31 protein-coding genes (1 of these 31 only partly in view) are annotated in these 45506 nt (G+C 65.5%); 24 read left to right on the top strand and 7 right to left on the bottom strand.

Features of this window, described 5'->3' with window-relative positions; genetic code table 11:
- Positions 1–290: 290 nt before the first annotated feature.
- Positions 291–1304, bottom strand: a complete 1014-nt coding sequence (locus GXY35_06095) for an IS110 family transposase (protein ID NLW94147.1) — start codon at positions 1302–1304, stop codon at positions 291–293.
- A gap of 234 nt (positions 1305–1538) precedes the next feature.
- Positions 1539–2672: a hypothetical protein gene (locus tag GXY35_06090; protein NLW94146.1), complete on the bottom strand. Its 1134-nt coding sequence runs from the start codon at positions 2670–2672 to the stop codon at positions 1539–1541.
- 116 nt (positions 2673–2788) lie between these two features.
- Here GXY35_06090 and GXY35_06085 point away from each other — a divergent pair, with 116 nt between their 5' ends.
- Positions 2789–4444 (top strand): adenylate/guanylate cyclase domain-containing protein, encoded by a 1656-nt coding sequence (locus GXY35_06085; GenBank protein ID NLW94145.1) that lies wholly within the window; start codon positions 2789–2791, stop codon positions 4442–4444.
- On the opposite strand, the gene GXY35_06080 is transcribed toward GXY35_06085, so the two are convergent.
- Positions 4424–5431 (bottom strand): SGNH/GDSL hydrolase family protein, encoded by a 1008-nt coding sequence (locus tag GXY35_06080; protein ID NLW94144.1) that lies wholly within the window; start codon positions 5429–5431, stop codon positions 4424–4426. The genes GXY35_06085 and GXY35_06080 overlap by 21 nt on opposite strands.
- A gap of 256 nt (positions 5432–5687) precedes the next feature.
- On the opposite strand from GXY35_06080, the gene GXY35_06075 reads away from it, so the two are divergent.
- The 3 genes from GXY35_06075 (at position 5688) to GXY35_06065 (ending at position 8469) form a co-directional block, all read left to right on the top strand.
- A complete protein-coding gene (locus GXY35_06075; protein ID NLW94143.1) occupies positions 5688–6425 on the top strand; it encodes a trimeric intracellular cation channel family protein in 738 nt (245 codons plus the stop codon).
- Between the two features lie 11 nt (positions 6426–6436).
- Positions 6437–7039, top strand: a complete 603-nt coding sequence (locus tag GXY35_06070; protein ID NLW94142.1) for a hypothetical protein — start codon at positions 6437–6439, stop codon at positions 7037–7039.
- Positions 7040–7227: 188 nt separating this feature from the next.
- The gene (locus tag GXY35_06065; protein ID NLW94141.1) at positions 7228–8469 is read left to right on the top strand and encodes a diaminopropionate ammonia-lyase; all 1242 of its coding nucleotides are present in this window, start codon (positions 7228–7230) and stop codon (positions 8467–8469) included.
- 15 nt (positions 8470–8484) lie between these two features.
- Here the strand turns inward: GXY35_06065 and GXY35_06060 are convergent, their stop codons facing one another.
- From GXY35_06060 to GXY35_06050, 3 genes are all read right to left on the bottom strand, one after another.
- Complete coding sequence (locus GXY35_06060; protein ID NLW94140.1) at positions 8485–11988, bottom strand: alpha-amylase; 3504 nt, start codon at positions 11986–11988, stop codon at positions 8485–8487.
- A gap of 448 nt (positions 11989–12436) precedes the next feature.
- A complete protein-coding gene (locus GXY35_06055; GenBank protein ID NLW94139.1) occupies positions 12437–13264 on the bottom strand; it encodes a carbon-nitrogen hydrolase family protein in 828 nt (275 codons plus the stop codon).
- A gap of 243 nt (positions 13265–13507) precedes the next feature.
- Positions 13508–14833 (bottom strand): exo-alpha-sialidase, encoded by a 1326-nt coding sequence (locus GXY35_06050; GenBank protein NLW94138.1) that lies wholly within the window; start codon positions 14831–14833, stop codon positions 13508–13510.
- A gap of 230 nt (positions 14834–15063) precedes the next feature.
- On the opposite strand from GXY35_06050, the gene GXY35_06045 reads away from it, so the two are divergent.
- From GXY35_06045 to GXY35_05975, 15 genes are all read left to right on the top strand, one after another.
- Positions 15064–15582: a hypothetical protein gene (locus GXY35_06045; protein ID NLW94137.1), complete on the top strand. Its 519-nt coding sequence runs from the start codon at positions 15064–15066 to the stop codon at positions 15580–15582.
- 573 nt (positions 15583–16155) lie between these two features.
- The gene (locus GXY35_06040; GenBank protein ID NLW94136.1) at positions 16156–19542 is read left to right on the top strand and encodes an NgoFVII family restriction endonuclease; all 3387 of its coding nucleotides are present in this window, start codon (positions 16156–16158) and stop codon (positions 19540–19542) included.
- A gap of 15 nt (positions 19543–19557) precedes the next feature.
- Entirely contained in the window at positions 19558–22887 is a 3330-nt protein-coding gene (locus tag GXY35_06035) for an SAM-dependent methyltransferase (GenBank protein ID NLW94135.1), read from the top strand.
- Between the two features lie 3 nt (positions 22888–22890).
- The gene (locus GXY35_06030; protein NLW94134.1) at positions 22891–24144 is read left to right on the top strand and encodes an ATP-binding protein; all 1254 of its coding nucleotides are present in this window, start codon (positions 22891–22893) and stop codon (positions 24142–24144) included.
- Positions 24141–24761 (top strand): hypothetical protein, encoded by a 621-nt coding sequence (locus tag GXY35_06025; GenBank protein NLW94133.1) that lies wholly within the window; start codon positions 24141–24143, stop codon positions 24759–24761. The genes GXY35_06030 and GXY35_06025 overlap by 4 nt, the downstream gene beginning before the upstream one ends.
- A 74-nt stretch (positions 24762–24835) precedes the next feature.
- Positions 24836–25462: a DNA-binding protein gene (locus GXY35_06020; protein ID NLW94132.1), complete on the top strand. Its 627-nt coding sequence runs from the start codon at positions 24836–24838 to the stop codon at positions 25460–25462.
- Between the two features lie 102 nt (positions 25463–25564).
- Positions 25565–26692 carry a type III PLP-dependent enzyme gene (locus GXY35_06015; GenBank protein ID NLW94131.1) on the top strand — a complete coding sequence of 376 codons (1128 nt, stop codon included), beginning with the start codon at positions 25565–25567 and terminating at the stop codon, positions 26690–26692.
- 28 nt (positions 26693–26720) lie between these two features.
- Positions 26721–27884, top strand: a complete 1164-nt coding sequence (locus GXY35_06010; protein NLW94130.1) for a deoxyhypusine synthase — start codon at positions 26721–26723, stop codon at positions 27882–27884.
- Between the two features lie 251 nt (positions 27885–28135).
- Positions 28136–28336: a cold-shock protein gene (locus tag GXY35_06005; protein ID NLW94129.1), complete on the top strand. Its 201-nt coding sequence runs from the start codon at positions 28136–28138 to the stop codon at positions 28334–28336.
- Positions 28337–28482: 146 nt separating this feature from the next.
- Positions 28483–30372: a translational GTPase TypA gene (gene typA, locus GXY35_06000; protein NLW94128.1), complete on the top strand. Its 1890-nt coding sequence runs from the start codon at positions 28483–28485 to the stop codon at positions 30370–30372.
- A 113-nt stretch (positions 30373–30485) separates the two neighbouring features.
- Positions 30486–31043 carry a hypothetical protein gene (locus GXY35_05995; GenBank protein ID NLW94127.1) on the top strand — a complete coding sequence of 186 codons (558 nt, stop codon included), beginning with the start codon at positions 30486–30488 and terminating at the stop codon, positions 31041–31043.
- Positions 31044–31080: 37 nt separating this feature from the next.
- A complete protein-coding gene (locus GXY35_05990; GenBank protein NLW94126.1) occupies positions 31081–32016 on the top strand; it encodes a hypothetical protein in 936 nt (311 codons plus the stop codon).
- A gap of 260 nt (positions 32017–32276) precedes the next feature.
- Positions 32277–32972, top strand: a complete 696-nt coding sequence (gene queC, locus GXY35_05985) for a 7-cyano-7-deazaguanine synthase QueC (GenBank protein NLW94125.1) — start codon at positions 32277–32279, stop codon at positions 32970–32972.
- Positions 32973–33205: 233 nt separating this feature from the next.
- Positions 33206–34849 carry an alpha-D-glucose phosphate-specific phosphoglucomutase gene (locus tag GXY35_05980; protein NLW94124.1) on the top strand — a complete coding sequence of 548 codons (1644 nt, stop codon included), beginning with the start codon at positions 33206–33208 and terminating at the stop codon, positions 34847–34849.
- Between the two features lie 146 nt (positions 34850–34995).
- A complete protein-coding gene (locus GXY35_05975) occupies positions 34996–35382 on the top strand; it encodes a hypothetical protein (GenBank protein ID NLW94123.1) in 387 nt (128 codons plus the stop codon).
- A gap of 8 nt (positions 35383–35390) precedes the next feature.
- Here the strand turns inward: GXY35_05975 and GXY35_05970 are convergent, their stop codons facing one another.
- Positions 35391–36386 carry a hypothetical protein gene (locus tag GXY35_05970; protein NLW94122.1) on the bottom strand — a complete coding sequence of 332 codons (996 nt, stop codon included), beginning with the start codon at positions 36384–36386 and terminating at the stop codon, positions 35391–35393.
- 319 nt (positions 36387–36705) lie between these two features.
- Between GXY35_05970 and GXY35_05965 the strand changes: the two genes are divergently transcribed.
- From GXY35_05965 to GXY35_05945, 5 genes are all read left to right on the top strand, one after another.
- The gene (locus tag GXY35_05965; protein NLW94121.1) at positions 36706–38580 is read left to right on the top strand and encodes a hypothetical protein; all 1875 of its coding nucleotides are present in this window, start codon (positions 36706–36708) and stop codon (positions 38578–38580) included.
- A 134-nt stretch (positions 38581–38714) separates the two neighbouring features.
- Positions 38715–38903 carry a hypothetical protein gene (locus GXY35_05960; GenBank protein ID NLW94120.1) on the top strand — a complete coding sequence of 63 codons (189 nt, stop codon included), beginning with the start codon at positions 38715–38717 and terminating at the stop codon, positions 38901–38903.
- Between the two features lie 196 nt (positions 38904–39099).
- On the top strand, positions 39100–39561 hold the full coding sequence (locus GXY35_05955; GenBank protein ID NLW94119.1) for a hypothetical protein: 462 nt from the start codon (positions 39100–39102) through the stop codon (positions 39559–39561).
- Between the two features lie 147 nt (positions 39562–39708).
- Entirely contained in the window at positions 39709–39900 is a 192-nt protein-coding gene (locus tag GXY35_05950; protein ID NLW94118.1) for a hypothetical protein, read from the top strand.
- Between the two features lie 462 nt (positions 39901–40362).
- A protein-coding gene (locus GXY35_05945; GenBank protein ID NLW94117.1) for a glycosyl transferase crosses the window boundary here: on the top strand, positions 40363–45506 show its 5' portion. It continues 4030 nt past the right edge of the window; the window shows 5144 of its 9174 coding nt (coding positions 1–5144); it begins with the start codon at positions 40363–40365; its stop codon lies beyond the right edge, outside the window.

The following is a 45506-nucleotide window of genomic DNA, read 5'->3' as shown; positions in this document are numbered from 1 at the left end:
TAGGGGTCACCTATGTAGGCAGAAGGCAAGCGTAAAGACACCTTGCCAGTAAGGCCTGCCCCCCTGCACTGAACTTCCACGCTCTTCTCTTGCCAGCCGGGCTGAGTATCAGTGAAGCACTGGATTGTAGCGCACCAGTCTTCAGTCACCTATCGGCGGCCTTACTCCTCAAAGCCGCATGATAATCTCGGAGGAGCCCCTCGCTAATCAAACCTGGGAAAGGCGACCGTGACGGTCCCTTTAGACCCCAACGAGCGCAGGGGCTCCCGCCGACTGGCTATGTCCGGGCTTCACGCCGACAGCCTTTCACTCTCCGGATAGAACGGCCGTTTCTCCTTCAGGATGTGATAGATGATCTTCAGGATGTCCCGGGCGACTGCAACCTTCGCCGTGTTGCACCCTTTCCGTTTCTTGATCGCCGCGTACTTGCGCTCCAGGCGCGGAATCTTCCTCATCGCATGCCAGGCGTTCTCCAACAGGATCCACTGAAGCTCCTTGCGCCTGTTCGTGTTCAGCGGCCCATGGTAACAATGCCCTCCGCTTGCGTGCACCCGAGGAGCCAAGCCGCTGTAAGCGCACAGCGCTCCGAACGAACGGAACCTGCTGATGTCAAAGATCTCCGTCTTGACGAGCAGCGCGCTGAACGACTGAAAACCCGGCACGCTCATCAGGTGCATCACATCCTGATCCCGCCCCGCGAGGACCTTTAGATCGCTCCCGCAGATCTTGAGCTCCTCACTGAGCTGCGCGATCCGCGCGAGATACCCTCGCGCGATCCTCCCGTAGGGCTCCGGTATCTCCGTCGACCCAATCTCCTTACGCCTCTTTGCCGTGGCGAGATTACCCGTCCCCTTGAACCCGATCCTATCCAGCATCGCCTTGAGCCGTACGATGTTCCGCGTCCTGTCCGACACCAGCCGCATCCTGTACCGCAGCATCTCCCTGTTCTTCCGCGTCTCCTTGTCGGGTATGGCCACCGTGGGCAGGTCTCCCCGGTGCAGCAACCACGCGATCAGCCGCGCATCTATCTTGTCCGTCTTCTTGTGCTTCTTCGCGAACGCCTTCACCTGATACGAATCTGCCAGGTACACCTCTGCCGCATACTCTTCAGCAATGTCGATCACGTAGTACCAGTTATACGTCGCCTCCACCGCCATCTTGAATGGCCGGGGTACTCCTTCGAAATACTTCTTGAAAGACTCCGGGTCCGCCGGTAAGCTCCCATGTGATACCCGATGGCCCTGTGCGTCGAATACGCAATACCACGCCGTCTCCTTGTGGAGATCGATGCCGATCGAGTACATACCAGCTACCTCCTTTCTGAGACCACTTACCGGGCGATCTCAGTGCGATGCTAACGCGTCAGGGAGGTAGCTGCCTATCATATAATCAGATCTTTTACTGTGCGTTTCACCGCGTCCGATCGAGAAGGGGCGAGTTGGGAGAGGTCGGACGGGGGAGCGCGGATACAGGAGGCGGGCCCCGGCCCGCCTTTTTTGTCGCCGGAAGGAATCGGCGAGCGACCGGTGACCGCCTGCTCACCAGCCGTAGCCGGTCGAGGCGGCCGCGGTCCCGGCGTCCAGGCACCAGGCGGCGGGAGTCGGCAGGGCGAACGGCTGGAAGTTGATCCGCAGGCACGCGGGCGCGTCGTCGTCGTCGAGCGGGTCGGTGCCGCGCTGAAGCTCCACGTAGTCCGTGAACAGATCCCCGTCGGAGTCGGCGTTCAACGGATCCGTGTCCGCGTTTGTGTCGAAGGCGGGCTCCCCGTCGTGCCAACACTCCTGCGCGTCCGAGAGCCCGTCCTCGTCGGCGTCCAAAACCGGGTAGCCGCCGTACCGGACGACCGTGTGCAGGGAGTCGTCCGTGATGTAGAGGTACCCCTCGGCGGGCGACGTCCTGACAAAGGCGACCCCCTCCTGGCCCGTGCCCGGCAGAGCGTACTCGACGAGGAGCGGGTCCGTTAGCGTGTTGTCAGTCAGCATCTCCCGGACGGTGTTCGCGCCGTCGTGTAGCAGGTAGAGCGTTCTTGTGCCGGTGTCATACCACATGTCGGAGAGGTCCTTGATTGGAGGCGACACAGGGCTGAAGTCGACCACGTAGTCCACCTCTCCGCTTGTCGAGAGGTCCACGTCGAAGACGTATACCCTGCCGTCATACGGCGAGGTCCCGTCTTCCTGGAGCCCCGCATAGAAGAGTCCGCCGGAGCGGGTTTGGCCGTTCCCGTCGCCGTACGGGTGGTGGCCGTCGGGGACGAAGGTGAGCGCCTCGAGCCCGCTGTTCGACGGGCCGGTCATCCATGGCGTGAGGTCCCACGATTTTCCGGTGAGCGTCCCGGTGGAGATCCGGAACTCGAGGATGGAATCGTTGGGTTGCTCGACGCCGAGGTAGAGATAGTCGCTCGAGGGGTCGGCGACGGCGAGGGCTTCGAGGTCCCCGCCGACGTTCCACGCGTCGAATGTCCCGTCGCTTTCCAGCCTGGCCACCCATCCTTTGTCGTGCACGAGGAAGAGGGTCTCGAGCCGGTCGTGCCAGATGATGCCGCTGGGCTCGTACGTGGAGGGGAGATCGCCGGTTATGTCCGTCCCCCCGTCGCCGGGCCAGGGGGCGGAAAGGGCGGGGGAGGGGAGAGAGAGGAAGAACGCCGCCACCGCAGTCGGGCCGCGGGAGTTCATAGTGATATTGTAGCACTCCCTGCGCGGGGATGGAAGATGCATGTCGAACCGGCAGGACGCGTCGGCGCCGTCGAGCGGCAGCTTCACGGTGGCAAAGGGGGGGGCGGCCGGCTATAATGCGCGCGGTGCCCATGAAGGCGTTCAGACGCGTTGCGCTTCGCTTCTTGAATCCGCTCCTGATGGTGGGGATCGCGGCCGGGAGCTTCGTGCTTCTCGGCGCGTACCTCATGGAGATGGATCCGTTCTCCTACGCCTCCGATGCGCAACGCTCCATCGACAACGCGATGAGCTGCGCGTACCTCCTCCTCAGCTTCCTCCTCTACTTCGTCCTCTGCCTCGTCTACGAGCGGCCGATCCACGATGCGATGCGGACGCTCGCGCGGAAGGAGACGCCCTCCGACCGTCTGCTCACCCTCGCCCGCCTGCGCGCGATGAACGCCCCCGTGGCGTACGCCGCCCTCACGGCAACATTCTGGATGGCCGCCTTGATGATCTTCCCGTTCGTGCTCTCGATGCTGCGCCCGCCCGTCCTGAAGACCTACTGGGCCACGACCGCGATGATGGGTCTCTTCGACGGCGCCTTCATGACCGTCCTCGGCTACTTCGCGGTCTCCGCCGTCTCCCGCATCCGGCTCCTGCCCGTCCTCTTCCCCCACGGGCACCTCGACATGCAGCCGGGCGGGCACTCGCTTTCGCTGCGCGGCCGCACGCACCTCGTCTTCGTCACCATCTGCGCCCTCCCGCTCCTCCTCACCGTGCTCAACGCGGTCGTCTGGCGGTACGTGATCCTGGACGAGACCGGACGGCAGATCGTCTCCGCGCGCGCGATGGCGGGCTACCAGGTGTCGCAGTCGATCTCCCTCTCCATCTTCTGCCTCGTGATGGGGTTCGCCGTCGTGATCTCGTTCGGCATGATGATCGGCCGGAGCACCCGCGCCGTGAGCGAGGCCGTGGAGGCCGTCCACCGCGGCGACCTTTCGGCGACCGTCCGGGTGGACGCCCGCGACGAGATCGGGCTCCTCGGCGACCGGGTGAACGAGATGATCATCGGCCTGCGGGAGAGGAAGCGGATCGTGGAGGCGTTCAACCGCTACGTGGACCGGACGCTCACCCGCCAGGTGCTGGAGGGGGGGATCCGGATGGGGGGGATACAGCTCGAGGTCTCGATCATCTTCTGCGACATCCGCGGCTACACCTCCCTCTCGGAGGGGATGGAGCCCGACCGCATCGTGGCGATGCTCAACCGCTACTTCACCCTGATGGCGGGGGCGGTCGAGGAGGAGGGAGGGACGGTCAACAAGTTCATCGGCGACGCGATCCTCGCCGTTTTCGGCGCCCCGCAGCCGCGTGCCGACCACCGGGACCGGGCGATACGGGCGGCGCTCGCCATGTACCGCGCCCTCGGCGAGTTCAACGCGGAGCAGCGCGAGGACGGGCAGCCCGAGCTCAAGGCGGGGATCGGCATCCACAGCGGGCTCGTGCTCGCCGGCAACATCGGCACGGCGAACAAGATCGAGTACACGGTGATCGGCGATGCGGTCAACGTCGCGCAGCGGATCGAGGAGCTCACGGCGGAGAATGGCGCGCCGATCATCTGCTCCGGGGCGACGCTGGGCCCCTACAAGCAGCGCTATCCCCACGAGTCGCTCGGCATCGTGCAGGTAAAGGGACGGACGGACACGCTGGACGTCTACTCGCTGATGCCGGCGTACGAAAGGTTTCGCGGACGCAACGACGGGGAGACGGCGCGCTCAGTCCCACCAGAACGGTGAGCCGACCGCGGCGGAACAACCGCCGTCCGGGGCGAAGCCGGAGGGGGATACACGGCGCGGCGGCTGGAAGTTCACGCGGACCGCGGCGGGCCGCTTCGCGTAGCCGCCGAGCACGGCCGCGGCGTCCGCACACGCAAGCTCGACAAGGTCCCCGAGTCCGTCGGCGTCGGAGTCGGCGAGCTCGAGGTTCGTCCCGCAGTCGGTTTCCTCCTCGTCCCAGAGGCCGTCGCCGTCGGTGTCCACCATCGGCGGGAAGGCCGCGATCTCGTCGTACCAGTTCTCCGCGATGAGCGTGTACCCGGCCTCGGTCGGGTGGACAAGGTCGCCGCATATCAGGTCCTCGATCGTAAGGGGGGGGGTGGGGGAGTACAGGTCGGAGAAGTTCGTGCTGAAATAGCGGTCCACCCCCTCCATATCCGCGAGGCTTGCGTTGTATATCTGGATGCCCAGGTTCGCGTCCCACCCCCCCACATTCCCTATCCTGTTCGGGATGAAGGCGGAGAGGAGCACGCGCGGCTTCTTTCCGTCATGGTTCGTCTGGTCGTTGATGCGGTTCACGCACTGCTGGACCTCGGACAGCGTCTGGGGCAGGATCTCCGAGAAACTGGCACTGTCGTGGGCGGCGCCCAGATCGTTCCCGCCGATCATCAGGAGGACGAAATCGGGCTGCTCGGGGAAGCCCTCGCTGTTGAGTTTGGCGAGCAGCGTGTCGGCCGTAGCGCCGTTCACGCCGCGGTTGTGCACCTCGCAGACCTTCGAGGGGTAGGCGGAGTCAAGGAGGACGGCGAGCTGCGCGGGGTAGGTCTCGGGATCGCCCGCCCCCCAGGGCGCACCGTACGTGACGCTGTCGCCGAGGCAGGTGACGACGACCGGGTGCAGGTAGTCGCCCGCCGCCACACAGACGGGCGAAACAACCGCGGCGGAGAGGACGCACGCCGCGACGGCTCTTCGACACGCGAGCGCCCCCACCGTGCCGCGCGCGTCCATGGCCCCTCCCGGGTACACAGAGAACGCATCGGTGCGCGAACAACGACCACCCGGCGCGGTGCGCAAAACGCAACCGACCGCGTGCTCCATCAATCAAGTTACCGGAGGGAGATGCGGATGTCAATATGCCGGAATCCGCTTGTTTCGAGCCGGCCGCGGAAGTACAATGCCCGCGCCGGGAGCGGCGGTTCCTGTCCGGTGTCGCGGGAAGCATCCGCCGCAGAGGAGCCGTTTCGAGGCGGGCGGTAAAGGAATGATGCTGTACGCGCTCGATGTCTTCGGGACGTTCGTTTTCGCCGTGTCAGGGGCGTTCCGCGCCCTCAAGCACGAGCTCGATCTCCTCGGGATGATGGTGTTGGCGACCGCCACGGGGATCGGGGGCGGGATCATCCGGGACCTCCTCCTCGGCGCCGCCCGTCCGGCGGCGTTCCGGAACGAGACGTATCTCCTGGCGTGCCTGGCGGGGGGGCTGGCGGTCTTCTTCGCGGCGAGAAAAATCGCCCCGCGGTGGGACTGCGTGATGGCGGCCGACGCGGTGGGCCTGAGCGTCTTCGCGGCGATCGGGGCCGAAGAGGCGGCGTCGTCGGGCTTCGGCGCCCTCGGCATCGTCATGATGGCCGCCATCACCGCGACGGGGGGCGGCCTGATCAGGGACGTCCTGGTCAGGGAGATCCCCGTCGTGCTCAAGACCGACTTCTATGCCACCGCGGCGCTCGCGGGCGGGGCCTGCCTCGTCGCCTCCCGCGCGGCGGGTTTTTCCGTGCGGTTCCAGATTCTCTCTGCGGCCCTGACGGCGTTCGTGCTCCGCGTCGCGGCGATGCGCTACGGAATCTCCCTCCCCAGGGTCAGGAGACTGGCGCATTCGCCTTCGCGTCTCACCATGATCCGCAAGGGGGCGCACGACGCCGGAAAGGCGGAGCGGGACGAAAAGGGGCGCCTGGATCCCCTTTCCGGGCGTCCGCCCCGCTTCGGCTCCGAACGCACGCGAGGATAAAAGGAGGGGGGATGGAACGAACGACGGTGTACTTCGAGGGGCTCGGGCCCGAAAACACCGACGCGACGCTCGCGCTGGTCTGCAGGCGGGCGGAGGAGCTGGGGGTGAAGAAAATCATCCTGGCCTCCACGACCGGCGCCACGGCGCGAACGGCGCTCGAGCTCTTCACCGGGCGGGGGATCAGGCTTGTCGTCGTCCCGCACCAGCACGGTTTCAGGAAAGGGACGCACCCGTTTCCGCGGGAACTGATCGCGGACCTGGAGGCGGCGGGGCACGCGGTGCATTTCGGCACGATGCTGTTCCACACGCACGCCCTCTACGGCAGCGACACGCCGACGGCGATGGCCAACCTGCTCCGTTGCTTCTCCCAGGGGGTCAAGGTTTGCGTCGAGATCGTCCTCATGGCGGCCGACGCGGGTCTCGCGGCTTCAGGGGAGCGGGTCATCGCCGTCGCGGGGACCGCCCGTGGCGCGGACACGGCCCTCGTGATGCGGGCGGCCTCCTCACAGAATCTCCGGGGGCTGCGGGTGAATGAACTCCTCTGCAAACCGTACGAACCGCTGAACATCGACGAGGTGCGGGAGCGCTACTCCGGTGGCGCGGGGAAGAACTGATTCCCCGGCGGTCCTCGATCCGCGCCCTCTCCGCATCCGATGTTGCCGCCCTCCGCCGCGGTATGGTATCCTCCGCCTACGGGAACGAGGGGGCGAAACGGGGGTTCGTCGCGTCGCGGCGCTCCTTCCGCGGCGGCGGCGAGTGCCCCGTTCTCCTTTCCGGTTCCCTGCGGAATAAGGAGTGCGTCATGAGGAGCAGGCCCATCAAGTGGGTCGAGAACCTGCGCGCGCGGGCGGGCGAGCGCACCGAGGCGCTGCACCGGATCTTCCCGCCCGGCATCGCGCGCCTCACGCGGAGTTTCCACCGCCAGATACCCGGCTACCGGGTCAGCCCCCTCAAGGGACTCGACAATCTTGCCGCGATGCTCAACCTCGGCGGCATCTGGGTGAAGGACGAATCCCTCCGCCTCGAGCTGAACTCGTTCAAGGTCCTCGGAGGCTCGTTCGCCGTCTATCAGTTCCTGAAGAAGAAGCTTGGGATGGCGCACCTCGAGCTGCCGCTCAAGGAGTTGACCTCGCCGGTTCTGATGCAGAAGCTCGGGCCGATCACCTTCGCGGCGGCGACGGACGGCAATCACGGCAGGGGGGTCGCGTGGGCGGCGTCGAGGTTGGGGCACACATCGGTCATCTACGTGCACAAGGGGACCTCCCCGGTGCGCATCAAGGCCATCGAGAGCTACGGCGCCAAGGTCATCATCATAGACGGAACGTACGACGACGCGGTGCGGCAGGTGAATGTCGACGCGCAGGAGCGCGGCTGGCAGGTCATATCGGACACCTCGTGGGAAGGGTACGAGGAGATCCCGATCTGGGTGATGCAGGGCTATATCACGATGTTCGCCGAGGCGCAGGAGCAGCTCGCCGCGCAGGGGATCGTCGGGCCGACGCACCTCTTCGTGCAGGCGGGCGTCGGCGCGCTCGCGGCGTCGGCGATCGGTTTCTACCGCGAACTGTTCGGCATGAAGGCCCCCGTCTCGGTGGTGGTGGAGCCGGAGAAGGCGGCGTGCCTGTACGAGTCGGCGAAGAAGGGGGACGGGGAGCCGCACTCGTTCGGTGGCGCGCTGGACACCATAATGGCGGGCCTTGCCTGCGGGCAACCGAGCCCGCTTGCCTGGCGGCTGCTCTGGGACTGCGCCGATGTCTTCATCTCGTGCCCCGACTACGTGGCCGCCAAGGGGATGCGGGTGTACGGCATCCCGCTGGACGGGGACCCGATCATCATATCGGGGGAATCCGGAGCGGTGACGCTCGGCGCGTTGATGTTTATCCTGAGGCGGAAGGATACGGGGCCGCTCAGGGAGCTGCTGCGCCTCGGTCCGCAGTCGCAGGTGCTCCTCATCAACACCGAGGGGAACACCGACCCGCAGCACTTCCGCGATGTCGTGTGGGACGGGGCGGACGCGGTGCCCGAGGAGTACCGCACGGCGTGAGGACGGCCGGGGGCGCTATGCCGGCGCCGCGGGCGCGAGCAGGGCGGTGAACCTGTCCGCCTCGTACCCGGACGCCTCGGCGGCGTCTTGGATGCGCCGTATGATCTCGAAGCGCCGCTCGGCGCCGCGGAGAATCTCGGCGTTCGACGCCGTTTCTTCGGCGGCGAGGCCGAGGACCGACACGGTATAGAGCCAGTAGAGGAGGGTCTCCAACCGCTCGCGGTTGAACCAGAGGACGCCGTTATAGCGGTTGAAGCCGAGGCAGAGGCGCGCGTCGCCGTCGTTGAGAAGATCCCTGAACGAGGCGAGGCACTCCTCTTCGCGGCCGGTGTCGGCCCAACGGTGGTAGCCGGTGAGGATGGCCAGGAGCGTGGCGCGCTGCGCGGCGGCCCACGCGTCGAGGCCGTGCCCCCGGAGCGCCTCTGCGAACGCCTTCCCGAGCAGCAGTTCGTCCATCAAGGCCACGCCCTGCGCCGCGGCGTCCTCGCGTGACCGCAGCGCGCCGAGGTTGTGCGTGATGACCCACGCGAGGGCGGTGGCCATGAAGACGCTCCCTTCATCGAACCCCGTCCGCAGGTAGTCGAGCGCGGGCGACCCTTCGGGTGGGAATGCGGCGACGCGCGCGAGCGTTTCCATCCCCTTGGCGATCTGCTCCCGCACGCGGCGGCCGTCGCCCGAGGCGCCCGTCTGTTTGGAGACCGCCCGGACCAGCTCCGCCGCGTCTTTGGCGAGTCCCGGGCGCGCCGCGACGGGATCGGCGGCGAACGTTTCGACCGCCGTGTTGCCCGTGAACCGGACGAACGGCGCGTGGACCGGCTCGAGGATCAGCTCCCGCACCGCCTCCTCGACGCTCGGCACGCCGCGCCAGCCGAGCGACTTGGCCAGGCGCCGGTAGTACCCCTCGGGCCCGTCGGCGACCTCCCGGAAGTCCAAATAGACCGCGAAGCGGTAGGCCCCGAGCCGCGCGCGGATCCCCTGGCGGGCCAGATCCCGGCCGGAACGAATGTGCTCGAGGTTCGTCGCCTGGTCGCGGAAGATGTAGTGGACGCCGGGCGCCACGTTCAGTTCCAGCGCCTCGGCGAGCGTCTTCTGGACGACCCGTTTCTCCCCGCCGCCCTCGTAGTCCATCGCCATGCCGCATGAGGTCCGTATCCACCCCTCCGTCTCCGCGTAGCGGTTGTGGTAGAGCACCACCGCGCGCTCGGTCCCGCAACGGTTCGAGAAGGCGAAGACGTTTTCGTCCACCCGGCCGGAGCCGGTGTAGAAGTCGTAGAGGGCGAACCGCTCGACCCCGCTGAACAGGTGCCGTTTCCGCATCAGCGGGAAGATCTCCGCCTCGTGGCGCCGGACGAGGTTCCAGTCGATCGGCTCGTCCCAGTAGGCGCGGCGGTACTCCATCCCGTACTTCTCCTTGAACCCGAAGATCTGCCCGTGCCCGAACATCGGCAGGCCCGGCATCGTCACCATCATCAGGCAGACGCCGAAGTACTTGTCGCCGCAGCCGAACTGGTCGACCGCCGTGCGCTCGTCCGGGTTGTTCATGAAGTTGACGAACCGCTTGAGCACCCGCGGGTCGAACTCGAGTACGTTCTTCACCACGCTCCGGTACTTGTCGTTCTCCTCCATCTTCAGCATGTTCATGAAGGCGCTGTTGTAGACGCGGTGCATCCCGAGCGTGCGGACGAAGTACCCCTCCATCATCCAGAACGCCTCGGCGAGCAGAAGCGTGTCGGGCATCTCGCGGGTCACCCGGTCCACGACCTCGCGCCAGAACTCGTGCGGCATCCGGCGGTCGAACTCCTCGCGCAGCATCCCGTGCTCGGCGCGCGAGGGGATCCCGCCGCCGGTGCCGGGGTGCGGGTACCAGAGGCGCTGGAAATGCTTCTTGGCGAGCGTCATCGCCGCGTCGAGGCGGATGATCGGGAAGCGCCTCGCGACGTCGAGTATGGTGCGGATCACCGCCTCGCGGACATCGGCGCGGAGGAAGTCGAGCTGCGCCGTGTCGTTCCACGGCATACTCGTGCCGTCGTTGCCGTGGTAGATGTAGCGCGTTTCGCCCGTGCGGGTATCGCGCCGCTGGAAGACGACGGCGGCGTCGCGCCGGCTCCAGTAGCCGTCTTCGATCCGGAGCGAGACGCGCGGGTCGCCGGAGAGGTCGGGGCCGGTGAACCGGTAGCCGGGGAACGGCGGGGAGTCGAGCTGGATGTAGCGCTCCGGGTGCTCGACGACCCACCGCGAGTAGAGGCCGGTGTGGTTGGGGACGACATCGGTGCACAGCCGTATCCCGCGCCGCCACGCCCGCTCCTTCAACCTGCGGAACGCCTCCTCCCCGCCGAGGTCGCGGCTGATCGAGTAGTCGTAGAGGGAGTAGGCGGAGGCGAGGGCCTCGGCGTTGCCGCAGATCTGCTTGATCCGGCGCGAGGCGGGGCTCCGCTCCCAGATGCCGATGAGCCAGAGGCCGGAGAATCCCCAGCGGGCGAGCGTGTCCAGCTCCTCGTCGGGGATCTCGTCGATGCGCCTGATCAGGCGGCCGTGCTTTTTCGAGAGCTGGTCGAGCCAGACGTAGGTGCTCTTGGCGATCAGCACGACCTTCGACATCCAGTCGCGGTCCTCGGTGAAGCGCTCGTATTCGGGGGAGTCGACGTACCGCGCGTACTCCGGGTACTCATCGTCGCGGAGCCCCTTGAAGGTGAGGACCTGCGTCGGCCCCGCCCCGAGCCAGCCCGACTTCTCCTCCTCCTTGAGGACGTCGAGGGCGGTGAGGAGCCGGTAGTAGAGCGCCTCGGGCAGATACTCGCGCCAGCGCTCCCTGATGTAGGAGAGCTGTCCCTGCAGCGAGTCGGGGAATGCGGAAACCGGCTCGCGCAGAAAGTCCAGGATCGGCGTGTCGGCGCGGCCGAAGCCGGGCTGGGCGCGGAAGAACGACTCGAGCGACCGGAGAAGGGCCGGGTAGGCGGTCTCCCGGGCGAGTGTTTCGTCGTTGAACAGCTCGATCGCCGGGGCGAGCGCGGGGTTGGCGTTCGAGATGGCGAGGAGGAGCATCTCGGCGGCCGCGAGCTGCCGGTTGGGGATGCCGCCGGTCTCCCCCGCGAGAAACTTCCGCGGCGCGAGGCGCCCCGTCAAGACCGTCTGCGGAGGGAAGGCGGCGACGAACTCCTCGATCGCGCCGCGGAGCCGGTTCGGAGCGAGGCGCGTCTTCGCATGCGCCAGCCCCTTCTTGAACGCCGCGGGGTTCTTCGTCTCGCAGTAGCGCCTGATGATCGCGCGGAAGATCTCGTTGAGGAGGCCGGTCGCGTTGAGTTGCCCCGCCTTCGGCGGCACGCCGGAGAACGCCCGGTCGTCCCGGCGTTCGTAGATCCTCTTGACGATCTGCCGGAGGACGCGGAAGTCGGGGACGCGGACCTCGCCCCCCTCCGGGAAGATGCCGCGCCCCAGTTCGTAGCGGTCCCACTCCTTCTTCGAAACGGGGAACTCGAGAGGGAAGTACGGCCTGCGGGGCCGACCGTTCGCCGGGCTCATAGGCGCTCATTATAGCCGGTGGGGACGGGGGAGGGGAACTGTAATTGCGGTGTCGGGCGTGCCGCGACGCGCATCGGGGTGCCCGGGCGCTCTGCATCCTGCGCCCGGCCACCCACGCGCGCCTCCCGGGAGAAGCGCGGGGGGTCCCCCGCGCGCGTCGCCGCCGCGTACGACCCGGCGCCGTTTCGTTGCGCGCGGCCGGATGCACCGGGAGCGGTTTTTAGGTTGTTTCCCGCTTCGTTATGTCACCGGCTGAAAAAACTGAAAATAGTCTGTAATAAAACGGTCCCCCGTTGCGACTAGTAGGGCAAGGAACCGCGCGGAGGGTTTGTCTTGAACCGGCGGAAGAGGAGAAACGGCAACGTTCGCGTCCCGATCCCGCTTGTACCCGGAATCCGGCGCGGGAAATGGTTTCCCTGCCGGGGATATCTCCCCCCGGATGGTTGTCTCAGGGGGCGGGGACGGAATCGCCCCGCACGCGCCCCGCGACGCTGCGAAGGCGCGCGCGCGCCTCCGCGAGCGCCTCCGCGGGGAGTGCCGCGAAGATCACCTCGTCCCCCTCCCCGGCCATAGCGAGCACCTCGCCCCACGGACCGACGATCGCACTCCGCCCGTAGCGCGGCGGTCCCGCCGGCGGAGATCCCGCCTGGTCGGGCGCGAGGAGGAAGCATCCGGTCTCGATGGCGCGCGCGCGGCAGAGAACGCTCCAGTGCGCCTGGCCGGTGAGCCTCGTGAACGCCGACGGGACGACAAGGACCTCCGCGCCGGCGAGGGAGAGGCGCAGGAACTGCTCGGGGAACCGCAGATCGTAGCAGATGCCCGTCCCAAGGCGGGCGAACGGCGTGTCGATGAGGCCGGCGGGTCGTTCGCCCGCGGAGAGGTACTCCCCTTCGTCGTGCGAGAATGCCCCGGGTACCGCCGCGCGGAAGAGGTGGCGTTTCCGGTACGATCCGATCAGCGCCCCGTCGGGGCCGAAGGCGACAAGGGTGTTGAACGGGTGCCCGTCCTCCCGCCGCTCGGGGATGGTGCCGGGGACGAAGTGAACGGCGTAACGGCGGGCCATCTCGCCGAGTCGCTCGGTGAGGGGGCCGGGGACTGCGGTAGCGCGTCGGGAGAGTTCCGACGGGTCGACGGGACAGAGGAAGAACTCCGGACCGCAGACGAGCGCCGCTCCGCGCGCGGCCGCGTCGCGGAGCCCCGCCTCGAGACGCCGCAGATTCGACTCGACGTCGGCCTCGACCTCGATCTGGACGAGCGCGGCGGTGAAGGTCTTCATCGGGTCCGCGGGCTCCCTTCAGGCGGGCGCGTCCTTACGCCGAAAGTATCGGCCAGGCGGCGCGGCCTGTCAACGCCGTTCAACCGCACGCCGCCGGGATCGCCACCGGAGGGATCCGGCGGCGAATGCGACGGCCCGGAATCGGGGTGCCCGGGAAGCGCCATGGAAAGGCGATACGATCTACGGTGCCGCCGCCGCGGAGCACGGGGGCCCCCGCCGCGTCGGCCCCTCCGCGGCGAGACGTCACCTTCCGGCCCCGATCTCGATCCGGCAGGAATCGAGATATCCGGGGATTGTACCGTGTGCCGAGGGCGGCGCCCCGGCGGGGACGAGGCCGGCGACGACCGACCAGGCGCCGGGGGGCGCGGCGGGGAGGGAGAGGACGACGCCTGACGCGGGGACGGCGAGGCCGGGGACGCCGCGCAGGAACGGCCGGATGCCGGGCACCAAAACCGACGGGGTTCCGTCTGTGCAGGAGTAGGATCCGCCCGGCCCCGTGACGATCGCGTACGCGTCGAAACGGGATGCGACGGGGCGCACGGCGAACTCGACGGTCAGCGGCTCCCCGGCATTGGGCATATCCGTGCCCACCCAGACTTTCAGGAGCGGCGCGTGCGCGTACACCGCCCCCGAGCCCGCGGAGCCGCCGACCGCCGCGTACGACGTCCCGTCGGACGCGTGGAGCAGGTCGTAGACGTTCGGCGCGTACCTGAAACCGGCGACGCGGCGCCAGGCCGCGTCGCCCGGCGCGCGCGCGTGGATGCCGCTGTCCGATCCGGTGCTTGCGAAAAGCGTTCCCGAAACGTCCACGATGCTGAAGACCGCGTAGCTGAATCGGCTCACCCGCAGGCCGGGAAGCCACGAACCCGTCCCGGCCGGATACTCGAACGTTTGTCCATCGCACCCCGCGAGGATCGATCCGCTTGTCCCCTCCGCAAGGCGGAAGACGAGGGGAACGCCCGGAGGCCCGCCGGTGGACCGCCACCGGCCCTCCTCGTGAGACGCGAAGACGCCGCAGTCGGTCCCTGCGTAGAGAACCTCGCCCGAGGCGGCGAGGAGACAGTAGACGAACCGCGCGCCCGGGATACTCCCCGCCTCCTCCCACGATCCCCCGCCGTCGCGGGAGACGAGGATCGTCCCCTCCGGGCCGGTGCCAGCGTACAGGGACCCGTCTTCCATCTCGGCGAACGACTTGACCTCGCCTACGTTCGCATGGTCCGAGAAGATCGCGTCCCAGCTTTCCCCGCCGTCATCGCTCCTAAAGATCGCCCCGTTCGGGGAGCTGCCGGCGTAGAGGGAGCCGTTTGACGCTTCGATGAGGGCCAGGACATCGGCTGCGCCGGGGAGGAACGCGGGGCGGCTCCATCCTTCCCCGTGGGACGTGTAGACCGCCCCGCGGGGGCCGGTGGCGGCGTGCAGGGCGCCGCCGCAGGCCTGGACGATCCTGAAGACGTTGTCCGCCCCCTCGATGCGCCCGGTGCCTGACCACGCCCACGTCTCCGCCAACGACGGGACGCGGGCGGCACAGACGAGGAGGACGGCGCACGAAGCGCTTGCAGCGGCGCGCATTGCGCAAATATACCACGGGAACGGGCCTGAACGGCGCCGCATTGCGCGCCGGGCGGGGGCGCCCCAGCCCCCCTGTGGACGCTCAATTTTCCTTGACAGACGTCCGTTTCCTGATACCATGAAGCCGTGAAGTGACTGTGGTGCGGACGGCGGGTTCCGCAGCCGGTCAGGAGGTTCCGCGGTGCGTCCGCGGGGGTTCGAAAGAACGAAAAGAAGGAAGGAGGACGCAGATGATCGATGAACTCATCTCCTCGCAGGCCGAGGAGACGCCCAAAAAGGCGAAAAAGACCGCGAAAAAGGCCGCCAGGAGCGGCAGGAAGGTTAAGAAACAGGCCGCGGCTGCCGCAGCGAAGCCCGGCAAGAAGGCGGGGAAGGCGGCCCCCAAGGCCGCGAAAAAGCAGAAGAAGGCCGGCCGCAGGGGCCGTAAGGCCGCCAAGAAGGTCGTCCTGAGGAGATTCGGCGAAGAAGGCGCGCCCTCGATCCTTGTGGTCGGCGACGCGGCACAGGCCGAGCCGATCTGGTTGAAGTACTCCCAGATGACCCCGGCGAAGCCCAGCAGGCGTCCGTCGGTCCCGACCGATATCAAGATCGGCAATCTGGTCGGATGGAGGACGGACGGCGGCAAGGAGCGCGTCGGCATCGTCCAGGAGTTCCGCGCCGACAGCGCGGCCGTGGGGGTGGGAGGCAGGCTCGAGGTCATCCGCATCTGCCGGCTCATCAAGCTGGCGGACAAGGTGAAGAAGGCCTGACCGGCTCTCCGCACAACGGTGATGCCCCAAGCGGCGCGCCCGAAAGGGCGCGCCGCTTCTTTATGTGCTATGTGCATTGTTGTTCCGTGCGCCTCTTTCTCACTCCATGATCCGGGGAAGGGAACCGAATCGGGCAAGGCGCATCGAATGAGTTGGGGCGTTCAACGACAGCTGCAAGGCCGTGGTGCAGCAGTAGGGCTTTTCCGTGCGAGCGGGCGGTTTGCGGCCAGCCTGCGCCGGACGCTCTAGATTCAAAAGGGCGTCTTCGTGCGAGGGGTAGCGTAATAGGAGCGAGGGCAAGGGGGACTGAGCGGAGAGGGTGTTTCCGGGCCGGCGTTATCCCCCACGTCGCCGCAAGGATCCGGACCGCCGTCGAGCTTGCCTCCACGTCGGAGGCGTGACTCCTTCCCATCTTGATATCGCCCATCAAACACAATCACTCCTGCAAATAGCCCAACTATGTAAATTCATGTTTGCTTTACTACGGCAGGGATATCGGCTCAACATGGATATCGGCTCAACATTGTGATCTCATCGAGATTGTCGTATCATTAGCCCCTCTGGAGGCGCTCAATGCCCCGCATCTTCGACAACATCTCCGACGATCTCCTTTCCGCTCTCCGTGAAACGATTGCAGTCTCCGACCGCGCGGATTTTTGCGTGGGATATTTCAATCTCCGCGGGTGGAAGGCCCTGGATTCTCACATTGAGCGTTGGGCGGGCGGAGAGGGGCGTTGCTGCCGTCTGCTTGTCGGGATGCAGCGCATACCCCATGAAGAAGTCTATACCCTTCTCGGTATGGGCAAGTCAGACGAGGATATCGATCAGAAAATCGCCGTTCGCCTCAAGAAGGAGATAGTCCAGAAATTCAAGGAGCAACTGACGATCGGCGTACCCACTAATGATGACGAAGCGGGACTTCGCAGACTGGCCGCACAGATTAAAGCGAAGAAGGTCGTCGTCAGGCTGTTTCTGCGCCATCCGCTCCACGCAAAACTGTATCTGCTGTTCAGACCGGATCCCATAAATCCAACCGTCGGTTACCTTGGCAGCAGTAATCTGACCCTCGCCGGCCTTGCGCATCAGGGAGAGTTGAACATCGACGTCCTCGATCACGATGCATGCCGAAAACTGGCGCAATGGTTCGAGGATAGATGGAGTGACCATTGGTGCATCGATATCTCCTCCGATCTTGTGAGCGTCATCGAGGAGAGCTGGGCGCGCGAGGATGCGATCCCCCCATATCATATCTACATCAAGATGGCCTACCATCTATCCCGCGAGGCCCGCGAGGGCATATCCGAATTCCACCTGCCGGACGAGCTGAAGGACAGGCTGTTCGCCTTTCAGGAAGCAGCGGTCAAAATCGCCGCACATCACGTCAATAAGCGCGGCGGGGTATTGATCGGCGACGTGGTCGGCCTCGGCAAGACCATGATGGCGACGGCGCTCGCGCGTGTTTTCGAGGACGATTACGATCTTGAGACTCTGGTGATCTGCCCGAAAAATCTGCTCCCCATGTGGACAGATTACAGGGAACGATACCATCTTCGCGGGAAAGTGCTTTCTCTAAGCCGCGCTATCCGTGAATTGCCCGACATGCGCCGATATCGTCTCGTGGTGATCGACGAAAGCCATAATCTCCGCAACCGCGAGGGGAAGACCTACAGCGCCATTCGTGATTACATCAAGAAGAACGACAGCAAGTGCATTCTGCTTTCCGCGACACCCTACAATAAAACCTATCTTGACCTCTCAAACCAGCTCCGGTTATTCCTCCCCGACGATCAGACGCTCCCCATCCGTCCGGAGAGGCTGCTGAAAGATCTAGGGGAGACGGAATTCATTCGCCGCCATCAATGCGCCCCGCGAACATTGGCGGCCTTTGAGAAGAGCGAATATGCCGACGACTGGCGCGAACTCATGCGCCTCTATCTTGTCCGGCGGACGCGCAGCTTCATCATGGATAATTATGCGGAAACTGATCCCGCGAACGGGCGCAAGTTCCTCCCGCTTAAGGAGGGGGTCCCGTACTACTTCCCCACGCGTATCCCCAAGACGTTGAAATTTTCCATCGATGAGCGCAGCAAGAAAGATCAGTATGCGCGTCTCTACTCCTCGGATGTCGTTACTACAATCGGCTCACTCCATCTGCCCCGCTATGGATTGGGCAACTTCATCGCCCCGGCTCCCGATACACCGCCGACCAGAGATGAGGCAAAGGCGCTTCAAAATCTCTCCCGTGCAGGCAAGCGATTGATGGGATTCTGCCGGACAAATCTGTTCAAGCGACTTGAATCCAGCGGACAGGCGTTTCTCCAGTCGGTGGAACGACACATCCTTCGGAACTTTGTCTATCTCCATGCCATAGAAGCGGGGAAACCTCTCCCCATCGGAACACAGGATAGCGGTCTATTGGATGCTCGGATATGCGACGAAGACACCGATTTTGTCGGGGATATCTTCCAGGGAGAAGAAGGGACGGCATGCGCCGCCGAGGACACAACTGACCTGCGGACAATCGAGGGCTTCAGAAAGCGGGCAGCAGAGGTTTACCGCGGGTATGCCACTCATGGGAAAAAACGGTTCGACTGGCTTCGCGCGGACCTTTTCGACAAGATACTCCCAAAGTACCTGCGTACCGACGCCGAAGCGCTCATCGGAGTGCTGGACATGTGCGGCGAGTGGAATCCCCGCCTTGATACGAAGCTATCAGCGTTGCGTGCACTGATCCGTACACAACATCCCAAGGACAAGATAATCGTATTTTCCCAATTCGCCGACACGGTGCTCTATCTCGAAAAGCAACTCAAAGCGATGGGAGTCGATCGCCTGGCGGCTGTAACGGGAAATTCATCGGACCCAACGCATCTTGCCTGGAGGTTCAGCCCGGAAAGCAACGAAAAGCGGGACAAGGTTCCCCCGAAAGACGAACTTCGGGTGCTCATCGCCACGGATGTGTTGAGCGAGGGACAGAATCTCCAGGACTGCGCCATTGTGGTCAATTACGATCTCCCGTGGGCGATTATCCGCCTTGTGCAGCGGATCGGCCGTGTGGACCGCATCGGGCAACATGCGGAAACTATAGTGAGCTACTCGTTTCTCCCCGCCGATGGCGTGGAGCGCATAATTCGTCTTCGCGCCCGTGTACGGCAGCGCCTGCGGGAGAACGCTGAAGTGGTCGGGACGGACGAGGCGTTCTTCGAGGATGACCGCAATGATAAGGCCGTGCGCGATCTTTTTACCGAAAAAGCGGGTATCCTCGACGGCGACGCCGATGGGGAAGTGGATATGGCATCCTACGCCTATCAGATATGGAAGAACGCGGTCGGCGCCGATCCCGCATTGGAGAAAACCGTCGCCGATCTGCCACCGGTAGTGTATTCCACCCGCGCGCACAAATCCTCGTCCGAGGCCCCTGCCGGAGTTCTGGTCTATCTGCGGACCGCTGGGGACAACGATGCGCTCGCCTGGATTGATTCCTCCGGTCGAAGCGTTACAGAATCGCAGAAATTGATTCTGGATGCCGCCAGGTGCGCCCCGGCCACGCCGGCGGTTCCGCGCCTTGAGGCACATCATACCCTCGTCCGGTCAGGGGTCGAGCAGATCGTTAAGGAAGAGAAGACAGGCGGGGGTCAGCTCGGCCGCCCCTCGGGCGCGCGGTTCAGAACATATGAGCGGCTCAAGCGATACGCGGAAGAAGTGAAGGATACTCTGTTTGATCGGCAGGAGTTGCACCGGGCCATTGAGGAGATATACCGGTATCCGTTGCGCGATGCCGCCAAGGATGTTCTGAATCGCCTGTTGCGGACGCACGTATCCGATCAGGATCTGGCGCAAAAGGTGATGTCCCTCCGTGACGCCGATGCGCTCACGGTCAAGACCGATGATGCGGAAACCGCCCGGGAACCACGCATCATCTGTTCCATGGGATTGTCCGATCTTAAGGTCGAGAAATAGGGAGTCGTGTGAACGATGCCTTTGAATCTCGCTGAAGCCCGCAAGCACCTCGCCTCATTCGACTTCACGCCTCTTTTCATCGAAGGGCTTGGATGGAATCATCACAAGGCCACGCTCGACATCACGGTGGATGGAAACACATATCCTCTCTCCGCTGTCGCCGAGAAATGCGGCATGGCGGCTTTCGTGTGCGGACCGGAATCCAACGGGCGGCTCCCGGACTATCCCACCCGTCGCAAAATCGAGCGACAGGTCACGAAAGTCGCTCATGAGCACCTCATAATCTTCACCGGCGGCACGCCTCGATCGCAAATCTGGCAATGGGTCCGACGCGAGCACGGTATGCCCGCAGTGTGCAGAGAGCATCCCTACCATCCCGGTCAACCGGGAGAATCCCTTATTCAGAAGCTCCATGCACTGGTAGTGAGTCTTGAAGAGGAAGAAACCCTGACGCTCCCCGATGTGACGGGAAGAGCGAAGACGGCGTTCGATATCGAGCGCGTCACCAAGCGGTTCTACGACCGCTTCAAGGATGAGCATGGGGCGTTCCTCAAATTCCTTGACGGTATTCCAGACAAAGGACTTGAGCGATGGTATGTCTCCGTCATGCTCAACCGTCTGATGTTCGTATATTTCATCCAGAAGAAGGGATTCCTGAACGGCGATCGGGATTACCTGAAGAACAAGCTTGCCCAATGCAGAAAGGAGATGGGGAGGGATCGCTACTATCGGGAATTCCTGTGTCCGCTCTTTTTCGAGGGGTTCGCCAAGAAGGGAGAGGAGCGCGCGGGCAAAGCCGCCTCATTGCTCGGGGAGGTCCCGTATCTGAACGGGGGGATTTTCTTGCCCCATCAGATCGAGAAACTGCACGGCAAAACCATCGCGATCCCCGACAGGGCGTTTGAGCAGCTCTATGAATTCTTTGATGCCTACCAGTGGCATCTCGACGAGCGCCCGCTCAAGAAAGACGATGAAATCAATCCCGATGTCCTCGGATACATCTTCGAGAAATACATCAACCAGAAACAGATGGGCGCGTACTATACAAAGGAGGATATCACCGAGTACATCAGCAAGAATACGGTGATCCCCTCCCTCTTCGATACCGCGCGCGAAAAATGCACGGTGGCATTCGAGGGGGAACGTTCCGTATGGCGGCTGCTACGCGAAGATCCGGACCGGTATATCTATCCGACGGTTTGCCACGGTCTCCAATCGCCGCTGCCGCCGGAGATTGCGGAAGGACTCGACACAAGGAAACCGGGACTCATTGAGCGCCGCAAGGGATGGAACAGGCCAGCACCCGCCGAGTATGCCCTCCCCACGGAGATATGGCGCGAGGTCGTTGCCAGGCGAAAGCGTTGTGAGGAGGTACGGGAAAAACTGGCATCGGGCGGGATCCGTTCCATCAACGAGCTTATCACCCTCAACCTCGATATCCGCCAATTCGCCCAGGACGTGATCGAAAACGCCGAAGGGCCGGAACTGCTGATGGCATTTCGGCGGGCGATCGAAAGCGTGACGGTGCTCGACCCGACATGCGGATCGGGGGCATTCCTCTTTGCGGCGCTCAATATCCTCGATCCTCTCTACGAGGCATGCTTGGAGAGGATGCGTTTCTTCCTGGAAGAATGGGGCGAGAAGGGGAGAAAAAACCATCCGAATTATCACAAGTCGTTCACGGGTATTCTCAAAAGGGTGGAAGGGCATCCCAATTGCCGCTATTTCATCCTGAAATCCATCATTGTGAATAATCTCTATGGCGTGGACATCATGGAGGAGGCGGTCGAGATCTGTAAATTGCGGCTGTTTCTGAAACTCGTGGCGCAGATCGAGCAGGTTGAGGACCTGGAGCCGCTCCCCGATATCGATTTCAATATCCGCGCCGGCAACACGCTTGTCGGGTTCGCCAATCTCGCGGAAATCCGCGATGCCGCAGAGAATGAATTGAAGCGCAATGCTCATGGGGGACGTCAGGGTCTATTGCTCCTGGGCGACAAGGAAGACAGACTGCGCAAGATCGAAGAAGAAGCGGAGATCGCCGACAGGGCCTTCCACAAATTCCATGAAATGCAGACTGCGCGAGGCATGTCGCCAAAGGACTTTTCCACTGCGAAGGAGGAACTGCGCGCCCGCCTCAAGAAATTGACCGACGAACTCGACCGCTTCCTCGCCATGGAATACGACGTGAACATGGCCAAGAAGGATGCGTTCGAGAAATGGCGCCGGAGTCACCAGCCCTTCCACTGGTTCGCCGAGTTCTACGGGATCTTGAAGAAGGGCGGCTTCGATGTCATCATCGGCAATCCGCCATGGAAGGAAATTTCAACCCTCAAGGGCGAATACGGCATCAGAAACTACAAAGTGGAAAAGAGCGGAAACCTCTACGCGGTATGTAGTGAACGGTCGTTCGAACTCCTGGCCCCGGGGGGTAGCTTCAGTTTTATAGTACAACTGCCAATAGTGGGGTCCTCGCGTATGCTGTTACTCCGCGAATATCTCATGCGCCACTCCGCTCACCTCACACTAATGCCGTGTGACGACAGACCGGGCAAGCTCTTTGATGGACTGCAGCACTGTCGGAATTGCATTTTTATTGCCAGCAAGCCACATCGCCCCAACTACAACATGCTCTACACGACTAGATACAACCGATGGCCTACGGAGGCACGTGGCTATCTTTTCCCAACGGTACAATATACGCGCTTTGACGAGGAACTCATGCAGGGTGTCTTCCCCAAACTATCCGGAGAGATTCATGCATCTATCAGTCATCGATTTCTCTCACGCCCCAAAAGGACGTTGGATAGAGTTATTTCGACAACCCCAACTGAGCACTTTATTTTCTATCAGGAAGCGACTCAATACTGGGTCAAAGCTACGGTAGGCCTGCCATACTACTCAAAAAATGGCAAGGTCGCACCGCCTGCCCACGGCCGATTTCTATACTTTTCAACAAAACCGATGGCACAGGTGATTCACGCTATTCTTAATAGCAGTCTCTTCTACACATATTTTATTGCCTATGGCGATTGCTTCCATCTTAGCGATACACTTGCACGGTCTTTTCCAGTCCCCCCAGCAGCCTTTGATGACCTCGAGTTGCAAGGCCTCGCGAGTGCTCTTAGCAGGGACCTTGAAAAGCACGCCAAGCGCACGAAGATTACAACCAAGGACAACGATACAATCATTTACGCCGAATTCAATGTGTCTGACTCCAAGTCGATCATCGACAAGATCGACAAGGTCTTGGCGAAGCACTATGGTATTACAGAGGAAGAGCTCGATTTCATTATCAATTACGATATCAAGTACCGCATGGGACAGGACTATAAGGAGGAATAGAATATGATTACGCTCGTTGAAGCTTTGAACTATCGTTGCCTGAAATATATCCGGCATAGTCTCACGCCTTTTCAGGTTCTCGTCGGCCCAAATGCCACAGGGAAAACGACATTCTTGGATGTTATAGCCTTCCTGGGCGACTTAGTGTCGCATGGCCTTGAGGCCGCCGTGTCTCAAAGAGTCAATAATCCGGTGGATTTGACCTGGTGGAGAAAAGAGGATTCATTCGAGCTCGCGATTGAGGCGCTTATCCCGGAGAAAATCCGCAAGGTATTGGAGAATCCCGCGTTTGACCGGATCCGATATGAAGTCGCCGTAGGCATGGATGTGGACGGCCAGGGCATCGGCATTATGAAGGAACGCGTTCTCCTAAAGATAAAAGGAAACCGGATCGAGCCCCAACGAGAGCTATTTCCTCATCTTCAGAATGTGCCTGCAAGCATCCTTTCTCGAAAGGGCTTATCAAGGAAACAGCAATCGGTCGTCGTCAGCAAAGAGCAGGGAGGCAACGAAAATTTCTATCCGGAGACTCCCAAGGGATATAAACCTTCCTATCCATCAAAACCCCGGCGTGTGGCGTTTGCGAACCTCCCCCCCGACGAGAAGGAATATCCTGTCTCGCTATGGTTCAAAGATTACCTTGCATCAGGCATCCAGCAATTTATTCTCAACAGTCTGGAAATTCGCAAGGCGAGTCCGCCGAAGCAGATTCCGGGCTTCAAACCCGATGGGTCGAATATCCCGTGGGTTATAGAGCGGCTTAAAGAAAATGATCCGGAGCGATTCACGGAATGGGTGGAGCATCTCCAGACCGCATTGCCCGATCTGGTCGGGATACGCACTATCGAGCGAAAGGATGACAAGCATAGATATATGATGCTCCAATATCGCGGGGGGCTCGAGGTCCCGTCATGGTTGGCATCAGACGGCACGCTTAGACTTCTTGCACTAACCCTCCCCGCCTATTTAAGGGAATTCCGCGGGTGCTATATCGTTGAAGAGCCGGAGAATGGCATTCATCCGCGCGCTGTAGAGACGGTCGTGCAATCGTTGTCCTCGGTGTATGAAGCGCAAGTCCTCATGGCAACCCATTCCCCGGTGGTATTGAGCGATGTCGATGTATCGCAAGTCTTATGTTTGGCCAAGACAGAAGATGGAGCTACCGACATCGTGCGCGGAGACAGGCATCCGAAGTTGAAAGACTGGAAAGGAGCACCGAATCTTTCCGTGCTCTTTGCCGGAGGGGTGCTCGGATGATTGATCTAGTGGTTCTTGTTCCAGACAAGAAGCTGGAATTTACCATGAGAGGTATTCTCGCACGGCATCATTCTTTGGGGATCAGTCCTATTGTGGTGGAAATACATACCCATCCTGAACATGATCATGGATGTTATGGCAATGCCCCGGAATTTCTGCAATTCGCCATCATGCAAGCCAGGTACGCATTGGTGGTCTTCGATCACCATGGCTCCGGCCAGGACCATCGAATGGACAGAATCGAGATGGAAGAAGACCTGGAAAACCGCCTGGTCATGGCGGGGTGGCGAGGACGTTCGGCAGCTATAGTCATTGCCCCTGAACTTGAGAGTTGGGTGTGGAGCGATTCTCCACACGTGGATACAATCCTTGGATGGAGCAATCGAATGCCACCGTTAAGAGATTGGCTAGTCAGGCGGAGAATCATTGATAGAAGCGATACAAAGCCACCCCACCCTAAAGAGGCGATGCTCGCTGCGCTTCGGGAAGTGAGGAAATCCCAAACGTCAAAGATCTTCTCGGATCTTGCCACCCGAGTTAGTTTCGATCGTTGTACTGACGATGCATTTCTCAAGCTCAAGCGCGTGTTAAAGGAATGGTTTTTTATCTCTCCATGAGGATGGGAAGGCGACCTGTCGGATTCGGGCAATGAATCCGTTGTATAAGCACCAGGAGTTTGCAAGGGGTACTTATGATGGATATCCTGTCGATCCGGGATTCGGATACAGGATATCCCTCATCGCTAACGCGACAGCTAGGAAGCCATGCGCCGAAGATGCTCTTTGCAGTTGGCGATTTCGGCATCCTGAAACGTAAAACACTCGCCTTGTTTTGTTCAATCAAATGTCCTGGGGATATTATTCTCAAGACTTATGATTTTATCCGGGAAGTGCGCGATGCCGGGGTAGTCGTCATCAGCGGTTTCCACTCTCCAATGGAGAAGGAATGCCTCGATATTCTTCTGAAAGGGCGCCAGCCCATTATCTGGTGCCCGGCTTTCCGTGTACCTGCACAACGGCCGCGCAAGGAATATGCCAAAGCCCTTTCCGATGGCCGACTCTTGATCCTGTCGTGCTGCGGGGATAGGGTCAAAAGAGCCGATGCCAGTACGACCCGTATTCGAAATGAAATGGTCGCTGCATTGGCCGACAAGATAGTCATCCCCTACGCAGAGCCGGGGGGGAAGATAATGAGATTTTGTAGTCGCATAATGAAATTGGGGAAGCCGCTTTACACTTTTGATTTGCCCCTTAACGCGGATTTCCTGTCCTTAGGAGCCAAGCCGTGGGCGGGGAGCGCATCGCCGAAGAACGATTGAATCACCGGACATGCGGAGGAGGAGCCGGGAAACGTTGAACCGCGCGCCGCGATGTCGTAGAATACGCGGCGTCGCGCAGCGAGGTAAGGGGAGGGACGGGCGGTGGCCAAGGGGCGGGGGCGGGCGTTCGAGAAGCAGATCAAGGGGATCGTGCAGCGGCACGGCACGCCGGTCCTCACGGTGAGCCGCTCCGCGGTCCGCGCGCAGATCGCCCGGTTCCGCCGGGCGCTCCCGCGGGTCGAGCCGTTCTACGCGGTCAAGGCGAACCCGCACCCCGAGATTCTGAAGATCGCCGCCGCGGCCGGCACGGGGTTCGACGTCGCCTCCAGGGCCGAGCTCGACGCGGTGCTCGCCGCGGGCGCGGGTCCGGAACGGATCATCTTCGCCAACACCATCAAGCCCGCCGGCTCGATCGCCGCCGCCGCCCGCAAGGGCGTCACGCTGACCACCTTCGACAGCGAATACGAGCTCGACAAGATCGCCGAACACGCCCCGGGGGCCCGGGTGCTCGTCCGGATCAAGGTCCCGAACGTCGGCTCGATCGTGGAGCTCTCGCTCAAGTTCGGCGCGGACCCGTCCGACGCCGTGCCGCTCCTCATCAAGGCGCACCGGCTGGGTTTGAAGCCCGCGGGGGTGAGCTTCCACGTCGGGAGCCAGTGCACGCACTTCGGCAACTACGTGGACGCCCTGGAGATGGCCTCCATCATCTTCCGCGACGCGAAGCTGAAGCAGCTCCCGCTCGAGATGCTCGACATCGGCGGCGGCTTCCCGATCCGGCACTTCGACTTCGACGAGGACACGTTCGAGAAGACCGCCGGGGTGATCCGCCGGGAGATAGACCGGCTCTTCGAACGCAACCTGCGCATCATCGCCGAGCCGGGGCGGTTCATCGCGGGGCCCTCGGCGGTGCTCGTGATGCGGGTGGTCGGGAAGGCGATCCGGGAGAGCAAACACTGGTACTACCTCGACGACGGCGTCTACGGGGCCCTCAGCGGGATGATCTTCGACCACGCGAAGTACCAGTTCAAGGTTTTCAAGGCGGGGAGGCGGCAGCTCTCGACCCTCGCCGGGCCGACGTGCGACAGCCTGGACATCATCGCGCGCGGGGAGGACCTCCCGGAGCTCGAGCTCGGCGACATCGTCTACGCGGAGCACACCGGCGCCTACAGCGTCGCGAGCGCGACGAACTTCAACGGCATCCCGCCCGCGCGGGTCGTGATGGTGAAATGAAGCGCATCCATGGAAAGGGACCGATGAGATGAAACGCACGCACCGACTGCAGAAGAACCACTGCGAGACACCCGACTGGCTCCGGAGCAAGAAGTACCCGCACAAGTCGCGCTACCTCTCCGGGAAGAGGATCATGCCGAAGGGGATCACGGGCAGGGAGAAGCTTCCCGACCTGATGCACAACGCGTTCCTCGCCTACAACTCCGCCCGCCTGATGGAGGGGTGCCGCCTCTACACGCAGAAGATGCTCGAGCCGGACGTGACGGTCGGGATGAGCCTCGCGGGCGCCCTCACCCCGGCGGGCCTGGGCTGCTCCTGCGTCGTCCCGCTCATCAAGGCCGGGTTCGTGGACTGGATCGTCGGCACCGGGGCGAACCTGTACCACGACCTGCACTTCGCCTTCAACATGCCGCTCCATGCGGGGAGCCACCTCGTCGACGACGCCGATCTTCGCAAGAACGACGTGGTCCGCATCTACGACGTGCTCCTCGGCTACACCGACTGCCTGATGGCGACCGACGAGATCCTGCGCGGGATCCTCGTGCAGCCGGAGTTCCAGAAGGAGATGGGCACGGGCGAGCTCCACCACCTCATCGGCCGGTACGCGGCCGAGTGGGAACGCAAGTCGGGGCTCAAGGACGTCTCCGTCCTCGCCGCCGCCTACCGCTGCGGGGTCCCCGTCTATACCTCCTCGCCCGGCGATTCGACCATCGGGATGAACGTGGCGGGTGTGGAACTGCGCGGGAACAAGCTCCGCATCAACCCCTCCATCGACGTGAACGAGACGACCTCCTACGTCCTGGCGGCGAAACGCTCGGGAGGGAAGAGCGCCGTGGTGCTGATGGGCGGCGGGAGCCCGAAGAACTTCATGCTCCAGACCGAACCGCAGATCCAGGAGGTGCTCCGCATCAAGGAGGTGGGGCAGGACTACTTCTTCCAGGTGACCGACGCCAGGCCCGACACCGGCGGCCTCTCCGGCGCCACGCCCCACGAGGCGGTGAGCTGGGGCAAGGTGGACCCGCACCGCCTCCCCGACGCGGTCGTCTGCTACACCGACACGACGATCGCCCTCCCGATCCTGACGCACTATGCCCTCGCGACGCGCGCCAAACGGAAGCTCCGCCGCCTCTACGACAGGAGGGACGTCATGATGGAGGCGTTGGTGCGGGAATATTTCGCGCACAACAAGTGAGGCGGCCGGTCCGCCGTTTCCGGTCTCCCCGAAACGGCCCGGAGGGGGCGTCCCCGGGCCCGGCGGAGGGGGTCTTTCCCGCCCCGTGGCCGAGAAAAAGGCTATTGACACCCGCCGCGGGTGGGATATACTTATTTGTAATAGTAGCGACGGGCTTAGAACTCTTCGACCGCAAGGCTGAGATGTCTAAACCTTGCGGTTTTTCAGTATATGGCCTTGTCGCAGTACCGTAAAAAGGAGGCGTGATCGCCATGCCGAAGGGCAAAGTCAAATGGTTCAGCAATCAGAAGGGGTACGGATTCATCACCTCCGAGACCGGCGGTGATGTGTTCGTGCACCACACCTCGATCCAGGGCGAGGGGTACAAGAGCCTCGATGAGGGCCAGGAGGTCGAGTTCGAGGTGGAGAAAGGCCCCAAGGGGGACAAGGCGTCGCGCGTGGTCCCGCTCTAATCCTGCCATCCCGGACGGGCCCGGCGGACCGCCGGGCCCGTTTCGTCTCCGTCTTCCGCGCGCGGGAACGGTTCCAATCCGGCGCGTTTTGACTTTCCGGCGGGGTCTCCCGCCCAGGCGCTCCCTCGGTCCGCTACGGTGCCCATGTGACAGCCGCAGACAAGATACGCAACCTGGCGATCATCGCCCACATCGACCACGGCAAGACCACGCTGATAGACTCGGTCTTCCGGGCTGCCCGCGTCTTCCGCAGCAACGCCCGGGTCGAGGAGCGGGTGATGGACAACAACGAACTCGAGCGTGAGCGCGGCATCACGATCCGCGCCAAGCACTGCACGGTCGAGTGGAACGGGTACCTGATCAACATCGTGGACACCCCCGGCCACGCCGATTTCTCGGGCGAGGTGGAGCGCGTCCTCTCCATGGTGGACGGCGTGCTCTTGCTCGTGGACGCGATCGAGGGCCCGATGCCCCAGACCCGCTACGTGTTGATGCACGCCCTCCGCCTCGGCCTGCGCGTCGTGGTGATCATCAACAAGGCGGACCGCCCGCAGGCGGACACGCTCCGCGCCCTGAACAAGACGTTCGACCTGTTCGTCGAGCTCGGGGCGAGCGACGCCCAGGCGGACTTCCCGGTCCTCTACGGCTCCGGCCTGGAGGGGTGGTTCGTCCGCGACCCGGGCCTCGAGGGCCCGCGCGGGATGGAGCCCCTCTTCGAGGCGATCATCGCGCACGTGCCGTCGCCGCCGGTCGAGCGCGACGCCCCGTTCCGGATGCAGGTGAGCACGCTGGCCTGGAGCGACTATTTCGGGCGCATCGGCTGCGGGCGCGTCCTCCAGGGCGTCCACCGTCTCGGCGATCCGCTCCTCAAGACGATGACCCGTTGGACGCGTCACGACGGCTCCGGCGCGCGCGGGGAGTCGTGGGAGGTCGCCGGCGTCGAGTCCGCGGTCTCCGCGCACCTGTGGGTGACGCGCGGGCTGGAACGGTGCGAGGTCGAACAGGTCTTCGCCGGCGACATCGTCTGGCTCGCGGGCCCCGAGGAGATCTCGATCGGTGACACCTTCTCCGCCCCGGGGCTCCTGTCGCCCGCCCTCCCCCCGCTGGAGATCGCCGAACCGACCGTCTCGATGTTCGTCCTCGTCAACAGCGGCCCCCTCTCGGGGCGCGAGGGATGCGCGGTGACGATGCGCCAGATACGCGCGCGGCTCGACCGCGAGCGGCGCGTCAACGTCTCGCTCAGGGTCGAGGAGACCGGGCGCGCCGACCGGATCAAGATCTCCGGGCGCGGCGAGCTCCACCTCGCCGTTTTGATCGAGGAGATGCGGCGGGAGGGGATGGAGCTCTGCGTCACCCGCCCCGAGGTCATCACCGCGACCGACGCGGAGGGGAATCTCCAGGAGCCGATGGAGCACCTCGTCATCGAGGTGCCCGCGGAGTTCCATGGGGCCGTGCTCGAGAAGGTCGCGCGCCGCCGCGGCGAGATGACGGCGATGCAGGACAACGGCCGCGGCGTCATCCGGCTCGATTTCCGTATCCCCACCCGCGGCCTGATCGGCTACCGGGGAGAGTTTTTAACCGACACGCGCGGCCTCGGGATCCTCTCGTCCCGCTTCACCGGGTACGGGCCGTGGGCGGGGGAGATCTCCTCCCGCACCCGCGGCTCGATGATCTCGATGGACACCGGGCCGGCGACCTCCTACGCGCTGAAAAACCTCCAGGCGCGCGGGACCCTCTTCGTCGCCCCGATGGACCCGGTGTACGCGGGGATGATCGTCGGCGAGTACTCGCGTCCCGAGGATATGCCCTGCAACCCGACGAAGAAGAAGCACCTCTCCAACTGCCGCTCGGCCACGAAGGAGCTGTTCGAGGGGCTGAAGGTCCCCCGGAAACTCACGCTCGAGAGCGCCATCGAGTGGATCGCCGCCGACGAGCTGGTCGAGGTCACGCCGAAGTCAGTCCGCGTCCGCAAGGGCATTCTCGACGCCGAGCAGAGGAAGAAATCGTTCCGGAGGCTGGTCGCGACCGGAGGCTGATCCGCCCCCCGGCGCCTCCGCCCGGCCGTGCCGCGGCGCGGGCGAACGCCTCCGGGCCCGACGTCCCCCACGCCGGGCGCAGCCCCTTACGGCCGGACGCGGCGTATGGTAGCATGTCGGCGATTCCAGAGGCGCCGTTTCGCGCACGGAGGCCACGTCCCGTGGTGACGCCCGAGCTCATCGAGGAGATACGGAGAGGGTACGCGCTTCGCTGGCACGGCCCGCACGGGGTGTGCCACTGGGCGCGGGTGCGCGAGACCGCCCTCCGGCTCGCCCTCATCACCGGGGCGGACGCGGAGGTCGTCGAGCTCTTCTCCGTCTTCCACGACGCCCGGCGCGAGAACGAGGGGACGGACCCCGAGCACGGCCCCCGCGGCGCGCTGTTCGCGGCGGCGCTGCGCGGGAGGATGTACGAGCTCTCCGACGCGCAGTTCTCCCTGCTGCACGTCGCCTGCGCCGATCACACCCGGATGCTCACGCACGGCGACGTCACGGTGCAGACCTGCTGGGACGCCGACCGGCTCGACCTCGGGCGGGTGAACATCACGCCGCGCCCCGAGTACCTCTCCACCGCCGCCGCGAGGGACCCGGAGTTCATCGCCTGGGCCCATAGCCGCAGCCTCCGTTTCACGGTCCCGGAAATCGTCCACCGCGGGTGGGTTCGCGGTTGACGCCGCGCCGAAAGACCAGGTGAAGGAGGGCAGCCTGATGCGCCGTGCCGCCGCGCTGATTCTCGCGCTTCTCCTCCTGTGTGCCGCGGCGGCCTCCGCGCGCGGCGCCGAATCCTCCGCATGGGGCTTCGCCGTCCTCTCCGACCCGCACCGGCACGGGGCCGTCTGGAGGGCCGCGCTCCGCGAGGTCCGCGACCGCGCCGCCGGTTCCTTGCCGCCGTACCCGCCCGTCGAGCTGATCGCCGTTGCGGGCGATATGGATCCGGCGGCCGCCCGGTACCGCGACTTCCTCGGCGTCTTCCCGAATCCCGCGCTGCGTCCGCTCTTCCTCCCGGTGATCGGGAACCACGACGACGAGGAGGAGCGCGCGCATCTGGGCTGCGTCCGGGAGACGATCATCCCGGCGCTCCCCGGGGCGGTCAGGAGGCACCCGCGCGCCTGCGATTTCCATATCGACCACCGGAACGCGCGCCTGATCGTGATCGATGCGTACACCGAGCTCGGGCGCAAGGGCGTGATCAATGCCGCGGGCAGGGAATGGGCGGAGGCGGCGATCGCCTCGGCGCCGGCGTCGATCGACCACGTGTTCCTCTTGTTTCACGAGCCCGCCTTCCCGCGTTCCCGGCACCTCAAGAGTTCCTTCAACGCGTACCGGCGGTCGCGCGACGACTTCTGGCGGATGCTGGTCTCGCACGGCGACAGGGTGCGGGCCGTCTTCAGCGGGCACACGCACGCCTATTCGCGGATGCGGGTCCTCGACCCCGCGGGGGCGGCGGCGAACGACCCCTCCCGCTTCCTCGAGGAGGAGGGCGGCGTCTGGCAGGTCTCCTGCGGCGCGGTCGGCCCGGGGACGGTCCGCACAATCGTGGAGGTACGGGTGGAGGGGACGACCGTGGCGGCGCGGGCGCTGCAGGCCGGGTGGCTGCGGTACGGGCGCTACGCGGTCAAGGACCGCTGGACGCTGCACGAATAGGGAAGGCCCGGCCCGGCGTCAAATGTTCCCCGGCGCTCTGAGGTGCGCGACGGCTTGCGTCTCCGCGGATCCGCGCCGGCACAGAGGGGGATCACCGTGGAGAACGCGCCGGAACGGAAAGAGCCTGAATCCCCGGCTGCACGCAGATGGACACGGGGGTAGCGCGGCGGCACCGGGGGGGCGCGCGCCTGGAATAGGCTCGTGTCCTGACGTTTCCCGTCGTATTGGCTGGCGGGTTCGCGATATACTGTCGGCGTCGCATGGAAAAGAAACCGACACGTCCCCTCGCCGTCTGTCTCCTGAGCGGAGGAATGGACAGCTGCGTGGCGGTCGCGATGGCGGCCCGGCGGTACGATCTCGCCTGCCTCCACCTGGACTACGGCCAGCTGACCGAACCGCGCGAGCACAAGGCGTTCCACGATATCGCCGACTTCTACCGCGTTCCCGCCGCCCGGCGCCTCGTCCTCCGCGCCGACCATTTCGCGCGGATCGGCGGATCCAGTCTGACCGACCGCTCGATGCCCATACCCGAGGCGGACCTCTCGCGCCGGGGGGTCCCCTCGACCTACGTGCCGTTCAGGAACGCCACCATCCTGGCGATGGCCGTCTCCTGGGCCGAGGTGATCGGGGCGAAGCGGATCTTCATCGGCGCGCTCGAGGAGGACGGCTCGGGCTACCCGGACTGCCGCGGCGTGTTCATCGAGGCGTTCAACAGGGCCGCCGCGCTGGGGACCAGGCGCGGGGCGGGGATCAGGGTCGTGGCGCCCCTCCTGCGCGCGACCAAGGCGGACGTGGTGCGACGGGGGGTGCGTCTCGGCGCGCCGTTCTACCTCACCTGGTCCTGCTACGCGAGCAACGGCCCCGAGGCGTGCGGGGTATGCGACAGCTGCGCCCTCCGGCTGCGGGGTTTTCGTGAGGCCGGCGTACCCGACCCCATCCCCTCAAGATCCCATTGACGGCGGTCGGCCGCGGAACGGGGTATGGCCGGCGTGTCCGCCCCGGGGACCGATACGCCGTGCAGCCGCGCGACGCAACGCCTTTCGCGCCCCGGGAGGCCCGCCCCTTCCGCCGTCCCCCTTTTAACCCCCTCCGCCGCGGGCGAGGGGAACGGATGCGCCCGACCGTCTCTGAGGCGGGGGGAACCCTGCTATACTATCCGTCGGAAACCCATGCGAAAGGACGGTGCACCATGGCGGTCAGCCCACTCGCGGGCAAAAAGGTCTCCAGGGAACTCTTGATCGACGTCGCCGCGCTCGAAAAGGGGTACTACGAGAACAGGCCCGACCCGGGCGACCCGGGCACGCTCGTGAGCTTCGGGACGAGCGGCCACCGCGGGCACACGCATGATCGCACCTTCACCGAGGCGCACATCCTCGCCGTGACGCAGGCGGTCTGCGACTACCGCCGCCGCCACCGCATCGCCGGCCCTCTCTTCCTCGGGAGGGACACGCATGCCCTCTCCGCGCCGGCCCAGCGCACGGCGCTCGAGGTGCTCGCCGCCAACGGCGTCGAGACGTACATCCAGGTCGGCGACGGATTCACCCCCACCCCCGTGATCTCGTGGGCCATCCTCACGCACAACCGCCTCAATCCCCGCTCCGTCTCCGACGGGATTGTGCTCACCCCTTCGCACAACCCCCCGGCGGACGGAGGGATCAAATACAACCCGCCGACCGCGGGCCCCGCCGACACGGAGACGACCGCGTGGATACAGAACCGCGCCAACGAGCTCCTCAAGGAACACAACCGGGGGGTGCGACGCATGTCGCACCAGGCGGCGCTGAAGGCGTCCACGACCCGCGCACACGACTACGCGGGGCCGTACATCGACGACCTGGCGTCGGTGCTCGACCTCGACGCGGTGCGCGCCTCGGGGATCGGGATCGGCGTGGACCCGCTCGGCGGGGCGTCGGTGCGCTACTGGAACCCGATCGCTGAGCGCTACGGGCTCGACCTCACGGTGGTGAACCCCGCCGTCGACCCGACGTTCGCCTTCATGACTGCCGACCACGACGGGAAGATCCGGATGGACTGCTCGAGCCCCTACGCGATGGCGGGACTCGTGGGGCTGAAGGACCGGTATCGGGTCGCCTTCGGCACCGACCCCGACACCGACCGGCACGGCATCGTCACCCCCGCCGCGGGGTTGATGAACCCAAACCAGTATCTCGCCGTCGCCATCGGCTACCTGCTCGCCCATCGGCCGCGATGGTCCCCGCGCGCGGCGGTGGGGAAGACGCTCGTTTCGAGCAGCATGATCGACCGCGTCGTGGCGTCGCGGGGCCGCACCCTCTGCGAGGTGCCCGTCGGCTTCAAGTACCTCGCGCCGGGCCTCTTCGACGGCTCGTTCTGCTTCGGCGGGGAGGAGAGCGCAGGGGCGAGCTTCCTGCGCTTCGACGGCACGGTCTGGACCACCGACAAGGACGGGATGCTGCTGGGGCTCCTCGCGGCGGAGATCGCCGCCGTCACCGGGAAGGATCCGGGGGAGCAGTACGCCGGGCTCGAGCGGGAGTTCGGGCCGCACTACTACGCCCGGATCGACGCGCCGGCGACAAGCGAGGAGAAGAAGCGGCTGAAATCGCTCTCCCCGGAGAACGTCCGGGCGAAGGAGATGGCGGGCGACCCGATCGTCGCGAAGCTGACGCGCGCCCCGGGAAACGGCGAGCCGGTGGGGGGACTGAAGGTGGTCAGCGCGGGCGGCTGGTTCGCCGCGAGGCCCTCCGGCACCGAGGATATCTACAAGATCTACGCGGAGAGTTTCAAAAGCCCAAAACACCTCGAAGCGATCATCGCCGAGGCCCGCGAAATCGTCTCCAGAGCCATCCATTCGTAGACGTTGTATACAACAGCCACGGCGTGAATCAGTTGTGCCTTTAGTCGTCCCTCTAGGCGATGGGGGTGTCCTCCCGGAACCATCCCGAGAGGTCCCGGCGCATCTGTTGCCACGACGAGGAGCGGAACCGTTGCCCCGCTTTCCTGATGAACAACTTCTCCCGGCCCTCCCACGATCGCGCAACTGTTCAAATGCCGATGCAGATGGGGATCTTCTTCAAATGGATCAAGCAGAACCTCCGCATCAAGGTGTTCTACGGAACGTCCCTGACCGCGGTGAAGACCAGGATATGGAGCGCCATCTCCGTCTATGTGCCGATCGCCATCGGCAAGAAGTGGCTCAACCTCGACAAGGATCTCTACACGATCCTGCAGGTTCTGGGCCAGACCCTTTTCGAGATCCCCCCTCTGCTGCAGGTAGTCACGGAATCCGAACAGAAGCTGCCAGAGGCCAATGTCGATGACCGGTTGACGCTGTTCACGTTATACCCGGACAGCAGTGATGGGACATCAGTGCTCAATAGGGACGATTAAAGGCATAACTATCTGTCGGGGTGATGGTTAGATACAACGTCTACGGTCGAGTGTTTTTTCGGCATCTCGGCGTGGACGCCCAGGGAGAGCCCCTGGGCGAGCACCTGTCGCGTGACCTCGTCCCAGAGTTTTGCCACCGACTCGACGTTCTGTTGCGGGTTCATCCGCTGCCAGCCCCTCAGTTCGTTGTCGACGATCCCCGGCAGCGTGATGACGGGCCGGGCGAATCCGCGTCGGTCCCCTTCGCGGTACGGTCTGCAGGGGAAGTAGCTGAAGATCCGCCCGTACGGTTTCTCCCATGTCGCCCCGGTGTAGAGCCGGTAGGAGCAGCCGGGCTGCCCGTTCACCGCGAGGTCGTGCGCGATCGGGTGCAGGGTCACGTCGAAATACTCCGGAGGGACCTTCCCCTTGAGCGTCTCGGCGTAGTCGACGGTGGCGTACGGCGTCCAGCCGTCCACGACGAAGACGGTGTCGAGGACGAATTTCGAGCCGCCCCGGTTCGAGCCGAAGAGGATCACCGAGCCGTTCCGCATGGACTGGAGTTCGGTCGGCCTGCCCCGCTTGTCGTTCTGCTTGCAGTTGCCGAAGAGGAACGGCCCGCCGAAGACGAACGGGTCGGTGTTCTGGTACGGCGGCGAGGCCTTCTGGAACTCCCCCAGGACGGGGCGGAACAGAAAACGGGGCTCGTCCTGCGCGGGTTTCTCGAATTTCCTCACGAGCAGAGACGGCGGTTCCCACTCGGCCCAGAAGACCGCCTCGCCCGCGGACGGTTTCGCGCCGGGGGAGGCGAGGAACACCGCGCGCTGGAGCAGAAACTTCCTGCGGTGGTAGCCGCGGTTCCAGGTGCGCTGCGTCGGCGTGTCCGGCTCGTGCTCGTCGCCCGGGTGGTGGAACTGCACGAAGCAGAGCGCGTCCTCAGAAGGCGCCGCGTCGAGCGCCGCGGCCTGGACGGCGAAGACGGCGGCGAGGGCGATCGTGCGTACGCGCGCGACGGGCATCATCATGGCGGCTCCTTCCGTTGTGCGTTCGACTGCAAATCCCTTCCCGAGCGTCTATGGAGGGTGGCGCGGGCTTGTCCGAGGACAGGCGCGCCCCGTCCGCCGCGATCCCTCCCCGCCGCGAGGCAAAACTGCCGCGGACCGCGCGGGCGTGCACCGAAAGGCACCGCCCATGCCGCGGCGATCTCCACGCGCACCCTCAGAGATGGTAGCATCTGTTCCCGCGACGATCGAGCCCCGCGGCACGCGCAAGGCCGGCGGTGTGGCGGCGGCGCGCCGCGTGGTGTACAATCGTGTATGAGACGAATGTCGACGGAGGGGCGCAATGAGCCTGACTGCGTATCTGGTGTGCATCCTTTCGCCGCTGGCGCGGTGGATTGCGGCGCTGGAGGGGGGCGACCTGGAGTGGGCGGTGCGCGCGGGGGGGCTCTACAACGACGCGGGAACCTGTATCGCCGCCAACGCCGACGGGGGTCTCTGGACGGCGGGACGCTTCGAGAAGGACGCTGTCTTCGGCGCGGACGACGAGAACAGGACGACGCTCGCCTCCGCGGGGGAATGGGACCTCTTCGTCGCCCGCTATAATTCAGGCGGCACGCCGGCGTGGGTGAAAAGCGCGGGAGGGAACTATACGGAAGGGGCGGGCGGGATCGCGGCGTGCGACGATGAGTCGGTCGTCGTGACCGGCGCGTTCGGGTGGGGGAGGGACAGCACGGCCGTGTTCGGTTGGGGCACGGACAGCGAGGTCACGCTCACGTCGGCCGGTTCCATCGACCTTTTCGTCGCCCGCTACGACGGGAACGGCGCGCTGAAGTGGGCCAAGAGCGCCGGGGGCGACTACGCGGACGCGGGCACGGCGGTCGCCGCGCTGGCGGACGGCTCGGTCGTGGTGACGGGGATCTTCTGGGACAAGGCCGTTTTCGGGCGCGGCGAGTCCACGCAGGTCGAGCTCACGTCGGCGGGCTTTTCCGACATCTTCGTCGCCTGTTACACCGCGGGCGGCGGGCTGAAGTGGGCGAAACGAGCGGGCGGACCGGGCTGGGACGAGGGCCTGGGCGTCGCCGCCCTGGCAAACGGCTCGGTCGCCGTGACGGGACGGTTCGGAGGGGAGGCCGTGTTCGGGACGGGCGAGGGAAAGGCGACCACGCTTGTCCCGGCGGGCAACAGCGATATCTTTGTCGCCTGCTACGAAAAGACCGGCATGCTGAAATGGGCGAAACCGGCCGGCGGCCAGGGCGACGACGCCGGGCTCGCCGTCGCCGCGTGCGCCGGGGGCGGGGCACTGGTCACGGGGCTCTTCGAGGGACGCGCGACGTTCAGCGCCCCGGAGACGGGCGTGACCACGCTCGAGTCGGCGGGCGGCAGCGACATCTTCATCGCCCGCTACGAGGCGACCGGCGGGCTGGAGTGGGCGCGGCGCGCGGGTGGTGTGGGCGCCGACGAGGGGGCCGGCATCGCCGCCGTCGGCCGGACCAGCCGCGTGGCGGGGGCGGCCGGCGGCCCGGCGATTGTCACGGGTCGGTTTTCCGGCCGCGCCGACTTCGGTCTCGGGGAACCCGGGGCGGTGGAGCTCGTCTCGGCGGGCGGCAGCGACGTCTTCGTCGCACGCTACGACGCAAACGGCGACCTGGAGTGGGCGCGGCGCGCGGGGGGAAAGGGCGCGGACGAGGGCCTCGGCATCGCCGCAGCCGGGGAAACCGGCATCCTCGTGACCGGCCGGTTCGCCGGACTCTCCATCTTCGGCCCCGGCGAGGAGGAGGAGAGTCCGCTCGAGTCGGCGGGCGCCGACGACCTCTTCATCGCCCGGTATGCCGCTTCGCAGGCCGGCCCCACGCCGATCCCCACGGCGCAGGTCAGCGTGAACGGCGAGTCGTTCTCCCCGGGCCAGCCGCTCAGGGCCGTCTTCAAGTCGAACAAGGCGATAGAGCGGCCGTTCACGGCGTTCGCCGTCGTCATACTGCCGGACGGAACGATGCTCGACGCGAAAACGCTGACGATCGATCTCCAGCCGGTGGCCTCGAACATCCCGCGCCTCGACGCGGGGTTCGAGACGACCATCCTCGAGGGATTGATCCCCCCCGGCGTCCCCCTCGGCGCGTACGAGATCGTCGGCCTCTTCTTCGATCCCGCAAAGCGGATCGAGGGGCGTACGGATGCGTTCCTCGACGCGGGCGCGCGGTTCAAGCTGTTCCCGCACTGACGCCGGTGACGGCCTCGTCGTATGTTCCGGACCCGCCCGGCGCAGCCGCCGGGGCGGGGGTCGGTTTCCGACGGGAGCGGGAGTCCGGATGCCTGCGCCGCGCGGGACACGGCGCGGCGCCGGGGAGGGGGACGATGCCGAAGAATGAAGAGGCGATGCGGCGGATGGACGAGGCCGCGTCCGCGGCGCACGAGGAGCTGGCGCGGAATCTCGAGGCGTGGTCCGCGCGGGATCTGGCCGCCTGGTGGGCGAACTGGTATCTCAAGGCGGGGCACAAACGACTCGGGCGGATCCTCGTGGCGATCCAGAAGAGGTCCGCGTAGATCGATCGCGGGAGACGGTGGATCGCTCCGGCGCATGCCGGGCGGCGGCCCCGGGAATCGCCTCCGAACCCTTCCTCGCGCCGGAATACCCCTGACGGTCGGCGGCGCAGCGCCTGACCGCAATCCCCGAACCGTGGGCATCGCGCGGAGGATATGCTATACTCGCCACGCAGGCGGCAACTGAACCGGCGGGGCGATGGCATTCCTGAAACAGTACGCGTTCACGATACTCAGCGTCCTTTGCGCGGTGATCATCCTGGGGGTGGAGGAGATCGGCGGCTTCTGTCTGTTCGCCCCCTCGGACCGGCTGTACCTGGATATCGTCATCTCGGCGCTGATCGTCGGCGAGGGGGTCCTGCTCGACGACGCCATGCGCCGGCTCGCCAGGGAGCGGATGCTGAAGGAGGTGCTTCGGTCGGTGAACGAGACGCTCGCGAAGGAGCGCGGGGAGCTCGAGGAGTCGCTGGAGCGGATCCGCCTGCTGAGCGGCCTGCTTCCGATCTGCTCGTCGTGCAAGAGGATACGGGACGACGAGGGGAGCTGGCGGCAGATCGAGGAGTACATCGGCGCGCACTCCGAGGCGACGTTCACGCACGGCATCTGCCCGGAGTGCGCGCGCAGGCTGTACCCGCGTTCTTTTGAGGACGATATCGCGTAGAGGCCGATGGGGCCGGCCCCCCGCGCGCATACCCCGGGGGGATGCGGTCAGGCCAGCACAACCGGCGGCGCCGGAGGAAGGAGGCCTCGATACGTCCTGAAGTCTCGTCCTCTCCGCACGGGCGTGGCATCCACAAGGAGGCTCGCGATGGACCTGTTGACGCTGGTGATCACGCTGGTCGTCGTAGGGGTGGTGCTCTGGCTGGTGAACACCTACGTGCCGATGGAGGCCAGGATCAAAAAGATCGTGAACATCGTGGTGCTCGTCGTGGTGGTGCTCTGGCTCTTGCGCGTCTTCGGCGTGCTGGATTCGGGGCAGAACATCCGCATCGGGAACTAGGGGCCGCATCCCCCGATCCCCGCAGGGCGCGCCCCGTCGCCGGCCGCCACCGCCGCAACGAATGTACGGCGGAGAGTGCCCGGCTCGTGTGATCGCCGCGCCGCCTCCCTGCCGTGACCGTCCCGGCGCATGCCGCCCGGGCGAAGATGCGGCGTCGTCGCCGGCCTGAACGAGGGGGGCGGTTCTTCGGTTCGCGGCCCCGTCGCCGTCCCCGCGCCGCTTCCGTTCCGGCGTCCATCGGTCGTCTGCGCCGCGCCCCTCCCGGGCCCGGGTTCGCCGCAGCCGGCGGCGTCCGGGATCCGTTTCGTGCGCCCGTATCTTCGCTTCGGTCTGGCGCGGCACAAGGCCCGTGATCCGCCGCCCCGTGCCGGGTGCGACGCGCGGCCGTTTGCCCGTGGCGTCGGAGGAGGGCGGGAGAGGCATCGGGATCGGATCGCCGCGGGCGCACAGTGCGGAGCGCATATGAGGAAACGGGTCATCCTGCTCGGTTTCTACCCGAGCGACAAGGACGCCGGCGAGGCGCTGCGGCAACTTCGCCGCGCTCGGTTCAGGCGCTCGTGGGCCATCCACAAGCCGGTCGACGGGCGCATCCGCGTCGACGGCGGTCCCCTGCGGTACGACCCGGTGCGAACGGTCGTCGGCGGCCTGCTGTGCGCGACAGTCGCCGTGGCGGTGGCGATGCGTCCGCCGTGGATGTTCGGCGCGGAGGCGGACTGGCTCGTGCGGGGGGCGTCGGCGCTGGCCGGGGGGCTGCTCGGCTGGTTCGTCCTCCGAACGATCGGGGTCGTCCGCGGCGGACGGTTTGCGGCGGAACACGCCCGCTGGCTCACGGCAGGCGAGAGCGTCGTCGTCGTCCAAAAGTCCCCGGAGGAGGTTTGCCGGGCGATCCTCCTGCTCAGGAACTCCGGGGAGGGCCATCCCTCCGTCTTCACCATCCGCGAACGTCCCGACATCCCGGCCGCCGAGGAGCCGGTCCGCACCGAACCGCTCTCCTCCACGCGGCTTCAACGATACGCCCGGCGCCTCGCGTCATCGCACCGGGTCGGCGCGGATGTCAGGCGCAAGGAACCCCTCCTGCGGCAGCTCGACCGCTGCGAGGAGACGATCGAGCGCGTGCGCCGCAGACTCGCCGAGGCCTCGCGGATGGAGCAGGAGATCTCCGCCACGGCGGAGTGGATCCTCGACAACGCCTACATCATCCAGGGGCAGATCGACGATGTCCGGCGGCACCTGCCGAAAAGGTTCTACCGCGAGCTGCCGGTCCTGGCCTCCGAGCCCGGCAGCGGCGAACCGAGGCTCTACCATCTCGCCGTTGGGCTGGTCCGGCATGCCGACCACCGCCTCGACCGCGCCGGCATCGAGGAGTTTCTGTCCGCGTACCAGTCGATCGTTTCGCTGACGATGGGCGAGCTCTGGGCGGCGCCGCTGATGCTGCGCATCGCCCTGCTGGACGCCCTGCGGCGGATGGCCGGGCAGATCGACCGGCGGCTGCACGAGGAGGAGCGCGCCGACTTCTGGGCCAACCGTTTGCTCACCGCGGCGCGGCGCGATCCCGGCCGGATGTTCGCCATCCTTGCCGAGCTGGCGCGCGAGATGCCGGAACCGAGCGCCCATTTCGCCTTCCAGCTCACCGGCCCGCTCTACGATGCGGAGGAGGCACTGGTCCCCGTCCGAAGCTGGCTGGAGCGGACGCGGGGCACAAGCCTCGCGGAGATCGTCGCCCAGGAGGACTCCCGGCAGGCGGTCGAGCAGATCTCCATCGGCAACGCGATCACGAGCCTGCGGCAGCTCTCGAGGATGGACTGGCGCGAGATCTTCGAGCGTCAGAGCCGGGTGGAGGCGCTGCTGCGCAACGACCCGGCGGACGTCTACCGCCGGATGGAGTTCGCCACCAGGGACCGGTACCGGCACGCGGTCGAGGAACTGTCCCGCGCATCGAACATACCGGAGGAGGATGCCGCCCGGGCCGCCGTGGAGGCGGCCGGGGAATGGCGGGAACGCGGAGGGGACGATCCGCGGTTCGGGCACATCGGCTACCATCTGATCGACGAGGGCCGCCCCGCGCTCGCCAGCCGGCTGCGGGGCCGCGAGAGGATCCGACACCGGGCGCTGCAGTGGGCCTTCCGACGCCACACGGCGGTCTACCTGTCGGCCATAGGGGCGGCGACCGCCCTGATCGCCGGCGCGGTCCTCGCCTGCGGCATCCGGTCCGCCGGCTGGGCGGGATCGGCCGCGGCGCTCCTCGCCCTTCTCCCGGCAAGCGAGCTCGCCGTCCAGACGATCAACTATCTCCTGACCCGTCTGGTGCCGCCCCGGACGTTGCCGAGGATGTCGTTCGAGAAGGAGGGGATCCCCGACGAGTTCCGCACGCTGGTCGTCATACCGATGCTGTTCCTGAACCGCCGGACCATCCGCGACGAGCTCTACAAGCTGGAGGTCCGCTACTGCGCCAATCCGGAATCGAATCTGCTCTTCGCCCTCTTCGGCGATCTGCCCGACGCGGAGGCGCAGCGGATGGAGACGGACGCCGCCCTGCTGCGCCAGGCGGAGGAGGGGATCGCCGCCCTCGACAGGCGCTACGGCCCGGGACGGTTCTATCTCCTCTACCGCGAGCGCGAGTGGGTCGAAACCGAGAGGCGGTTCATAGGCTGGGAGCGCAAGCGGGGAAAGCTGGAGGAGCTGAACCGGCTCCTGAGCGGCGCCCCGGCCCGCGGCGGCCGGAGAATCGTCTACGCGGGCGATCCGGAGAAGCTCGCCGACATCCGCTACGTGATCACGCTCGACAGCGACACGCAGCTCCCGCGCGGCGCGGCCCGGCGGATGATCGAGACGATGGCCCACCCGCTGAACCAACCTCGCCTGGCTCCGGACGGCCGGCTGGTCATGGGCGGCTGTGCCATCATCCAGCCCCGCGTGAGCATCTCGCTGCCCAGCGCGATGGCGACCCCGTTCAGCCGCCTGTACACCGATCCGGTCGGCACTGACCCGTACACGAGGGCGGTCTCGGACGTCTACCAGGATCTGGCGGGCGAGGCCTCCTACCTCGGCAAGGGGATCTACGACCCGAAAATCTTCCACCGCGTCCTCTCGAAACGGTTTCCCGAGCAACTGCTGCTCAGCCACGACCTGATCGAAGGCGCGCACGTGGGGGTGGGGCTCGCGAGCGACATCGAACTCTACGAGGAGTTCCCGCCGGACTACCTCTCCTACATGCGCCGGCAGTGCCGCTGGATCTGCGGCGACTGGCAGATCGCCGACTGGTGTCTGCCCCGCGTGCCGGCGGCGGACGGGAAACGCGTTCCCAATCCGCTCTCGGCGCTGAACCGGTGGAAGATATTCGACAACCTCAGGCGCTCGCTGGTCCCGCCCGCCTCCGCCGCCTTTCTCGTCGGCGCCTGGTTTCTCTCCCCGGCGCTGGGCGCCGCCTCCGGCGTCATCGTTGCCCTGCGGGCGTTCTTCCCCCCCCTCTCTCAGTTTTTCACCTGGGCGACGACGAGGCCGGCGTCGCGCCGGCTCGCCTGGGGCGAGCTGCGGCACGGTTTCCTCCGGTCGATCGCGGAGACCGCCCTCATCCCGCACCAGGCCGTCCTGGCCGCGGACGCGATCGCGCGGGTCTGGTACCGCCGCCTGGTCAGCAGGCGCAGGCTGCTCGAGTGGACGCCGGCGCAGATCGCCAAATGGAAGAGCAGGGGCCGCGCCCCCGCGTTCGTGGCGCGCGTGAGCTTCATCAGCCTGTTCGCGCTCGGCATCGCGGCCGCCGTGTACCGGCTCTGTCCGGCCGCGTTGCCGTGCGCGGCGCCGTTCCTGGCCCTGTGGCTGGCCAGTCCGCTGATCGTCTGGCGGCTCTGCGCCAGGCCCCGGTGGAAGCCGATGCGCACACTGCTTTCACGGGACGATCTTTCGATGCTCCGGGGCGTCGCCCGGCAGTCGTGGCGCTTCTTCGACGACTTCGTCGGCCCCGAATCGAACTGGCTTCCCCCGGACAACTACCAGATCTCCCACCAGAACGTTCTCGCCCCGCGCACGAGCCCGACGAACGTGGGCCTGTGGCTGCTGAGCGCCCTCGCCGCCCGCGATTTCGGCTATCTCACCGGGGAGGAGGTCCTCCGGCGCCTGGAGGGGACGTTCGAGACGCTCGAAACGCTCGACCGGTACGAGGGGCACCTGTTCAACTGGTACGACCTGAAGACGCGGATACCGTTCAAGCCGCGCTACGTATCGATGGTGGATAGCGGAAATCTGCTCGGCTGCCTCTGGACCCTGGAGAACGGCATCGGCGATCTGACGGACGGCCCGCTGATCGGCCCGCAGGCCGTCCGCGGGCTGCACGACACGCTCCGGATTCTGCGCGGTGTGCTTGCCCGTCCGCCCCGCGACGAGGCGCTCCTGGAGGCGATGGAGACGCTCGAGCGGCTGTTCGCCGATCCGCCGGAGCGGCTCGACCGGCTCATCCGCCGGATCCGCGAGGCCGCGGCGCCGGCGGGGGTTGTCGCCTCGATCCTGCGGCGGGAGGTGGAGAGGGACGGCGGGCCGTCTCACTGGGCGGAGGCGCTCGAGCGGCAGGTCGCGGAATGGGGCGCGTGCATCGACCGCTACCTGGCGTGGGCGGAGGAGCCGCCCGCAGGGTTCGAACCGCTTCTGAACCGGCTCGAGCCGGAGAGCCGGGACGCGTTTTGGAGGTCGATGCGCGAGGCACCCTCGGCGCGAACAATCGCCTCCGGCGCCGTTCACGCGTGCCAGATCGTCCTCGCTGCGCAGGGAGAGACCGGCAGGGGCCCCGCATCGCCGGGGGAGGGGATCGACCGGTTCGCCGGAGCCGTGTCGCGGGCCCGCGGTCCGGCGGAGGAACTCTGCAGGCGGGCGGACGAACTCCGCCGGCGCATCAGGAAGCTGGGCGGCGCGATGCGGATGCGGTTCCTCTACGACACCGACCGGCGGCTGTTCAGCATCGGCTACAACGCCGACGCCCAGAAGCGCGACTCCTCGTACTACGATCTGTTCGCCAGCGAGGCGCGGCTGGGAAGTTTCGTCTCGATCGCGCGCGGCGACGTCCCGCCGGTCCACTGGCTGGCGATGGCCAGGCCGTTCGGCTCGATCGGGAACCGCCGGGTGCTGTTGAGCTGGGGCGGCACGATGTTCGAGTACCTCATGCCGCTGTTGGTGCAGCGCCTGTATCCCCATTCCCTGCTGGAGATGGCCTGCCGCGAGGCGGTCGGCGCACAGATGGAGTACGGGCGCCGGCGGGGCGTGCCGTGGGGGATCTCGGAGTCGGCCTACAGCGACCTGGACGCGAACAAGACGTACCAGTACCAGGCCTTCGGCGTGCCGGGGACAGGGCTGAAGCGGGGGCTCGAGGACGACCTGGTCGTGGCCCCGTACGCCACGCTGCTGGCGCTGCTGGTGGAGCCGGCGGCGGCGGTGCGCAACCTGAAACGGCTCGCGAGGCTCGGGCTCCGCGGCGCCTACGGATTCTTCGAGGCAATCGACTTCGGCCGGCAGCGCCTCCGGGAGGGGGGGGACGGGGTGATCGTGCGCGCCTATATGGCGCACCACCAGGCGATGGGGTTCCTCGCGGTCGACAACCTCGTCAACGACTTCGCGATGCA

It is taken from the genome of Chlamydiota bacterium (genome assembly GCA_012729785.1).
In the GTDB taxonomy this organism is placed as follows: Bacteria; Auribacterota; Tritonobacteria; order UBA1439; family UBA1439; genus UBA1439.
This window is presented reverse-complemented; position numbering and strand designations above follow the sequence as displayed.

Coding starts and splice junctions, on each gene's coding strand:
- GXY35_06025 (NLW94133.1), top strand. CDS start 24,141: ATGATTGATCTAGTGGTTCTTGTTCCAGACAAGAAGCTGGAATTTACC.
- GXY35_06085 (NLW94145.1), top strand. CDS start 2,789: ATGCGCGCGGTGCCCATGAAGGCGTTCAGACGCGTTGCGCTTCGCTTC.
- GXY35_06070 (NLW94142.1), top strand. CDS start 6,437: ATGGAACGAACGACGGTGTACTTCGAGGGGCTCGGGCCCGAAAACACC.
- GXY35_06080 (NLW94144.1), bottom strand. CDS start 5,431: ATGGACGCGCGCGGCACGGTGGGGGCGCTCGCGTGTCGAAGAGCCGTC.
- GXY35_06020 (NLW94132.1), top strand. CDS start 24,836: ATGATGGATATCCTGTCGATCCGGGATTCGGATACAGGATATCCCTCA.
- GXY35_06010 (NLW94130.1), top strand. CDS start 26,721: ATGAAACGCACGCACCGACTGCAGAAGAACCACTGCGAGACACCCGAC.
- GXY35_05955 (NLW94119.1), top strand. CDS start 39,100: ATGGCATTCCTGAAACAGTACGCGTTCACGATACTCAGCGTCCTTTGC.
- GXY35_06075 (NLW94143.1), top strand. CDS start 5,688: ATGCTGTACGCGCTCGATGTCTTCGGGACGTTCGTTTTCGCCGTGTCA.
- queC (NLW94125.1), top strand. CDS start 32,277: ATGGAAAAGAAACCGACACGTCCCCTCGCCGTCTGTCTCCTGAGCGGA.
- GXY35_06005 (NLW94129.1), top strand. CDS start 28,136: ATGCCGAAGGGCAAAGTCAAATGGTTCAGCAATCAGAAGGGGTACGGA.
- GXY35_05960 (NLW94120.1), top strand. CDS start 38,715: ATGCCGAAGAATGAAGAGGCGATGCGGCGGATGGACGAGGCCGCGTCC.
- GXY35_05995 (NLW94127.1), top strand. CDS start 30,486: ATGTCGGCGATTCCAGAGGCGCCGTTTCGCGCACGGAGGCCACGTCCC.
- GXY35_06040 (NLW94136.1), top strand. CDS start 16,156: ATGCCCCGCATCTTCGACAACATCTCCGACGATCTCCTTTCCGCTCTC.
- GXY35_05950 (NLW94118.1), top strand. CDS start 39,709: ATGGACCTGTTGACGCTGGTGATCACGCTGGTCGTCGTAGGGGTGGTG.
- GXY35_05970 (NLW94122.1), bottom strand. CDS start 36,386: ATGATGATGCCCGTCGCGCGCGTACGCACGATCGCCCTCGCCGCCGTC.
- GXY35_06065 (NLW94141.1), top strand. CDS start 7,228: ATGAGGAGCAGGCCCATCAAGTGGGTCGAGAACCTGCGCGCGCGGGCG.
- GXY35_05975 (NLW94123.1), top strand. CDS start 34,996: ATGAACAACTTCTCCCGGCCCTCCCACGATCGCGCAACTGTTCAAATG.
- GXY35_06030 (NLW94134.1), top strand. CDS start 22,891: ATGATTACGCTCGTTGAAGCTTTGAACTATCGTTGCCTGAAATATATC.
- GXY35_05990 (NLW94126.1), top strand. CDS start 31,081: ATGCGCCGTGCCGCCGCGCTGATTCTCGCGCTTCTCCTCCTGTGTGCC.
- GXY35_06060 (NLW94140.1), bottom strand. CDS start 11,988: ATGAGCCCGGCGAACGGTCGGCCCCGCAGGCCGTACTTCCCTCTCGAG.
- GXY35_06095 (NLW94147.1), bottom strand. CDS start 1,304: ATGTACTCGATCGGCATCGATCTCCACAAGGAGACGGCGTGGTATTGC.
- GXY35_05980 (NLW94124.1), top strand. CDS start 33,206: ATGGCGGTCAGCCCACTCGCGGGCAAAAAGGTCTCCAGGGAACTCTTG.
- GXY35_05965 (NLW94121.1), top strand. CDS start 36,706: ATGAGCCTGACTGCGTATCTGGTGTGCATCCTTTCGCCGCTGGCGCGG.
- GXY35_06050 (NLW94138.1), bottom strand. CDS start 14,833: ATGCGCGCCGCTGCAAGCGCTTCGTGCGCCGTCCTCCTCGTCTGTGCC.
- GXY35_06055 (NLW94139.1), bottom strand. CDS start 13,264: ATGAAGACCTTCACCGCCGCGCTCGTCCAGATCGAGGTCGAGGCCGAC.
- GXY35_06045 (NLW94137.1), top strand. CDS start 15,064: ATGATCGATGAACTCATCTCCTCGCAGGCCGAGGAGACGCCCAAAAAG.
- GXY35_06090 (NLW94146.1), bottom strand. CDS start 2,672: ATGAACTCCCGCGGCCCGACTGCGGTGGCGGCGTTCTTCCTCTCTCTC.
- GXY35_06035 (NLW94135.1), top strand. CDS start 19,558: ATGCCTTTGAATCTCGCTGAAGCCCGCAAGCACCTCGCCTCATTCGAC.